The organism is Endozoicomonas numazuensis, from assembly GCF_000722635.1.
GTDB lineage: Bacteria > Pseudomonadota > Gammaproteobacteria > Pseudomonadales > Endozoicomonadaceae > Endozoicomonas_A > Endozoicomonas_A numazuensis.
The window spans coordinates 1-57,671 of sequence record NZ_JOKH01000010.1 but is presented as its reverse complement, the minus strand read 5'-3'; the positions used below and the strand labels follow the sequence as shown (position 1 = coordinate 57,671).

The 57,671-nt window shown below is 45.7% G+C and carries 51 protein-coding genes, 1 other RNA gene and 4 pseudogenes (1 of these 56 running past the window's edge); 24 read left to right on the top strand and 32 right to left on the bottom strand.

The annotated features are described in order from the left end of the window. Window positions 1–692, top strand: the end of a protein-coding gene (locus GZ78_RS27895; RefSeq protein ID WP_051786540.1) for a glycosyltransferase. 2,083 nt of this gene lie to the left of the window's left edge; 692 of the gene's 2,775 nt are visible here — the last part of the coding sequence; the start codon falls outside the window, past its left edge; its stop codon occupies window positions 690–692. 38 nt (window positions 693–730) lie between these two features. After that, window positions 731–1,897, top strand: coding sequence for a nucleotide sugar dehydrogenase (locus GZ78_RS25275; RefSeq protein WP_034842873.1), 1,167 nt, complete (start codon window positions 731–733; stop codon window positions 1,895–1,897). Between the two features lie 378 nt (window positions 1,898–2,275). On the opposite strand, the gene GZ78_RS25270 is transcribed toward GZ78_RS25275, so the two are convergent. Continuing rightward, entirely contained in the window at window positions 2,276–2,602 is a 327-nt protein-coding gene (locus GZ78_RS25270; RefSeq protein WP_051786539.1) for a DUF5615 family PIN-like protein, read from the bottom strand. Then, window positions 2,602–2,823, bottom strand: coding sequence for a DUF433 domain-containing protein (locus GZ78_RS25265; RefSeq protein WP_034842665.1), 222 nt, complete (start codon window positions 2,821–2,823; stop codon window positions 2,602–2,604). Before GZ78_RS25265 ends, GZ78_RS25270 begins: the two co-directional genes overlap by 1 nt. Window positions 2,824–3,016: 193 nt before the next feature. On the opposite strand from GZ78_RS25265, the pseudogene GZ78_RS25260 reads away from it, so the two are divergent. After that, window positions 3,017–3,340: pseudogene (locus tag GZ78_RS25260) on the top strand (UDP binding domain-containing protein); the annotation flags it as partial. A gap of 15 nt (window positions 3,341–3,355) precedes the next feature. Here the strand turns inward: GZ78_RS25260 and GZ78_RS31095 are convergent. The 6 genes and pseudogenes from GZ78_RS31095 to GZ78_RS25235 all read right to left on the bottom strand — a co-directional run. Beyond that, window positions 3,356–3,610, bottom strand: a pseudogene (locus tag GZ78_RS31095) (type II toxin-antitoxin system PemK/MazF family toxin); the annotation flags it as partial. Between the two features lie 313 nt (window positions 3,611–3,923). After that, on the bottom strand, window positions 3,924–4,352 hold the full coding sequence (locus tag GZ78_RS25255; protein ID WP_034842661.1) for a PIN domain-containing protein: 429 nt from the start codon (window positions 4,350–4,352) through the stop codon (window positions 3,924–3,926). Further along, window positions 4,349–4,591: a DUF6364 family protein gene (locus tag GZ78_RS25250; protein WP_034842871.1), complete on the bottom strand. Its 243-nt coding sequence runs from the start codon at window positions 4,589–4,591 to the stop codon at window positions 4,349–4,351. The genes GZ78_RS25255 and GZ78_RS25250 overlap by 4 nt, the downstream gene beginning before the upstream one ends. Window positions 4,592–4,751: 160 nt before the next feature. After that, window positions 4,752–5,036, bottom strand: coding sequence for a Txe/YoeB family addiction module toxin (locus GZ78_RS25245; RefSeq protein ID WP_034842659.1), 285 nt, complete (start codon window positions 5,034–5,036; stop codon window positions 4,752–4,754). Beyond that, window positions 5,033–5,287 (bottom strand): type II toxin-antitoxin system Phd/YefM family antitoxin, encoded by a 255-nt coding sequence (locus tag GZ78_RS25240; RefSeq protein WP_034842656.1) that lies wholly within the window; start codon window positions 5,285–5,287, stop codon window positions 5,033–5,035. Before GZ78_RS25240 ends, GZ78_RS25245 begins: the two co-directional genes overlap by 4 nt. A 165-nt stretch (window positions 5,288–5,452) precedes the next feature. Further along, window positions 5,453–5,800, bottom strand: a complete 348-nt coding sequence (locus tag GZ78_RS25235) for a hypothetical protein (RefSeq protein ID WP_081870041.1) — start codon at window positions 5,798–5,800, stop codon at window positions 5,453–5,455. Between the two features lie 105 nt (window positions 5,801–5,905). On the opposite strand from GZ78_RS25235, the pseudogene GZ78_RS25230 reads away from it, so the two are divergent. Beyond that, window positions 5,906–6,229: pseudogene (locus GZ78_RS25230) on the top strand (UDP binding domain-containing protein); the annotation flags it as partial. A 3-nt stretch (window positions 6,230–6,232) separates the two neighbouring features. On the opposite strand, the gene vapC reads toward GZ78_RS25230, so the two are convergent. Both vapC and GZ78_RS25220 read right to left on the bottom strand, forming a co-directional pair. Further along, the gene (gene vapC, locus GZ78_RS25225; protein ID WP_051786538.1) at window positions 6,233–6,652 is read right to left on the bottom strand and encodes a type II toxin-antitoxin system VapC family toxin; all 420 of its coding nucleotides are present in this window, start codon (window positions 6,650–6,652) and stop codon (window positions 6,233–6,235) included. 2 nt (window positions 6,653–6,654) lie between these two features. Beyond that, window positions 6,655–6,849, bottom strand: coding sequence for a type II toxin-antitoxin system VapB family antitoxin (locus GZ78_RS25220; RefSeq protein WP_034842646.1), 195 nt, complete (start codon window positions 6,847–6,849; stop codon window positions 6,655–6,657). 113 nt (window positions 6,850–6,962) lie between these two features. Here GZ78_RS25220 and galU point away from each other — a divergent pair, with 113 nt between their 5' ends. The 7 genes from galU (at window position 6,963) to GZ78_RS25185 (ending at window position 17,449) form a co-directional block, all read left to right on the top strand. After that, window positions 6,963–7,844, top strand: a complete 882-nt coding sequence (galU, locus tag GZ78_RS25215) for a UTP--glucose-1-phosphate uridylyltransferase GalU (RefSeq protein ID WP_034842644.1) — start codon at window positions 6,963–6,965, stop codon at window positions 7,842–7,844. A 32-nt stretch (window positions 7,845–7,876) separates the two neighbouring features. Further along, window positions 7,877–10,957, top strand: coding sequence for a glycosyltransferase (locus GZ78_RS25210; protein ID WP_081870040.1), 3,081 nt, complete (start codon window positions 7,877–7,879; stop codon window positions 10,955–10,957). Window positions 10,958–11,035: 78 nt separating this feature from the next. Beyond that, window positions 11,036–11,986, top strand: a complete 951-nt coding sequence (locus GZ78_RS25205) for a glycosyltransferase family protein (RefSeq protein ID WP_152558951.1) — start codon at window positions 11,036–11,038, stop codon at window positions 11,984–11,986. A gap of 136 nt (window positions 11,987–12,122) precedes the next feature. Then, a complete protein-coding gene (locus GZ78_RS25200; RefSeq protein ID WP_236631689.1) occupies window positions 12,123–14,183 on the top strand; it encodes a capsular polysaccharide biosynthesis protein in 2,061 nt (686 codons plus the stop codon). 169 nt (window positions 14,184–14,352) lie between these two features. Continuing rightward, window positions 14,353–15,642, top strand: coding sequence for a capsule biosynthesis protein (locus tag GZ78_RS25195; protein WP_051786536.1), 1,290 nt, complete (start codon window positions 14,353–14,355; stop codon window positions 15,640–15,642). Window positions 15,643–15,860: 218 nt separating this feature from the next. Further along, on the top strand, window positions 15,861–16,469 hold the full coding sequence (locus GZ78_RS25190) for an acyloxyacyl hydrolase (protein ID WP_034842638.1): 609 nt from the start codon (window positions 15,861–15,863) through the stop codon (window positions 16,467–16,469). Window positions 16,470–16,537: 68 nt separating this feature from the next. Next, entirely contained in the window at window positions 16,538–17,449 is a 912-nt protein-coding gene (locus tag GZ78_RS25185; RefSeq protein ID WP_034842637.1) for a hypothetical protein, read from the top strand. A gap of 23 nt (window positions 17,450–17,472) precedes the next feature. On the opposite strand, the gene recR is transcribed toward GZ78_RS25185, so the two are convergent. From recR to GZ78_RS25155, 6 genes are all read right to left on the bottom strand, one after another. Further along, on the bottom strand, window positions 17,473–18,072 hold the full coding sequence (gene recR / locus GZ78_RS25180) for a recombination mediator RecR (protein ID WP_034842634.1): 600 nt from the start codon (window positions 18,070–18,072) through the stop codon (window positions 17,473–17,475). A gap of 120 nt (window positions 18,073–18,192) precedes the next feature. Continuing rightward, complete coding sequence (locus GZ78_RS25175; RefSeq protein WP_034842632.1) at window positions 18,193–18,519, bottom strand: YbaB/EbfC family nucleoid-associated protein; 327 nt, start codon at window positions 18,517–18,519, stop codon at window positions 18,193–18,195. A 114-nt stretch (window positions 18,520–18,633) separates the two neighbouring features. Continuing rightward, window positions 18,634–20,652 carry a DNA polymerase III subunit gamma/tau gene (gene dnaX / locus GZ78_RS25170; RefSeq protein WP_034842629.1) on the bottom strand — a complete coding sequence of 673 codons (2,019 nt, stop codon included), beginning with the start codon at window positions 20,650–20,652 and terminating at the stop codon, window positions 18,634–18,636. A gap of 156 nt (window positions 20,653–20,808) precedes the next feature. Beyond that, window positions 20,809–20,905: signal recognition particle sRNA small type (gene ffs, locus GZ78_RS28560), an RNA gene on the bottom strand. A gap of 274 nt (window positions 20,906–21,179) precedes the next feature. Then, a complete protein-coding gene (gene pncB, locus GZ78_RS25160) occupies window positions 21,180–22,349 on the bottom strand; it encodes a nicotinate phosphoribosyltransferase (RefSeq protein ID WP_034842625.1) in 1,170 nt (389 codons plus the stop codon). After that, on the bottom strand, window positions 22,350–23,027 hold the full coding sequence (locus GZ78_RS25155) for an isochorismatase family protein (protein ID WP_034842860.1): 678 nt from the start codon (window positions 23,025–23,027) through the stop codon (window positions 22,350–22,352). 179 nt (window positions 23,028–23,206) lie between these two features. On the opposite strand from GZ78_RS25155, the gene GZ78_RS25150 reads away from it, so the two are divergent. Continuing rightward, window positions 23,207–23,884: an NUDIX hydrolase gene (locus GZ78_RS25150; RefSeq protein ID WP_152558949.1), complete on the top strand. Its 678-nt coding sequence runs from the start codon at window positions 23,207–23,209 to the stop codon at window positions 23,882–23,884. Between the two features lie 47 nt (window positions 23,885–23,931). On the opposite strand, the gene GZ78_RS25145 is transcribed toward GZ78_RS25150, so the two are convergent. Next, complete coding sequence (locus GZ78_RS25145; protein ID WP_081870038.1) at window positions 23,932–25,293, bottom strand: L,D-transpeptidase family protein; 1,362 nt, start codon at window positions 25,291–25,293, stop codon at window positions 23,932–23,934. Between the two features lie 733 nt (window positions 25,294–26,026). On the opposite strand from GZ78_RS25145, the gene GZ78_RS25140 reads away from it, so the two are divergent. The 4 genes from GZ78_RS25140 to GZ78_RS25125 all read left to right on the top strand — a co-directional run bounded on the left by GZ78_RS25140 (window position 26,027) and on the right by GZ78_RS25125 (window position 28,018). Continuing rightward, on the top strand, window positions 26,027–26,254 hold the full coding sequence (locus tag GZ78_RS25140; protein WP_152558948.1) for a hypothetical protein: 228 nt from the start codon (window positions 26,027–26,029) through the stop codon (window positions 26,252–26,254). A gap of 171 nt (window positions 26,255–26,425) precedes the next feature. Further along, on the top strand, window positions 26,426–26,809 hold the full coding sequence (locus GZ78_RS25135) for a DUF2237 family protein (protein WP_034842855.1): 384 nt from the start codon (window positions 26,426–26,428) through the stop codon (window positions 26,807–26,809). A gap of 348 nt (window positions 26,810–27,157) precedes the next feature. Further along, a complete protein-coding gene (locus GZ78_RS27890) occupies window positions 27,158–27,733 on the top strand; it encodes a ProQ/FinO family protein (protein ID WP_051786534.1) in 576 nt (191 codons plus the stop codon). Between the two features lie 3 nt (window positions 27,734–27,736). Continuing rightward, entirely contained in the window at window positions 27,737–28,018 is a 282-nt protein-coding gene (locus GZ78_RS25125; protein WP_034842618.1) for a peptidylprolyl isomerase, read from the top strand. Between the two features lie 75 nt (window positions 28,019–28,093). Here the strand turns inward: GZ78_RS25125 and GZ78_RS25120 are convergent, their stop codons facing one another. From GZ78_RS25120 to GZ78_RS25100, 5 genes are all read right to left on the bottom strand, one after another. Further along, window positions 28,094–28,867 carry an enoyl-CoA hydratase gene (locus GZ78_RS25120; protein ID WP_034842614.1) on the bottom strand — a complete coding sequence of 258 codons (774 nt, stop codon included), beginning with the start codon at window positions 28,865–28,867 and terminating at the stop codon, window positions 28,094–28,096. 3 nt (window positions 28,868–28,870) lie between these two features. Continuing rightward, window positions 28,871–30,028 carry an acyl-CoA dehydrogenase family protein gene (locus GZ78_RS25115; RefSeq protein ID WP_034842611.1) on the bottom strand — a complete coding sequence of 386 codons (1,158 nt, stop codon included), beginning with the start codon at window positions 30,026–30,028 and terminating at the stop codon, window positions 28,871–28,873. A gap of 286 nt (window positions 30,029–30,314) precedes the next feature. Continuing rightward, window positions 30,315–31,490, bottom strand: coding sequence for a thiolase family protein (locus GZ78_RS25110; protein WP_034842609.1), 1,176 nt, complete (start codon window positions 31,488–31,490; stop codon window positions 30,315–30,317). A 394-nt stretch (window positions 31,491–31,884) separates the two neighbouring features. Further along, window positions 31,885–32,163 carry a hypothetical protein gene (locus GZ78_RS25105; protein WP_034842606.1) on the bottom strand — a complete coding sequence of 93 codons (279 nt, stop codon included), beginning with the start codon at window positions 32,161–32,163 and terminating at the stop codon, window positions 31,885–31,887. Window positions 32,164–32,283: 120 nt separating this feature from the next. After that, complete coding sequence (locus GZ78_RS25100) at window positions 32,284–33,150, bottom strand: transporter substrate-binding domain-containing protein (protein WP_051786533.1); 867 nt, start codon at window positions 33,148–33,150, stop codon at window positions 32,284–32,286. 480 nt (window positions 33,151–33,630) lie between these two features. Here GZ78_RS25100 and GZ78_RS25090 point away from each other — a divergent pair, with 480 nt between their 5' ends. Beyond that, entirely contained in the window at window positions 33,631–33,981 is a 351-nt protein-coding gene (locus tag GZ78_RS25090; protein ID WP_034842601.1) for a hypothetical protein, read from the top strand. On the opposite strand, the gene GZ78_RS25085 is transcribed toward GZ78_RS25090, so the two are convergent. Further along, window positions 33,971–34,549 carry a chalcone isomerase family protein gene (locus GZ78_RS25085; protein WP_034842848.1) on the bottom strand — a complete coding sequence of 193 codons (579 nt, stop codon included), beginning with the start codon at window positions 34,547–34,549 and terminating at the stop codon, window positions 33,971–33,973. The genes GZ78_RS25090 and GZ78_RS25085 overlap by 11 nt on opposite strands. Window positions 34,550–34,645: 96 nt before the next feature. Beyond that, window positions 34,646–35,233 carry a DUF924 family protein gene (locus GZ78_RS25080; protein WP_034842598.1) on the bottom strand — a complete coding sequence of 196 codons (588 nt, stop codon included), beginning with the start codon at window positions 35,231–35,233 and terminating at the stop codon, window positions 34,646–34,648. A 148-nt stretch (window positions 35,234–35,381) separates the two neighbouring features. Here GZ78_RS25080 and lon point away from each other — a divergent pair, with 148 nt between their 5' ends. Together lon and GZ78_RS25070 are read left to right on the top strand one after the other, a co-directional pair. Beyond that, window positions 35,382–37,835, top strand: coding sequence for an endopeptidase La (gene lon, locus GZ78_RS25075; protein WP_051786531.1), 2,454 nt, complete (start codon window positions 35,382–35,384; stop codon window positions 37,833–37,835). Window positions 37,836–38,269: 434 nt separating this feature from the next. Then, window positions 38,270–41,734, top strand: coding sequence for a hypothetical protein (locus GZ78_RS25070; protein WP_152558947.1), 3,465 nt, complete (start codon window positions 38,270–38,272; stop codon window positions 41,732–41,734). Between the two features lie 9 nt (window positions 41,735–41,743). Here GZ78_RS25070 and GZ78_RS25065 read toward each other — a convergent pair whose 3' ends face one another. The 3 genes from GZ78_RS25065 to GZ78_RS25055 all read right to left on the bottom strand — a co-directional run bounded on the left by GZ78_RS25065 (window position 41,744) and on the right by GZ78_RS25055 (window position 43,687). Continuing rightward, window positions 41,744–42,367, bottom strand: a complete 624-nt coding sequence (locus GZ78_RS25065) for a riboflavin synthase (protein ID WP_034842593.1) — start codon at window positions 42,365–42,367, stop codon at window positions 41,744–41,746. A gap of 56 nt (window positions 42,368–42,423) precedes the next feature. Further along, complete coding sequence (gene yfcD / locus GZ78_RS25060) at window positions 42,424–42,951, bottom strand: NUDIX hydrolase YfcD (RefSeq protein WP_034842591.1); 528 nt, start codon at window positions 42,949–42,951, stop codon at window positions 42,424–42,426. A gap of 259 nt (window positions 42,952–43,210) precedes the next feature. Continuing rightward, the gene (locus GZ78_RS25055; RefSeq protein ID WP_034842843.1) at window positions 43,211–43,687 is read right to left on the bottom strand and encodes an aminoacyl-tRNA deacylase; all 477 of its coding nucleotides are present in this window, start codon (window positions 43,685–43,687) and stop codon (window positions 43,211–43,213) included. A 469-nt stretch (window positions 43,688–44,156) separates the two neighbouring features. On the opposite strand from GZ78_RS25055, the gene ppnN reads away from it, so the two are divergent. From ppnN to GZ78_RS25035, 4 genes are all read left to right on the top strand, one after another. Beyond that, on the top strand, window positions 44,157–45,530 hold the full coding sequence (gene ppnN, locus GZ78_RS25050; protein ID WP_034842588.1) for a nucleotide 5'-monophosphate nucleosidase PpnN: 1,374 nt from the start codon (window positions 44,157–44,159) through the stop codon (window positions 45,528–45,530). Window positions 45,531–46,160: 630 nt separating this feature from the next. Then, window positions 46,161–48,752 (top strand): bifunctional aconitate hydratase 2/2-methylisocitrate dehydratase, encoded by a 2,592-nt coding sequence (acnB, locus tag GZ78_RS25045; protein WP_034842841.1) that lies wholly within the window; start codon window positions 46,161–46,163, stop codon window positions 48,750–48,752. Window positions 48,753–48,882: 130 nt separating this feature from the next. Beyond that, complete coding sequence (locus GZ78_RS25040) at window positions 48,883–49,338, top strand: YiiD C-terminal domain-containing protein (RefSeq protein ID WP_330217637.1); 456 nt, start codon at window positions 48,883–48,885, stop codon at window positions 49,336–49,338. Window positions 49,339–49,529: 191 nt separating this feature from the next. Then, complete coding sequence (locus GZ78_RS25035; RefSeq protein ID WP_034842586.1) at window positions 49,530–50,708, top strand: macro domain-containing protein; 1,179 nt, start codon at window positions 49,530–49,532, stop codon at window positions 50,706–50,708. 247 nt (window positions 50,709–50,955) lie between these two features. Here GZ78_RS25035 and GZ78_RS25030 read toward each other — a convergent pair whose 3' ends face one another. From GZ78_RS25030 to GZ78_RS25015, 4 genes are all read right to left on the bottom strand, one after another. Then, the gene (locus tag GZ78_RS25030) at window positions 50,956–52,959 is read right to left on the bottom strand and encodes a transglutaminase TgpA family protein (protein ID WP_051786507.1); all 2,004 of its coding nucleotides are present in this window, start codon (window positions 52,957–52,959) and stop codon (window positions 50,956–50,958) included. Continuing rightward, window positions 52,949–53,980, bottom strand: a complete 1,032-nt coding sequence (locus GZ78_RS25025) for a DUF58 domain-containing protein (protein WP_236631679.1) — start codon at window positions 53,978–53,980, stop codon at window positions 52,949–52,951. The genes GZ78_RS25030 and GZ78_RS25025 overlap by 11 nt, the downstream gene beginning before the upstream one ends. A 4-nt stretch (window positions 53,981–53,984) precedes the next feature. Then, on the bottom strand, window positions 53,985–54,884 hold the full coding sequence (locus tag GZ78_RS25020) for an AAA family ATPase (protein WP_034842171.1): 900 nt from the start codon (window positions 54,882–54,884) through the stop codon (window positions 53,985–53,987). A 207-nt stretch (window positions 54,885–55,091) separates the two neighbouring features. Then, window positions 55,092–56,291 carry an O-succinylhomoserine sulfhydrylase gene (locus GZ78_RS25015; protein ID WP_051786508.1) on the bottom strand — a complete coding sequence of 400 codons (1,200 nt, stop codon included), beginning with the start codon at window positions 56,289–56,291 and terminating at the stop codon, window positions 55,092–55,094. Window positions 56,292–56,603: 312 nt separating this feature from the next. Here GZ78_RS25015 and GZ78_RS25010 point away from each other — a divergent pair, with 312 nt between their 5' ends. Further along, complete coding sequence (locus tag GZ78_RS25010; RefSeq protein WP_034842173.1) at window positions 56,604–57,368, top strand: 5'-3' exonuclease H3TH domain-containing protein; 765 nt, start codon at window positions 56,604–56,606, stop codon at window positions 57,366–57,368. Between the two features lie 70 nt (window positions 57,369–57,438). Here GZ78_RS25010 and GZ78_RS30525 read toward each other — a convergent pair. After that, window positions 57,439–57,671 (bottom strand): annotated as a pseudogene (locus GZ78_RS30525) (hypothetical protein); the annotation flags it as partial.

Genomic DNA, 57,671 nt, shown 5'->3' with positions numbered 1-57,671 from the left:
TTATCGTTAACTCACTCTGCACATCCCGCTTTGTCGCTGCAGAAGAGAGAAGTCAGCTGTTATACAATACGGTGGATAAATGCACTACACCCTATTCACCAGGCGATGACAAAGTTGTTCGTTTTGCTCTGATCAGCAGTAATATACCCAAAAAAGGAATCGATGATTTTATTCGTCTGGCCAGGAGGGCTGAAAACACCATCAAAAACGCTCAATTTATATTGATAGGCCCAGAGAATGAACACACTGAGGCCTTACTGAACTGTAGAAAAAAACCTACGAATCTTATTTACCACGGCTATACAAGAACCCCCAAAGAAGCAATAGAAAATGCAGATATTGTTTTGAACCTCTCATCTTTTCAAGAATCTTTTGGACGTACCATTGCTGAGGCTATGGCCTCTGGTCGAGCCGTTATAGGCTATCGCTGGGGAGCCATCCCGGAACTTATTGATAATGGTCGCAATGGGTACCTTGTTCACCTGGGTGATATTGATGGCTTATTGAAACGTGTCGAACTCCTGACTCGCTGCTCCGAACACAGAAGAGCTTTGGGCTTAGCGGGCATCCAAAAAGTATCCGAGTTTTTTTCATTTAGTTTATTTTGCCAGCAGTTGGATTCAATCTATTCCAGCTGGATAGATAATGACCACTATTCACCTGATCTAAATTCTATACCAGTGAGTGACTAATAACGTCCACTCCATTATGGCTGTTATATCTTATGTCTATTAAAATTGCAGTTGCAGGCACAGGCTATGTAGGCCTGTCCAACGCCGTACTCCTTGCTCAAAAGAATGAAGTTAAAGCCATCGATATTGTACCCCGCAGGGTAGATATGATTAACGACAGGCTTTCTCCCATTGCTGATACCGAGATCGAGAAATTTCTGGCTAACAAAACACTGAATCTTCGGGCGACAACAGATCCTCGCGAAGCGTATGAGAATGCAGAGTTTGTCATTATTGCCACTCCAACGGATTACAATCCTGAGACTAATTTCTTTGATACCAGCTCTGTAGAAGCGGTGATTAAAACCGTCATGGCTATCAACCCAGAAGCCACCATGATCATCAAGTCTACCGTTCCAGTGGGTTACACAGAGAAAATCAAAGATAAACTGAACTGTGAAAATATTATTTTTTCACCTGAGTTCCTGCGTGAAGGCAAGGCATTGTACGACAATCTACACCCTTCCCGAATTATTGTGGGAGAGCGTTCTGGCCGTGCCGAACGATTTGCACAACTGCTGATTCAAGGTGCAGAGAAAGAAGATATTCAGGTTCTGTTTACCGATTCTACCGAAGCAGAAGCCGTTAAGTTGTTCTCTAATACGTATCTTGCCATGCGTGTCGCCTACTTTAATGAGCTGGATAGCTATGCAGAAAGTCATAACCTGAATGCTCGACAGATTATTGAAGGTGTTGGCCTTGATCCACGTATAGGCAGCCATTACAACAACCCTTCCTTTGGTTATGGCGGTTATTGCCTGCCAAAAGATACCAAACAGTTGCTGGCTAACTATCAGGACGTGCCTAATAATATGATCCGGGCAATTGTTGATGCCAATACCACCCGTAAAGATTTCATTGCTGAATCCATATTACAGCAAGACCCTAAAGTAGTAGGTATCTACCGTCTGATTATGAAAACAGGGTCTGATAATTTCCGCGCCTCATCCATTCAAGGTGTTATGAAGCGGATTAAAGCTAAGGGGGTTGAAGTCGTAGTTTATGAACCTGTGCTGGAAGAATCCGAGTTTTACCACTCCAGGGTGATTAAAGACTTTGAAGCCTTTAAGCAAATGTCTGATGTCATAGTTTCTAACCGTATGGTAGAAGAACTGTCTGATGTCGCTGATAAGGTTTACACACGAGACCTTTTTGGTTCTGATTAAAATTACAGCATAATTTCAGAAAAATAGCTCTAATAGCCTTTCAATGATCTCAGTCAATTTTCGCTCATTAAGCGCTGCTACTTCCTTTTGAATAAGACTGTTATGAGCTGTGAAAAGTTTAGATGGTCGAGCAAAGCTGACCCTGTTCAAGCTACCGCTATTGAAAAAGCTACGGGGTCAGAAAAAGCTACGGGGTCAGTTCTTGCATTGTGCATCACCAAAAGCTACGCAAAAGCTACGGGGTCAGTTCTTGCATTGTGCATCACCAAAACTTAACTCGTTCCCACACTCTTCGTGGGAATGCATACTGTAGCTATTTCACACTCATGCATGGAAATGGGAGCGAGACAAGATTTATAGTCGCAAACTGTTGTGCCGCTAACCAATTTTCAAGACACCTTCGTCTCGTTTGATAAATGATTTTATAATCGCTTCGTTTTCTACCAGAATGGATTCTATAACAGCCAGTTTCACATTCCCTGTTGTAAGGTAAACCAGTTTTGGCGGATAGCCATACTGGGTGGCGTAGTGCAGAAAATCTTTGTCTTTGGTAACAATGGTCATCTGGTGTTTTTTTGCATAACACCAGATCTCAATATCAGGCGAGTTGTCCAGCTTTGAATGCAGAACATGCAGGCTTCCTGGATAGGTGTTATTGATTCTTGCAACAAGTTTTGGTGAAAGGTTTTCGTCCAGCAGTAGCATCAGGCGGCACCAGGTAACTGATTGGCTGCGTAGATCAATGCAGCCTTAATCTGTTCGGCCTGAAGATTAGGGTGTTCATCCAGTATTTCTGCTTGCGACATACCATGTGCCAGCATTTCAAGAATGTCAGTGACCGTTATTCGGGTACCCTTAATGCAGGGTTTTCCAAACCGTTTTACCGGATTAACTTCTATATGCTCTAAATAATCTTTCTTATTCATGGTTATCTCCTGGATGAGTCAATAAGCATTCTACAACGAGCCAGTAGCTCATATATCGTCTTTATATTTTAAGCACAGCACTACACAGCCTCTCCTATTCTAGTTGGAGTTGTTGAAACATTCCAAGTATGAAAGCGGAACTCCGGGGTCAGTTCTTACATCGTGCATAATCGATTAAATGAACCCCTTCACCACCCGAAAAGACTTTATTGCTGAATCCATATTACAGCAAGACCCTAAAGTAGTAGGTATCTACCGACTGATTATGAAAACAGGGTCTGATAATTTCCGCGCCTCATCCATTCAAGGTGTTATGAAGCGGATTAAAGCTAAGGGGGTTGAAGTCGTGGTTTATGAACCTGTGCTGGAAGAATCCGAGTTTTACCACTCCAGGGTGATTAAAGACTTTGAAGCCTTTAAGCAAATGTCTGATGTCATAGTTTCTAACCGTATGGTAGAAGAACTGTCTGATGTCGCTGATAAGGTTTACACCCGAGACCTGTTTGGATCTGATTAAAATTACAGCGTAATTTCAGGAAAACAGCTCTAATAGACTTTTAATGATCTCAGTCAATTTTCGCTCATTGAGCACTGCTACTTCCTGTCGAATAAGGCTGTTATGGGCTGTAAAAAGCTTAGATGGACGAACAAAGCTGACCCTGTTCAAGCTACCGCTATTGAAGTCTGCCTGTTTAATAGAAATAGCGGTTGGATCAGAGTACGGTTTGCTGGTTATCTGGCATAGGATAACGTCTCCTTTACTGACCTGCGCCAACACCAGTGCGGGGCGACGTTTGGTTGCCGTTAAATCCGAAAAGGCTTTGGGGTCAGGGCTTTGGGGTCAGAGGGCTTTGGGGTCAGTTCTTGCATCGTGCATAAAACTCACTACCTTTAGTGGCTCATTCTATTGAAAGAGTCTTATTATGAGCCGCCCTCTACGATTGGAATATGCCAGAGCTTTATATCACGTCACCTCCAGAGGTAATGAACGGAAGCCGATTTTTCTGAAGGAAGATGATTTCAGGTCGTTTCTTGCAGTGCTGGATAAAGTGTGCCAGCGCTTTAATTGGGTGCCCCACTCCTGGTGCCTTCTCCTCTTCTCAAGAGTCAAGGCTTTCATCAGACATTCGCACCATAAACTCTTCAGGAGTAAAAACCGGGAGTTCCGATAATGCAAAGTCTTTTATGTTTCGGGTGATAATGGCATCCGCTCCGGCCTTTATTGCGGCACTGTGCAGTACGCTACCTTCGTAGTCTTTGAACCCGCTATTCAGGGCAAGAAGCAATACCTGATAATCCACCGCAGCAATCTGATAAATTTGAAGCAGCCTTTTGATAGCGACAGTACCTTCATCTTTGCCAATGTTTTTACAAGCCAGATAATGAATGGTGGTCAGGGTGGTGGCACAGAGCATGCCGCTAACTGCTCTGCGCTCAACTTTGCCCATGATCAGGGTTGAGTTTTCAACAAAGGGAGCCCGGTCAAGAAGTACATCCAGAATGACATTGGTATCCACCAGAATATTCACAGGTATTTGTCCTCCAGATGTTGTTTGTAGCTCTTTTCATCCAGATCTTTGCCTGTGCCGGACAAAATGCCTTTGAGGCTTTGGGTTAAAGGTGGAAGTTTTTCTTCGGTACCGGATTGATTGGTCAGTTCACTAAAATAATCGGCTACCAGCTGAGACAACGACTTGCCGTGTACTGAGGCATAAGCCTTGGCACTTAGTACCAGCTCAGCTTCCATTCTCAACGTCAGTTTTTGCATGTTTATCACCTTGCCGTATAATTTTTTAAAAGTATACGTCATGCTATGCAGACAGGTGCTGAATTTTAAAATTTTTATTGTTTTTATGTGTGGAATCGTAGGCGCAATCGCGGACTCCGGGGTCAGTTCTTGCAAAGTGCATAGACTGTTCACCAGAGTTTCAGTAGTGGAAGCGACATTGCAGTATAAAAAGGTTTTCGCTGTTGTAGGAATAGACCAGTCTATGCTCCTGATCTATTCTTCGCGACCAGAATCCTGAAAAGAATCCTGAAAAGTTATCTTTCAGGGGTTCCGGTTTCCCAGTCCCCTCGAAGGGTGTGCGCATACATTCTTTAATGAGCTTTCTCAGTTTTCTGGCCTTTTGTTTGTCGTTATCCATCCAGTATTGAGAGTCTACCCATGCCTCTTCAGACCAGCTTAAAGTGACTTTTTTTGTTGTGCTCATAATTCAGGCAAGTCTCGACGGATACCCTTATTTGCCTTAAATTGTTCTGCAGCAGATTGTAAGCGTCGGGCATTTTCAGAAGAAGATAGCAGATACAGCGTTTCCATAAGACTGTCGTAACTTTCTTTCGACATAACGACCGCGTCTTGCGCATCACGCCTGTGGATTACGGTGTGGGTCGCATCATTAACGACGCTGTCCAAAACGGATTTCAGGTTTTTCCTCATTTCTGTGTAGGACACTACGTTCATTGTTTGCCTCTCCATACTTGTACATAATTATGTACAAGTATAAGTGACTTTTATTTTCTGCAAGTCCTGTACTCCGAACTCCGGGATCAGTTCTTGCATTGTGCGTAATCATAATCATTACTTGCCCCAAGTTGCTTAAAATACAGTCGCTCTATGGAACTTATGTCATAAATGATAATACCAGTTGATGGTAAGGACGTTGGCAATAGTAGTCATCAGACCAAAAAATGTGATGATGTACTGTCGGTTAATGGACCCCATTTCTGAGCGTACCCCGGCTATTTCGGTGTGCAGCTCTGAACGCAGGCTGCTTATTTCGGTACTTAAAGCCTGATAACTTCGCTCGCTCTGTAGCTGCACCTGTATAATGGCCTCTTGCATCACCAGAACGTCTTTCTTGCTGGCGTTGTAGTCAGGATCAAGTGAAGCACTGACTTTTGCTGCCAATTCATCATCAATGCCTATGCGTTTCAGTTCCGAGTAGAGCGAATTTTCCATAACTACCTCAAACATCACAGAACCACAGCATAGATCAGGTGTGAGATTATGACCTCCTGACAACAGGCACTCCGGGGGCAATTTTTGCACAGTGCAATTGATTGAATGATTACTTTCACCACCCGTAAAGACTTTATTGCTGAGCCCATATAACAGCAAGAACCCAAAGTAGCTGGTATCTACCGTCTGATTATGAAAACAGGGTCTGATAACTTCCGCGTCTCACCCATTCAAGGTGTTATGAAGCGGATTAAAGCCAAGGGGATTGAAGTCGTAGTTTATGAACCTGTGCTGGAAGAATCTGAGTTTTACCACTCCTGGGTGATTAAAGACTTTGAAGCCTTTAAGCAAATGTCTGATGTCATAGTTTCTAACCGTATGGTTGAAGAACTGTCGGATGTTGCTGATAAGGTTTACACCCGTGATTTGTTTGGCTCTGATTAACGTTCACAAAAAGTCTTCAGGTTTTGCAAACAATTGTACAGGGATGTGTTTTTGATAATGAGTAAAGTCGTTGTCGGTAGTCAACACAGGGATATGGTATTTTATGGCTACTGTGGCAATCAGGTAGTCTGTATGTGAGCCTTGAATACCCTTGCTTCTGCACATATTTGAGTAGATCGCCGCCTGTATGTAATCAGCAGGTTCTATGGACAGTAGCTCAAAGGCTTTCAGCTTGGTTTGCAAACGGGTAAATTGCTCTGTATACCGTATTCCTGTTAACACTTCTTGCAAAACAGGGCCAATCATGACTGCACGGTGCTGCCTGATCAGTCTTTGTAGAATTAAAGCTTCTTCTGATAGAGGGGCATCTGTTTTCTTCCGCCTTAAGGCAGCAGACCAAACGCAGGTATCAACAAGTACCATGATTAGCGACGTGCCTTTTTATTGTGTTGGTCAGTTTCATAGTCAATTGCCCCAAAGTCATCCAACAATTCAAGCTGTTGTCTATGTCGAACAAATTCTGCTAATGCTTCGTTAACCGCCGCTTTTTTTGTTTTGTAGCCACCTAATTTTTTTACCTGTGCAATCAGGTCATCATCAATAGCAAGGTTGCTTGGCATGAATTTATCTCCTGTATTGTTTACACATTGCTTTACACACTTTCAGTTTAGTCCTGTCAGACCTCAGATTCCAAGTTTTCGTACATAATCCACTTTTGAATGAGTCCACCCTTATGTCAGAACACATTAAGAAAGCCGTATTCCCCGTAGCAGGAATGGGCACTCGTTTCCTGCCGGCTACCAAGGCGTGTCCGAAAGAGATGCTGCCTGTAGTCGATAAACCACTGATTCAATATGCTGTAGAAGAAGCTATTGCTGCAGGTATCACTGATCTGATCTTTGTCACTTCCTGGACCAAACGCCCTATTGAAGATCACTTCGATAAAAACTTTGAGCTTGAATATAAGCTGGAAGAAGCAGGAAAACAGGAGCTGCTGAATACGGTAAGAAATATATTGCCAAAAGGCGTTAACTGCTTTTATGTCCGCCAACAGGAAGCTCTTGGTTTGGGCCATGCGGTTTTGTGTGCCAAAGATATCATCGGCAATGAGCCTTTCACCGTACTTCTGGCTGACGACATGATCTACTGTGAACACACACCTTGTCTGAACACGATGATTGCATTGGCTAAAGACGCTCAGAGTTCTGTCGTTGCTGTTGAACAGGTACCGATGGAGCGGGTGAATAAGTATGGTGTGATTGACCCCATTAACGTCAGTGACCGTCTGTATAAACTCAAGGGCGTTATTGAAAAGCCTGCTGTTGAAGAAGCGCCTTCAAATCTTTCTATTGTGGGCCGTTATGTCCTCCAACCCCGTATTTTTGAGTTACTCGAGAATACCCCGCGTGGCGCCGGTGGTGAAATTCAGTTGACTGATGCTATTGCCGCCCTGATAAATGAGCAAACTATTCATGCTTATGAGTTTGACGGTATCCGTTACGATTGCGGTAGCAAGCTGGGGCATATGAAAGCAAATGTTGAGTACGCTTTGCGACACCCTGAGCTGAATGGTGCGTTCAGAGAGTACCTCTACTCGATGTTAGAAACCGATTAATTTAATTTTTTAGCTGAATCACCACTGTAAGTATGAAACTAGCCATAGCTGCAATATTTAAAAATGAAAAGCCCTATATCCTGGAATGGCTGGCTTTTCATCGCCTGATGGGGGTCGATCAGTTCTTCATTGCTGATAACATCAGTGATGACGGCTCGACAGAACTACTCCTTAAGCTACACGATGCAGGTCTTATAACTCGCATTCCATTTCCTACTGTTGATGGAAAAGGGCCTCAGTTACCAGCTTACAATAAAATTCTTGGTAATTATTGTGAGGATCTGGACTTACTAGCGTTCATTGATGCTGATGAATTTATAGTTCCTTCAGAAGGTATGAGTATACGTCCTTACCTAGTACCTTTGCTCAAGGATGAAAGTGTAGGGGCTATAGCTTTGAATTGGGCAATTTATGGCTCCTCTGGTCATATTGAGTATGAAGATCACCCTGTTATTGAACGTTTTACCCATCGTGCCAGACAGCAGACCGGAACAAACCGGCATATCAAGTCTCTGCTTAAGCCTGCGTATTGTGAAAGAATGCTAAACCCTCATAAAGTTCAGTTGAAAAGAGGAAAATACGTTAAAGCAAATGGAAGTACATTTTCTTTTTATGAAAAAAACAGGCATGGCTCTAGCGATAGCGTGGACTGGGAGCCACTACGCGTTAACCATTATGTCATCAAGTCATTTGACGAATTCAAAAACCGCAAACAGCGCCGTGGCAGGGCAACGGTAAACGAATTGAGACGAGATGGCTTTTTTAAGGCCCATGATATGAACCATGAACCTTGTAAGGACATGGATCGATTCTATGAGCCTGTCAAACGTGAAATGCAGAACATTCAATATCAGCTGGCGTTGGCAGAGTATTCCAACAGTAACAAAAAAAAACCTGGTTTTTTGAGTAAAGCCTGCAGGAAAACAGGAGTCATTGGTCGCTGGGTTGACCGGAAGCTGGAATACACACTACTACCTTGCTCTGATATTAAACCTTCAGAATCTACAAGGTTTAACTGGCAGGCAGTTGGCAGTGACCCTGGATTTATGGCTAAGCGCCATGGAGCCTTACCCAAAGGCTGGTACATGCTTACTGTAAAAGTAAAAAGTGATAAGGCTCGTTTGAATGGCAAATTGTATGTCAATTATGGATCAGGGATGTCTGAAGAGACCGCTATAAACCTGCCACTTAAGAACGGAGCTTTAATGAAAAAGGTTTGCTTTTTCCCGGAAGCAGCCCGATCTATTCGCTTTGATCCTGCTGATGAAGCATGTTGTTTTAACATTGAAGTCCTAGAGTTTTCAAAGCTTACCAAAAATTATGCTCGTAAGTTGATACTTAAAAAAATCAAATCTGTCAGAATGAGTACTCTTCCATCTAATCTAAGTCATATAGATTTGTTGAAAAGTTATGAAGAGCTTTTCATTTTTTCCAGAAGATTAGAAAACTATTCTGAATGGGTTCAGCTTAACGAAGTTTTTAGAAAAAATTCTGAATTTATTGTAGAAAAGCAGAACTCCTTAAAAAAAAAGATAAAATTTGATCTAGCCTTAATTTTTCATGAATCTGATGAACCATCAAGCAGTGTTATCGATGCAGTTGTAAATCAGAGTTATAAGGATTTTCGACTTTCTATTGTTCATAATAATCAAACTGAAAAGCTATCAAAGCTCTATAACAAGTTAACGGATGAAGAAATAAACTACTTCCCACATATAGTACGGAATGGTAATTTATCTGCTTGCCTTAATAATCTTATTTCTGATTCAGATAGTGATTATCTAACAATACTTGACTCTCGAGATACTATTTCCAAACATAGTTTATTATTTTTAGCGGATAAAATTCAGAGAGAACCCGATATTCAAATCCTCTATACAGATGAAGATCTAATTGATAAGGATGGTAAACGCTCTAAACCTCACTTTAAATCAGATTGGAATCCTGATTTATTTTACAGTGATGATTATATTTCTGATTTTGTAACTTTTAAAATAGAACAGCTGAAAGCCATTGGTGGTTTCAGGACAAATCTGGAGAGCTTATATATTTATGATGCGATATTACGTGCCTCTGACAGCCTGGACTCTAGCCAGATAGCTCGAATACCAGAGATCTTAGTTCATAAGAAAAAAAATAAAGAAAGCCATCTTTCACATGCTGATCTGATAAAATCAGGCCAAAAGAGCAGATCTGATTTTTTTGCTCAGAAAAAAGAAAACATTAAAATCAGCTATCAGAATGAAAAAGCAAACTATCGCATTCAATGGCCAATACCTGAGAATAAACCTCTAGTTAGCCTACTGGTTCCTACACGTGATGGCTACGATATTCTAAAACAGTGTATCGACAGTATTCTGTCTAAAACCAGCTATCAAAACTATGAAATCATAGTGCTGGACAACCAGAGTGAATGTTTAAAAACTCTGAGTTACTTTCATGAAATCAGCTTGAATGACAAGGTCAGAGTGCTGGCTTATGACTACCCTTTTAACTATTCAGCTATTAATAACTTCGGTGTAAAGCATGCTAAAGGCAGTATAATTGGGCTGATCAATAATGATATTGAAGTCATCTCAGGTGACTGGCTAACTGAAATGGTCTCGCATGCAATAAGACCTGAAATCGGATGTGTTGGAGCCAAGCTGTACTACGCTAACGACACTCTACAGCATGGAGGGGTAATCTGCGGGCTTGGTGGAGTTGCCGGGCATTCGCATAAGCATTTCAAGCGAACTGATTCTGGTTACTTTAACCGATTAAACTGTGTTCAGACCTTATCTGCTGTTACTGCTGCAGTACTTCTATTGAGAAAAGACATCTTTCTTGAAGTGGAGGGACTGGATGAAAATAACCTGGTCGTCGCTCTGAATGATGTAGACCTATGCCTTAAAGTCCGTGAAGCAGGTTATAGAAACCTATGGACGCCCTACGCAGAACTCTATCATCATGAATCCATTAGCCGTGGACTGGATGATACGCCTGAAAAGAAAGCTCGATTCGAAAAAGAATTTGCTTTCATGCAAAAAAAATGGAAAGGAAAAATAGAATCAGATCCTTTCTATAACCCTAACCTGACTCATACAAAAGAAGACTTCTCTCTTAGAATCTAATCTATGCTAATCAGATTCAGATCCAAACCAATTCTTTTCACTGCATCAAAACAATATTCTGCAAAGTGGAACGGAGAAGTGGTTATTATCGGCAAATCTATTTCTCCAACGGTTGATTTCTATTTTCGAAACAGAAGTCATCAGGTTCAGAAATATACAGAGATTGATGTTAGCCGAGATGACTGTCTGTCACAGGTAACGGCTTCAATCACAGCCGGCTGTCTAATTGTTCTGGTCAGAGATGTTCCTCTCAGTATTTTAGAGCACCTAACAGATGCTTCCGTAATGTGCTCAGGCGTCATCTGGTTTATTGACGACGATATACCGGGTTCGCATCTGGATCACACTCTTCCAAAACCTTACCGTAAGCGTCTATCTTCATGGTACAAAAAGGCAAAGCCACGGCTAGAAGCTGTTTGTGACAAAATCTGGGTTTCCACTACTCATCTGGCAGAGAAATATCAGTTACCGGCAGAGGCGGTCCTCTCCCCTTCCCAGATTGACAAAGAAAAACTGCCGTTGATTCGATGCTTTTATCACGGTAGCAGCTCCCACCGGGAGGATTGGAAGTTTGTAATGAAGGTTATTCAAAAAGTCCAGTCACGTAACCTGAATACCTGGTTTGAACTCATCGGAGATCATTCATTATATAAAGCGGCAAGAGGTATTCCTCGTATACAGATTCTGCATCCCATGCCCTGGCCTGACTATCTGACCATGACGTCTACCAGAACCATGGATATTGGTTTAGCTCCTTTAATGGACACCTCATTCAATCTGTCCAGATCCCATACTAAAATGTTGGATATTTGTCGCCAGAACGCTGTGGGAATATACTCTTCTCGCTTCCCTTTATCTGATCAAATAAGGGACAACAATGCAGGCCTCATTGCTGAAGATACGGTAGATGCATGGGTAGAGGCTATTGAACAGCTTATGGTCATGGATAAGCAGGATGTACTGACCAATGCGAACCGAATGATTTTGAACATTGACTCTTCAAGCCGCGTTCTTAATCAAGCAGTCTGAGCACTTCGGGATATAGATCGATATTAGTGATGCGCACTCTAATTCTCGACAATCTCGACAATACTGTACCTACTTTCTCCTTACAAAGTATTCATCTGCCTTCTAATTTTATTTCTATCGAGTATCAGTGACTTTCTTGCAGCCTTCTTCAATGACAGACCCGGCTTTTATCACACTTTCTCGCGGCATCAGTAAAGCAACTGAGTTATCTGCTCTCTTACAATGCAATCAGATAGAGCAGAAAAAGCCGTATTCAAAGATCCAGTCGTCTCATGTTGTACTTGGCTGGGGGAAGAAGCCCAACACGACTAAAGCTATTGCACTGGCAAGTCAGCATAATATTCCCTATTGGCACCTGGAAGATGGCTTTATCAGCTACCTGGGCCACCCTGCCCTGGGTGATAAACGCTTTTCACTGATCGTTGATAAAAAAGGCATCTACTACGACGCTACAGCCTCATCCGACATCGAAGATTTGCTGAATAAGCCTGATTGGCTCACGCCCGAACTGGAACAACGTTCAGTCAATCTTCTGGATCAGATCACCCGTAACAGGATCAGTAAATATAACCATGAGCCTAATCTTTCTGATTCATCAATTTTTGAACCAGAAATGCCCAGAGTGCTCGTTGTCGATCAAACCTATGGTGACTGTTCGGTCACATTTGGTCTGGCAGACGACGCCAGCTTTAAGGAAATGCTAGAGGCTGCTCTTTCAGAGAACCCTGATTCTGAAGTCTGGGTTAAAGTTCATCCTGATGTTGTTCTGGGTACCAAAAAGGGTTACCTCGGTAACAATCTGCCAGATCACCCAAGAATTCGTATTCTTTCCGACAGGGTTAATGCTCAGTCTCTTTTCCCCTATTTTGAAAAAGTCTATGTGGTAACCTCTCAACTGGGGTTTGAAGCACTCTGGCACAATAAACCCGTCGTTTGCTTTGGTGTACCTTTTTATAGTGGCTGGGGGTTAACTGACGACCGGGTTCCCTGCCCTCGTAGACAACAAACGCATACTATTGAGAGTCTCTTTGCAGCCGCCTGCCTGAAATACACCCGTTATATTGACCCGGAAACATTTGAACGCTGTGAACTTGAAGATATTCTCGAACTTATCCCTCTGCAGAGAGCGTTACGAAACCAACCGGTTAATACGCTTTATGCTGTAGGCTTCAGCCTCTGGAAACGAGCGTTTCTGAAGAGCTTTACCCAGGCTATTTCAGAAAAAATTCTGTTTGTGAAATCACTGCAGCAAGCTGAAGCAAGGGTAAAACCTGGGGATGGTATTCTGATTTGGGGTGCCAAACATCATGACTACAAGCCTGAACCACACATTCAACTGTTTAGAGCGGAAGATGCCTTTATTCGCTCAGTAGGCCTTGGTGCAGAACTTCGCAGGCCCAGTTCTTTAATTTTGGATCAGAGCGGTATCTATTTTGATGCCTCACGTCCCTCTGATCTTGAGACAGCGATCAATTCTATTGATCTGGACAAACAGCAATTAGCTCGAGCAACGGCTTTACGTAAAACATTAAGAGATCAGCGAATCAGCAAGTACAACCTTCAAGGTTCTCAACAAAGTCTATTTAAAGCTTGTAGGTGCGATCAACGAAAAATACTGATTACGGGTCAGGTGGACAGCGATGCTTCCATTCAATGGGGGAGTCCTGAGCTCTCCTCCAACCTTGAACTGATTCAGGCAGTTAGGGCTTATGCACCTGATGCATTCATTGTGTACAAGCCTCACCCTGATGTGCTTTTAGCAGGGAGAGAGGGGCATATTCCTGAAAATACCGCTTTGAATTGGGTTGATCATGTGGTCACTGATGGTGATATTTTTGACTGTATTGAACAATGCGATGAGTTGCACGTAATGACATCTCTGGCAGGTTTTGAAGCCTTGACACTTGAGAAAACGGTCCATTGCTGGGGCCAGCCGTTCTATGCAGGCTGGGGGATTACTATTGACCATTTAACCTGTCTGAGGCGTCATCGCAAACGAACCTTAGATGAATTGATTTACTTTGCTCATTGCTATTACCCCACCTATATCAATTGGAAAACCAGACGATATACAACACCTGAGAGGGTTATTCGATTGATTCAGTCCACCCGTACAAGGGGTAAAAAAACATCCAGTAACTGGCTGGATCGTAACCTTCGCAAAGCCCGATACCTGCTCGAAGCTTTTAGACATTAGAGCACTCACTTACTCAATTCATTATTTTATACGCCGACTCTCCCACTACCCACTACCCACTACCCACTACCCACTCGATTATAGATTTATAATCAATTATGCTAAAATCTGCACATTACACGACTATAGATGAACGACTAAGGTCAAGCACAGGGACCATGCTCAGGCTATGACTGAATCCGCTGTACTTTTTTTGCAGGGTCCACTGGGACCGTTTTTCAAGCAGTTGGCACGCACCTTCTCAAAGGCCGGTTACACTACTCATAAAATCAACTTTAATGGGGGCGACCGGCTTTTTTCATGGGCCCATGTTCAAACCCAGTATAAGGGTAAGCCCGCTGACTGGGCTGCATTTCTCAAACAATACCTCATTAAACATTCTATCGAAGCGGTCTTTCTCATGGGAGATTGCCGTTATTATCACAGAACCGCCAAACCGGTTTGTGATGCACTCGGGGTAAAATTCTGTGTGTTCGAAGAAGGTTATTTAAGACCTGATACCATCACCTTGGAACCCCAAGGCGTTAATTCGTTGAGCCAGATGGCGCTTAATCGTGAAAAGCTGGAAAAAGTAACCCCTTGCTCTGCTAAATCCAGTCAGTCCATAGGCGGTACAATGAAGCGAAGGACTGTCTACGCTGCTTTTTATTATTGGGCCAGTTGTTTCTTCAGGGACGAGTTTTCAGAATACCGACACCACAGAGCATCTCATCCAGTTAAAGAAGGTTTTTACTGGCTAAGAGGTTTTGCCAGAAAATGGCTTTTTAAAAGCTACGATCAGCAAATGCAATTTCGTCTGGATAACGAGTTTGATCAGCGATTCTATCTGGTCCCGTTACAAGTTCACGATGACTCCCAGATGATTTTTCACTCACCTTATGAATCGGTAAAAGCCTTTATTCAGGAGGTAATGACCTCGTTCTGGAAGTATGCCGATTCCGATAAAATTCTCTGCCTGAAGCACCACCCTATGGACAGGGGTTACACCGATTACGGTCAGTTCATTGAATCGCTGGCTACACAGCTGGGGATTCAGGACAGGGTTCTTTATTGTCATGACATCCCACTACCCGACTTGTATCATCATACCTGCGGAGTCATCACGGTAAACAGTACGGTGGGGATCTCGGCATTACTGCATCACTTACCCACCAAGGTTATGGGCAGAGCCTTTTATGACATTGAAGGCATTACTCACCAGGGGTCACTGAAGTCCTTCTGGAGCAACCCTCAACCTGTAGACCGTCATTTGTTTAAACAGCTGCATACTTTCCTGTTTCAGAAAACACAGATCAACGGCAGTTTTTTTAAATACTATGATCTCACATGCAAAAACAGTCTTGCTTTTTACGAAGCACACCTGAAACCAATTTCAATCACTCAACACTCTGAGCAAGACACTCACTCCCCCTCCACTGTCGCCCCTTCAACATCATCTCCATACAGCAGTGCTGCCTAACAGCACTGCGACCTGTTCTCCTCATAATCATCCCTATTCATTACTCTCCGATACTATTTCTATCTACAGCCATAACCAGGCTGTAATCGATCACGCCATTCTACCAAGCCCCCTGTCTGGCAATAGTCTATTTGGCAATCTCTTATAAAGTTCCGACTTTGTTGAGCGATACCCAATGCATGGACGCCACCAAGATAATAATATCCAGGGGGAAGTGTATGAATAGAGCGTTTGCCAGCCTGTGCTTATCAACCATGCTGTTGATCCAGACACAGACCACTCAAGCAGAAGACCTTGTTCCTGATGGCGTCAATGTAACCTATGGCCAGTACCTTGCTGTTATATCAGGTCGCTCTGCGGACTACACCAACCTGCGTCTGGGCATTACCTGGGACTGGAAAAAACATTTTTATCAATCAGAAAGCCTGTTGCTGAGCAGTTATTTCGAATTGGCTGCCAGCTCCTGGAAAAGCAATCTTACGGCAAAAGACAATCCCAGCCCCGATGGCAAAGATAAAGCGACTGCAATCAGCTTTTCTCCGGTATTAAGAATGGCATTTCTTCCCAATGCCAGCTTTCATCCGTTTATAGATTTAGGCGTTGGGGCGGCCTATTTGTCTGAAAAAGACCTTGAAAAAGAGAAGAAATCCCCCATTAACATGGGCGGCCACTGGCAATTTGAGATTCGGGCCATGGCCGGGGTTGAATTCGGTTCCGATCAGCAATATGAAATCAGCTACGGCTGGTATCATTACTCCAATGCCGGAACCCAAAGCTTGAATGAATCCGTTGATTTTCATGTGATCACACTTGGCTACAACTGGTAGCCACTCAGTCAGCAGCATTCTGAATCAGTAGCTAGAATGGATACATCACGAAGTTCTGGTGTATCCCTATGGCTGCTGGTTTATCGACAATTATTGGTTTTTTTGCTGCTTGGATGCCTCACGAATCTCCCTGGGTAGAAATTGCTACCAACACCCCGGAGGATTTCAACCCTCAGTGTCGCTATCAGGTGGAGTTAGACCAAACCTGGTTCTTCGCAGCGGCCGTCAACAAAGATGCTCTTTTACTTACCCCCTATGGCAGCCTGGAAAATGCCGAGGCCTATGTACTTAAAATTGCTGCCGCCCAGAAAAACTCGTTAATCATAGAAAGCAGCAGAAGCACAAGTGAACAACCCCTTGGCTTTGAAACCATTCGCAGATGGTGCCCCTCTACCCCTGAAAAAGTAGACCTCAATAGAAACAGCAGCTTTAATCTTGACTGTTTCCACTGGATCAACGAGGAACAGGCATTTTACAATTACCTGCCCACCAGCTACGACAAAACCCAGCTTGAACTCATTCCCAAAGACTTCGACAGTCTTAAAACCGTATTGAAGGCCAACATTCAGTCCGACAGAAAAAATACCACCGTTGTTCAGAAAGCGGATGGGCTACCCAGCACAGTGCGCACCAACACCATACTCAGTCAGTGTCAGAACGTTGAATGGAAGGAATTTCCTGATCATGACTCGACCAAGAAAGTGATTGAAGAAGCCAAGGACGGAAAGCTTCAGGCAAGTAGCTTCAGCCGGGATTGCTTCTATCGGGTACAGCTGGACAACGACCCAAGCTGGCAAACCGCTTTTGGAACCGATAATGGCGGCTTCACGCTCTATATCAACACTTATTTCCCAGACTCAGTGACGGGCACCCAGAAAACCATTGACTGGATGAGTGCCGACCAATACACCCGAACACGAAAAGGAGAAGAGAAAACCACGGGCAACGTTAAACGCATTCAATACTTTTGCCCTCAGTAATCCATAGCGTCTAAAGCAAAATCTCAGAGTTCAAGCTTACGCCGGCCTGCCAATGCGTGAGCCAGTGTGCCTCCATCGACATATTCCAGCTCACCACCCAGCGGCACACCATGGGCTATCCGGCTGGCTTCTACGCCCATACTCTTGAGTTCTTCTGCAATATAATGCGCCGTTGCCTCACCCTCAACAGTGGGGTTTGTAGCAAGAATCACTTCTTTAACCTTGTCTTCAGCGACTCTATCCAACAAGTCGGTAATCCCAATGTCGTCAGGCCCAATACCATCGATAGGGGACAGGTGCCCCATCAGAACAAAGTAGCGGCCAGAAAAACCGCCAGCCTGCTCCAGAGCCATTACATCCGAGGGGGTTTCTACCACACAGAGTGTTGCTTTTTCTCGACCAGGGTGACTGCAAATATCACACAATTGACTCTCACATAACGTCCTGCAGGAATGACAACGCCCCACTCCTTCTGCCGCTTCGATCAATGCTTTTGCCAGACGAAGTGCTCCATCCCGATCTTTTTCAAGCAGATGCAAAGCCATTCGCTGAGATGATCTGGGACCCACCCCGGGCAGACAACGCAGGGATTCCATCAATTCCTTGATTAGAGGACTGAACATAGATGCACTCAAACTCCTGACAGGGCACACCCAGGATGGATAAGCCCTGAAATCAAACGACTATCGATTGATAGCTATCCCCATCGCCTTTGGGTATATAGCTCATGAAACCATGAATATTTAGAAAGGCATTTTGAAACCGGGAGGAAGTCCCATGCCCGAGGTCAGGCCACTCATTTTATCCTTGCTGTTTTCTTCCACTTTACGCACTGCATCATTAACAGCAGCAGCCAGCAGATCTTCCAGCATTTCCTTGTCTTCTTCCATCAGGCTGGGATCAATATCCACTCGCTTGACATCATGACGACCGGTCATAACCACTTTCACCAGGCCTGCACCAGATTCACCAGAGACCTCAGCATTAGCCAGTTCTTCCTGGATACGCTGCATGTCTTCCTGCATTTGCTGGGCCTGTTTCATCAGGTTACCCATACCGCCCTTAAACATAAGAACTCCTTTACGTTAACGTTTTGCTCATCGACTCAAAACTGTCATGAGCTGAGAAAAGCGATGAACCAAAGATACTCAAGGCTATCTGGATTATAGAAATCCGACAGCCCATCACTTAATGACATTACCAACAGGCTGAATACTGTCTTCAATGACTACAGCCGAAAACTGATTAATCAGACTTTGTACGTGCTGATCATTAAAAATACTGGCGTGAGCCTCAGCCATTCTTTCAGCAATCTTACGCTCTCGCCAGACAGCAGGTGTTTCTGCCTGTACCTGACCAATCTCAACCTCCAGCCTTAGAGGTTGTTCAAAATAATCACTCAGTGCTTTTTCAACACGCTGACGATGAGTGTCGTTGTATAGCGTACTTCTTCCGCTATCCAGGCGCAGATTAATCCTGCCTGCTGAATGATTGACGTACTCACAATGAGACGCAATAGTTCTCGTCACACCACCCAGGGGCAGATTTCTGAATACAGGCACCCAGGATTGAACATCCAGATCCGCCAAAGAAACCCTTTCTTCAGGAGACAAGCTCTGAACAGGCTCTTCTTCTACTGATACCGATTCAACCTTTGGTTCAGTAACGACTTTTGATGCCAGTTCAGATGCATAGGCTTCATAGGTTGATACGGGTGGAGGAACATCGTCGTCTCCCTCTGCATCCTGATAGGCCTCTAATGGAGGCAGAGCCTCAGTCACGCTGTTAAGTTCAGGCCCAAACTCTTGAACGGGTGCTGGTGCTGGTGCTGGTGCTGGTGCTGGTGCTGGTGAAAAATCTTCTGGTAATGGATTTTCTGCAACACCCGTCACTGCCTGCTCTGAGCTCACAGGAACAGGCGCGCTTTCTGCAACGGGAGGACGCATTACACTGCCAGAGTCACCCGACTGGTAAGCCATTGCGTCTGATTTCAGACTCGTAGCCTGTTCAGGTTTGGCAGGCTCAGGCTCTGGATCAGGCGAAGAAACGACAGGCTCAGAAGCTTCCGATTGACCCACGACTTCACGCTGAATACCCTGTGACGCTGGAATGGCAACAGGTTCTGGCCTGAATGCCAGCATCCTGAGCAAAGCCATCTCAAACCCACCTCGTGGATCAGGAGCCAGTGGCAAATCTCTTTTTCCGACCAAACCTACCTGATAATAAAGCTGCACATCTTCAGCCAGCATATGACCAGCCAGCTCAAGTACCTGCTCACGGTCTCCCTGACTGTTATCAACCGCTTCCGGAACAGCCTGTGCAATAGCAATCCGGTGCAACATGGAAAGCATATCGTCCAGTACCGCAGCATAATCAGGGGAATGTTCTGCAAGCGCTGCCACTGCATTCAATACTTCTGGAGCACCTCCGGAAGACAGAGCCCTGACCATTTTCATGACCTGGCCCTGATCGATGGTGCCGAGCATGGCACTGACTTCCTGCTCGCTCACCTGCCCATTACCAAAGGCAATAGCCTGATCGGTTAAGCTGAGAGAGTCTCGCATGCTGCCATCTGCGGCTCTGGCCAACTGCCAGAGTGCCGGACCGTCGAAAGGTATGGACTCCTGACCCAGAATATTTTCCAGATGGCCAACGATCCTTTCCGGCGTCATGTTTTTCAGTCCAAACTGCAGACAGCGAGAAAGAATGGTCACAGGAAGTTTCTGTGGATCAGTGGTCGCCAGCAGAAATTTTACATGGGGAGGAGGCTCTTCCAGCGTTTTAAGCAATGCATTAAAACTGTGCGCCGAAAGCATGTGCACTTCGTCAATCAGATAAACTTTATAACGACCCCGGGTGGGTGCGTACTGAACGTTATCTAACAACTCCCGGGTGTCTTCCACTTTGGTTCTGGAAGCCGCATCGACCTCAATAAGGTCAACAAAACGCCCCTCATCAATTTCACAGCAGGCAGCACACTGCCCACAGGGAGTAGAACTGACCCCCGTCTCACAATTGAGACATTTGGCAAGAATCCGGGCAATAGTCGTCTTCCCTACACCCCGGGTGCCCGTAAAAAGATAAGCATGATGAAGCCGATCCTGGTCTAACGCGTTGACCAGAGCCTGCAATACGTGAGTCTGGCCTACCAGTTCTTTAAAAGAACGGGGTCGCCATTTGCGCGCAAGAACCTGATAGCTCATTGAAAAGCTTGGATACCGGTAACAGAAACTGAGGACTCTATGCTAACCAAGATAACGAAAGAATGCACGGCTCACAGGAATCATATAAGAGATATTACAAAGGCAGGATAAAGAAGATCAGACAACGTCCAAAAATTTTATACATATGGAGGCAAACCCTGCCAGCCACACCCCGGCACATGGTGTCACTGCTACCGTTGCTCCCTTCCGGGCCTGGCGGAGTTCACAGTTGACCATTGCGAGGGGACCGACAGGGCCCACCACAAACAGACGTCTCGTCTGGATGCAGCGCATTTTCCACAAAACACCCTGCCTCGTCAACCACTTATAACGACTCATGCCCTGAGCCACGGTCATAAACATCAACCCAGCGGTTCACATGGGTCAATAGTACTGCTTTGTACTCTTCAGTCTGCCGATGTCTGACTGTGTAAACCATCGACAAAGAAAGAACGTTCTTTTTACCTCTGGAAACAGAAGGCTGAACGAGAATAGATAACTCGGTCAGTCTTCTGGTCGGGCTTCCTTCAAGAGAACACTGTTTTCAACTGCTGAACGAAATCAGGATCCTGGCACATAATCTTTTCAGGATTATCCGATAACTTGGCGACTGGAAGACCATTCACTTCTACCAGCTTGAGAACGATATTGGGTGCAGAGAATCCGAGGTCATTGGTCAGGTATGTGCCTATCCCAAAATTAACATTCACACGGCCTTCAAAATGGCGATAGATAGACACCGCTGTTTCAAAGTCCAGCTTATCACTGAAGACAAATGTCTTTGACCTGGCGTCAATACCCAGCTTTTTATAATGAGCCAACGCCAACTCTCCCCACTTTACCGGATCGCCTGAATCATGCCTGATTCCTGCATAAGCATGAGCCATGGTTTCATCAAAATCAGCCAGAAAAGCCTTCATACTGATGGTATCTGTTAAAGCAATCCCTAACTGATCGCCGTACTCATCCAGCCAAACCAGCAACGCCTCTTTCTGGCTATGCAGCAGACTACTCCCCACTGCCTGATGTGCCTGCAGCCATTCATGAGCCATTGTGCCTACAGGTTTTAATCCCAGCGTTCTGGCCAGATGCAGATTACTGGTGCCACTAAAACAATCCAGCTCAGTCATCAGCTTTTGTACGACATAAGTATGCCATGGTCCTGAGCACCTGCGGCGGGTACCAAAGTCCACCAGCCCAAAACCTTTTTTTGAACTAAACAGTTCCCGCTTGAGAAAATGAATTTTATCATCCAGTCGATGCTTACCTTCATGCTCAAGCTCTCTATTCAAAAAGCTCCGGCTATGCAGCTCACTGACTATGGCAAGTATGAAAATCTCAAAGTGTGTAATCTCTGCCCAATTACCACTCACTTCAATACTGAGTTCTCCTCCAGACCCGGAGATACTTACCTGCTCAGGATCAAGACTAAAATCCTTTAGCCACTGAACAAACTCAGGCTTTATAAAAGGAAGCCCTCCCAGCCATTGAAGCTCTTCGTCCTGCAACCGCAGATGCTTCAGAGCATCCACCTCTCTTCTCAGATCGACCAGAGAAAAATTCAAGCGACCTGAGCGACAGCGAAAAGCCATTTTTGCTTGCGCTTCAGGATACCTCAACCTCATCGCTTGCTGCATGGTGTACTTATAAAGGTCGGTATCCAGCAGACTGGTTATAATCGGTTGCAGAACTTCCACTCAATGACTCCAGTTTGAAAGGCATGGTTCATCCACGACCTTAATCTCATCACTATTGTTAACAAAAACCGCACCGGCAGATTGCATTTCCTGACAGGCTGAATGACCGGTATCAGATGACAACATTCGTGTAGCTGCAAGATTGACAATAACCCTGAAGCCTGACCGCAATAGCTGAAGCACAGTTACTTTTACACAGTAGTCCAGAGCCAAACCACCGACAACAACTGTCTTGACCCCTTTGCTGAGCAGAAACTCAACGACACCTGTTGAACGCTTTTCGGCATGATCATGAAAGCAGGCACCATAGGGGTGAATATCAGGCTCTATGCCTTTCCAGACAAAAAAATCATACTCAGTAACCGCAGGCAGACCTTCCAGTAATTCAAAACCAAAAGTGCCCGGCACCGCATGAATGTTCCAATGCAAATCAGAATTTTCGAAACCCACGACAGGAGAGAGCTGAGGACGCTTGCTGGTCGCAGCCCAAACCGCATTCTCAGGGTGAGCATCTTTAGAGCCAAGGCGGTACTGTGCCAGTTTGGCCTGGCTGTTCAGAGCATCCGTTATTTCATGCCCATCTGGCACAGGGAGCTCGTCAGGACACAGTGGCGTGAAGCAATTTTGAGCATCGACATCAAAGGCTGCCACACTGCTCCTGGGACCAATATTGATCATATCTCCTCCGTGACAAAATGAATTATGTTCACTAACATAGTGAAACAGGTTCACTAACCTGTCAAGCATGGCCAGATCAACCGAGGTCAAGATACAATGTTGTCAAAAAGCAAAACTGGCCAGGACCTATGACAGGATACCGATCAAACCCAGTTACAAAAGTGGAAATGGAGAACCCTATGAGCCTGAGCACAGCGCTCATTTCTGTAGATGTCGTTACCTTTCAGGTGATTAATGGCCAGCTGATGCTGCTGGTGAAAGAAAATCACGGAGCAGATGACCAACCTCTTTATATGCTTCCTGCAGGTCGCATAGAACCCGACCATGACGGCTCCCTCGATGATGCTGCCAAAAGACAGCTTAGAATCTATTCTCAGCAGAACATCTCGCATCTGGAGCAAGTAGAGACTATTGGCAGCCCCGACAGAGACAGTCGTGGCTGGTCACTCACTGTCGTTTATCTGGCATTACTGTCCAGCCTTGAGACATCAAAGACCAGTCAGAATACGCGCTGGATAAGCATGACAGATGAATCAACTGATCTGCCACTGGCATACGATCACAGCAAACTGGTCTGCAAAGCTCTGGATCGCCTGAAAAGCAAGATTCAGTACAGCTCTCTACCGGTCTATCTGCTTCCCGAGGAATTCACCCTCTCTGATATACAAACTGTATTTTCTGCGGTGCTCGACAAAACTCCACCAATGCGATCAATTCGCAACCGTTTTCTGAAAGAAGATCTGTTGATCGACACGGGTAAACAAAGAAGGGGAAGTAACCGACCTGCAGTCTTATATAAGGTTAATAAGAATTCTCAGACCTGGCTGTTCGACAGGCTCTATTTGAGTACTCAGTGATTGATTGTGGCAATGATTTTCATACCAAAGGTAACGATATCATTGCCTTAAAACCAGCTGGTCATAGCCTTATCCTGCTGATAGATATCTTCTCTAAATCGAACTCTGCCTGACTCATCTGGCCAAGCGGTAAAATAGACAAAATAGATAGGCACCGTCTTCAACAACCGTCGCTTGTAGGTCAGCTCTTCCGGTACAGGCTTATGCACCCAGGCCATAGACTGTTCTGTAAAAATGGTTTGAATCAGGCCAGCAATCCCTTCAACACGGGTGCAGCCTGAACTGAAGCTTCTTCTACTTTCTTTAAACAATTCAGGCTTATCCGTGTCGTGAAGATAAACACCATACTGATTGGGCAAATCCAGTTTGAACCGCCCCAGCCTGTTTACTTCACTGGGCTGCTGCTCAAGTCGGTAACGGAATGTTCTGGGGGTCAGAGCCTGCCAGTTGATTTTATCGATAGAAACAACCGGTGCGCGATCATCCCAGCTTTCATAAACGACAAAACCTTCACGCTTTAGAAAGCCCGGCTCTTTCTTTTCTGCTCTTAGCATCGAATGAGCGGCTATCGATTGCGGTACCTTCCATACCGGGTTGAAAGTGACGCTTTCAATCTGATCATTAAACACTGGCGTCTGTTTGTATCGAGTTCCGACAATAGCCTTATGCATCACCTGTTTTGACTTACTCTTAACCCAGGCAACATTGAATCCGGCAATATCCACTCGAATATGGGGATAGGGTAATTCTGATGGCAACCAGCGAAGGCGCTCCAGGTTTGCTTTGAGTGTTCTGATCCTTTGATGGGTGATCGCCAGTAACGCCTGGCGCGTCATAATACCCAACCTTCCATCCGGCCCAAGATCGAACTTAAGCTGAACTTCTGTCAGAACATCTTTATGTGATTGCGTGTAAATATCACCTTCCAACTTTTCCACCAGGTCAAGATCCATTAACCACTGATTCAAACGAGCCACGGCTGGATGCTGGTCATCTTCAAAGAAAATCAGATCATCAGGAAACTCTTGATCGGCCATCAAACTCCAAGCCTTCAGTCTTTTCAGACTGCTTATCAGAGCCTGATATTGAGGGAGACCAGGCTCAAGATGCTTTAGATCCTGAATAGAATACTTAGAGGAGTGATTCTTTTTTACTCTGGATTGATCTTCTATGCGCCAGCCTGGCTGAAAAAGGTTTTTGTCCAGACGCCCCTGGTCCACATAAAAAGCGTATCGATGAACCATGCTTTGAAGAACTTCAGAAGAAGGGTTGGAAACAAGACGCTGCCAATCCTGATCTTCAACCGAAATTCCCTGATCAGGCAACCCGGCAATCCAGTTAATATAAGCAGCATTTTCAGCCTTGGCGGTAAGAGTAAATACAATCAGCATTACAACCCATCTACGCATGATATCCTCGTCTACAGCTATGCCAAGGAGCCTGTCGGACTTAAGACAATTTCAGACTCGAAAGCTTAAGTCCGACAGGCTCCTCGGGCACAAAGTCAGGTGGCTTTATAAAGACTAAAGAGAGACCATAAGGACTGCGCAAAAAGGAAGACTAACCCGCCGACCAAGTGAAGATAATTAAAACAGGTGGTTATTCACTAAACCCAGAGTGACAAAAAACTGCCGAATCACAGAAACACATTCATTCAAGACAGAGGGATATCGTGGATCTTTCATTTTACTGACAGGCCAGAGCACCATATGACTTGTTCGCACCTTCTCATGGCAAACACACTCTAACTACGAAGCTGCACCTTATTAGTCGAAAAGAACTTCGACTGAGCATGATGTAACAGTGGGTGCATTTATTCTCACACAACAAAAGCAAGAGAGAGTGTTACCTGCGATTCCAAACGTGACGTAACACTAAGACAAACCACTCAAAAATCACCCCTCCCACCCCACTCTGAACAAATAAAAAACACAACAAGATAAGTATTGATGCGTATCAATTTACAACTGGCACGTATTATGCATAATAGCCATCCGTAGCAATCAGCCAGTCCGGAGAAGGAAGAACGGATAGGTAAATTGATTGTGCTGTTTATTTACACCATAAAATTTTGTTTTGCATCGACAACATTATCATTCAGCAAGACACATTATTTTTCGCTAAAGGCGATTTGGAAAAAGAATGAGTATACCTGCACGAAGCCACATGGAAGCTTATCTGAAGTACCTCAGATCCAATGTGCAACAGGAAGAAAATAAAACTGCTCAAGTAGAAGACACTGTTAAGACGGAAGACTCTGTTAAAGTTGAAGCTGAATACTTGAGAAGCATTTATAAGGTTTTACCAAGAGAACGAGCCCTGCAAATGACACTCAGACAAACAAAAGCCCATACCTCAATCAGGCCCTGATGACAACGTGTCATCACAAACAGAGTAGAGTCATCATGACCCAATATAAGAAAGCAAACCGTTAATCGTCTGGCAGAACCCATTCTGTCAGACACTTCCCGAAATTCCTCATTGACTGCCGAAGCAACCTGCTGTTAACTCCCCTCATCCAGATTCGCTATGGAATACAGCATGAATACACCGGCGTCTGTCCAAAAAAATGTTCTTGGTGAACCCCTGCAACCCTGCTGCCTTGATCCTGTAACCGGAATCTTCAGGGATGGCTATTGTCATACCAACGAGAATGATATCGGTCATCACGTTATTTGCGCCAGACTGACAAAAGATTTTTTGGAATTCTCACTCGAACAAGGCAACGATCTGATTACTCCTAATCAGGCTCATAGCTTTCCCGGACTTAAAGATGGTGACCAGTGGTGTCTGTGCGCACAAAGATGGAAACAAGCATACGAGGCAGGCGTCGCGCCTCCTATTTATATGCGATCCACACACGAAAATGCGCTTGAGATCATCAGCTTTGGAATACTGAAATCAAAAGCCATCGACATCCACTAAAAATCAGAGTTCCTTCTCACATTAAAATGACTGCCTTATAAATAGGTAAAAATAAACCACCATTGAGAGCTGAAAGCACTTTCACTCTCCCTGAGTGTTGAAACCCAGCCGTCAACAAAGCTTTTTTGAAAGCCTGATGTATAAAGCTGTCATGGCAGACAGCCTAAAATCAGAAAGACGCCCATATTTTTGTCTTTATTGATATTAATTCGATAGTCCTGACGGTATATTCATAGTGAAAAGTTTTAACAAGACAGAGATCTCATGCTTCAACTGTTGATTTGAAACAGGCACAATAAGATTCGGCCTGTTGATCAGAATGAGCGCCTGTCAGGATAGAAGCCCACAATGCAGTACAAGTGTACAGAACAAACATCTCACGTAATCAGTCATGAGCACGATATGCCCAATGCAGAAAGAGAAGGTCTGACTCTTTCAGATTCAGACACTCAATGCAGTGACACCCTATCTTCTGACGAACTGTCTTCAGATGTAACCACTGCAAACAAAGATGACATATCCAGCTCTGAAGCTCTTCGTCTTATCAGGGAACGCTGGCCTGAAGCCTTTCGGGTGGCATCACCCAGACCTCTGAAAGTCGGTATTCATAATGAGATGAAACAGACCGGGGAATTTCCTGTCAGTACCATCAAAAAAGCCTTGAAGCTTTTTACCCAACAGGATCGCTATCTTCTCACCATCAAGGAAGGTAGAAATCGCGTAGACCTGAACGGTAAACCTGCCGGCAAGGTCAAATTGAAAGAAGCCGTCAATGCAGAAATTCTTCTGTACCAGAGACAACAGACTCGCCAGAAAAAAAATGAGCGTGTTTTTGTAGGACAGCTCAAGCTTGTGACTGAGCAACCTGCTCAAAGTCATACGACAGAAGCTGCCAACAACCAACCCACCTCCACTCAGGAATAAAACATGGCTACAGCCTGTGCCAGACATATCCTGGTAAAAACACGAGAAGAAGCCGAGAAGCTCAAGAAGCGACTGGATAAAGGTGCGGATTTTGGCCAACTGGCCAAAAAGCATTCACAGTGCCCTTCTGGCAAGAAAGGAGGTGACCTCGGTGAGTTCAGACAAGGACAAATGGTTAAGGCTTTTGATCAAGTAATCTTTAAGAAAGAAGTTCTGAAGATACATGGCCCGGTGAAAACCCAGTTTGGTTTCCACCTGATACAGACTCTCTACCGTAATGACTGACAGTGAACGAACAAGCCCGGCTGAATAACGCTGGGCTGTTCACTCAGCCGCCTTCTATTTCTGCATCAGCCTAACTTATTCATAGACCCACTCAGGTGAGCGCTTTTCCAAAAAGGCCTTAACGCCTTCATTCTGATTTTGTCCTTTAAACAGTTCAATAAACAGATCTCTCTCAGCCGCATTTCTATCACGCAACGCAACCCGGTTCATTTGAATCAGTTTTTTACAAGCAACCACCGAATCAGGACTTTGCCTGCTCACCTTTCCAGCCAGCTCACGAGCTGTTGAATAAGCCTCTCCCTGCTCTACCAGCTCTTCCACCAGACCTATACGAAAAGCAGACTCAGCGTCGACTTTTTCACCCAACAGAATCATACGCTTGGTCCAGGCTTCTCCAACCAGCCACATCAGATTCTGTGTACCACCAGCACAGGGCAACAGACCTACAGCCGCTTCAGGCAACCCCAATACAGCCTGCTTTTCGGCCACCCTAAGATCGCAGGCCAGAGCAACCTCAAGCCCTCCTCCTAAAGCAAAGCCGTTGATTGCAGCAATCGATATTCCTTTAAACTCAGTCAGAGCCTCAAAAGCTTTGCCAAAGGCTTCAGCCATCGGCCTGGCCTCGTCTGGCGAAACGTCTGCAAACAACTTGAGATCTGCTCCGGCACTGAAAAACCGCTCCTCTTCAGAACCAATAATCAGAGCCGTTATTCTCGGATTCTCATTCAGCTCATGAACTATGCGCTCAAGCAGATTGAGACTCTCAAGTGTCCAGGTATTAGCCGGCGGGTTATTCAATTGAATGGTGGCAATATTGCCATCCAGGGACAGCTTTAAACAATCAGACATTTTTCACTCCAGTCCTGCACATTCATCCGTCAGAATTCGGCGGGCAATTATCAGTCTCATGATTTCGTTAGTACCTTCCAGTATCTGGTGTACCCGTGTATCCCTGACGTGACGCTCCAGAGGGTATTCATTGATGTACCCATACCCTCCATGAAGCTGCAGTGCCTCATTACAGACTTTAAAGCCGACATCGGTCGCAAATCGTTTGGCCATAGCACAGTAAGCAGTCGCCTCCGGATCAGTCTGGTCCAGTTTGAATGCTGCCAGTCTGACCATTTGCCTTGCTGCAGTCAGCTCAGTGGCCATATCAGCCAACCTGAATTGAAGGGCTTGAAACTCTGCCAGAGCTTTACCAAATTGCTTACGATCCTTAAGGTACTCTCTGGCAGTATTGAGTGCTTGTTGAGCCGTACCAATAGAGCAGGTTGCGATGTTGATTCGACCACCATCCAACCCCTGCATAGCCAGAGTAAAACCTTCACCTTCTTTACCCAGCAGAGCACTGACAGGAACTCTGACATTTTCAAAGTTCACCAGTCGGGTAGGCTGACTCTTCCAGCCCATTTTCTTTTCATTTCGACCATAAGTTATGCCGTCGCTGCTAGCGGGTACTGCAAAGGCCGAGATACCCTTTGGACCTTCCTGGCCTGTTCGTGCCATTACCAATAAAAGGTCGGTACTGCCTGCTCCGGAAATGAACATTTTCGAACCGGAAATGACATACTCCTCCCCTTCCCTGACAGCACGGGTTTTCAGAGAAGCCGCATCACTTCCTGCCCCCGGCTCTGTAAGACAATAGGAAGCCAGTTTTTGACCCGTAACCAGAGCCTCACTCCATTCGGCCAGCACGTCGTCAGTCCCAGCCAAGCCCACCATCCAGGTCACCATGTTATGAATGGTCATATAGGCTGTTGTCGAAGTACATCCCATGGAAAGCTGTTCAAAAACAAGGCTGGCATCCAGCCTTGATAACCCCATACCTCCCATCTTCTCGGGAGCATACAGGGATAAAAAACCCAAATTTCCGGCTTTCTTTATCGTTTCAACAGGGAAAACACTGTCTCTGTCCCAGTCAGCAGCATTAGGTAACAGTTCTTGCTGAGAAAACTGGGCGGCAAGGTCTCGAAAGGCGATTTGATCTTCTGTCAGGTTAAAGTTCATTAACTGCCTCTTATTGTTTTGTAAAGCCTGTAAGCAGAGTACTCGCTACAGGACTATTTTACTCATGGCCATTATTGAATGGCCACCCAGTGATAACCGGGTAGCCTGACAAGATCCGGAAGATAACCCGAACCCGACTCCACATACTACTGCCCGCCTGAAAGACCTTCTGAACCTTTCAAACAACCAGCAGCTCCTTAATTTATTAGAAGACTCCCGGACCAGTTTTATATAAAACCGGATAAACTAAACGCTTATCGTCGTTAGAAGATAAACTTCAGACTGGTCAAACCAGCTCTATAGCAATTGCCGTGGCTTCACCACCACCAATACAGAGTGATGCTACCCCTTTTTTACCGCCTTTTATCTTCAGGGCATTAAGCAGAGTCACAATAATTCTTGCACCACTGGCACCCAATGGATGACCCAAAGCACAGGCACCACCAAATACATTGACCTTATTGTGATCCAGACCCAGCTCTTGCATACAGGCCATCGTCACAACCGCAAAAGCCTCATTAATTTCAAAAAGATCCACATCGTCTACCTGCCAATCGACTTTCTCAAGCAACTTACTGATGGCAGCAATAGGAGCAATGGTAAACTCGGCCGGTAGCTGAGCGTGGCTTTGATAGCCTTTAATTCGTGCAATGGGTGACAGGCCTTTGGCCAGAGCATCTTCTTCTCGCATCAATACCAGCGCAGCCGCACCGTCAGAGATGGAGCTGGAATTTGCGGCTGTGACCGAGCCTTCTTTATCAAAAGCAGGTCTCAGCTGACGAATCTTTTCCGGGCGAGCTTTTCCTGGTTGCTCATCAATGGTCACCTCTCCTTTACGGGGTGTTTCCACCGGTACAATTTCGTCTGCAAACGATCCTGCTTCAATAGCTGCCTGAGCTCTTCTCAGAGACTCCAGTGCATAATCATCCATTGCTTCTCTGGACATCTCAAAACGTTTTGCTGTCTGTTCAGCAAAGACTCCCATGGCATGACCATCATAAGCATCTTCAAGACCGTCAGTGAACATGTGATCCTTAACCTGGCCATGCCCAAGTCTCAAACCTGACCTGACCTTATCCAGCAAGTAGGGAGCATTGGTCATACTTTCCATACCCCCGGCTACTACCGCGTCAACTTCGCCCAATTGTAGCTGAGCCGCCCCCATCATGACGGTTTTCATACCTGAGCCACACACTTTATTGACGGTTGTCGTACAAGTAGCATCATTAAGGCCTGCTCCCCGGGCAGCCTGCCTGGCAGGAGACTGACGACAGCCTGCTGGTAGCACACAGCCCATCAAAACTTCAGAAATATCGGAGGCAGGAAGACCGCTTTTCTCAACGGCCGAACGGATAGCAACTGCTCCCAGCTGCGGAGCAGGCACTTCTGAAAGATTTCCCTGAAAACCGCCCATGGGAGTACGAGCGGCTGAAACGATGACAATACTGACTTGATCAGACATGGTAATCTCTTGTTTTTGTTAATGCTCAAATGCCGATTCGACAAAAAACTATATTGCCTAACTCATCCGCATTGAAATCAGCACGGCAGACACGGCAGAATAGCTATACAGTAGAGCCAGTATCTGACAGAACTGACTGACTCTCAAACATTCTACCGTAACAAATAACAAAAAATACCATCCTGTACGCTCTACCCAGAATGACACTTCTATGACAAACAGGGCTACACCGACGATACACGTCGGCCACCTTTAAGGGATTGCGCTGCAGTTGATTATAACTTCACTGACTATTGATAATGTGTCCGGGCCGCCTTACAGATGACGCCTGACAGCACCGAAAATCCCTTTTGGAATAGATGCACTGCTATCTGGGCATGATCTCAAACAGGTATCAGATACAGCTATCATCCGCTGCATCAAGGCAACCCCATTGAGCAAAAAGCCCCTCCACTTCACGGATAGCTTCTTTATCGGCTTTACTGATATGTCTCAAGACAGCGTTGGCCAGGACAGAAGCCAAGTCGCTCTTGAGTGATTGTCCCAGACCTGCAGGAAGACGAAGAATGACATCCCCAAAGAGAACAGTGCCACCCTGCGTTACACGGATAACATATTCTCCCTGGGTCGATTCAGTCATGGTGAGAATGGCTTTTTCTATAGACTTGCTCATCACTTTTCTCCTCTTGGCCGACCGACTGTACCTCTATACATACATCGGCTAAGAAGAGAAAAACATTGTTAAAAATAGATGAAAGGTTATGGAGGCAAAAACATCTTTTCTGGCCCCATTTCACTCCGGCATCCATCTCTGCTTCAACTGATCAATAAAGCCTTCTTCTTCCTTAAGTCGAAGCCATTGATTAATATAATTAATCCAGACCTGATCACCTTGGGGCATCATCATGGCCAGCATATTAACCTGTTCAGGTACGCCATCTTCAACCACTATCAGATTGGGAAAGCGGGACTTTAATGAAAGAGCCTCAAGGTTCGATGTTAAATACGCATCAGACTGCCCCCAGATGACTTTCATGTAGTCATCATCTGGTCTTTGAACAGGCTCAATATTTGTATCAGGAAAATAAGTACGCGCCCTTTGTTCAAAAACGCCCCCCTGAGTGACTACAATGTTAACCCCCTGACGATTCAAAGAGCTCCAGCTGGGATACTTCTTTTTATTCTTCTTCAGAATAACCGGCACAGTCATTATAGAAAGGTAGCTGTCTGAAAACCCCACCCACTTCGCTCTTTCCATATTAATAACGGCACTGGTGGTCAAGTCATACCTTCCATGCTTCACCCCCTCCACCATTCTGGCCCAGCGTACAGGAACCAGTGTCAACTTTACTTCCAGATCACTGGCTAACTCTTTGACCAGATCAATATCAAAACCGCGATAATACTCACGAGTAGGGTTAAACAGTGAAAGAGGATCCAGATCACCGGTAGTCGCCACTCTCAACTCACCTGCTCGGAGAATCTCATGCAATCTGGAATCTACCGCCAGAACGCTTTCGGAAAAAGAGAGAAGTACAGGCAAAACAGTTAAAAGGAAGAATTTTTTCAAAATCTCATTCATCGATACAACTGCAATAATGCTTAATGAAGCAAACCATACATCAGAATATGAATAACTGTCTGTGAGGGAAAACAACATTATAACAACTGAATTAAGCTCTTATGACTCAGGTCATTCATTAATAGTTTAAATGTCGGCTTAATAAAAGCGCTTTCCTCCCATTGAATCAAGAGCACATTATTAACCTCTTTCACGACAGTGTAGGTGTTGAGTATTTTCAAGACTCTTAAATCGACAACCCATATCTCTTTTCTTTTAAAAACGTTCTCATGCATAAACAAGCTTACTCAAGAACTGCTCCACCCACCCTTGATAGATTATGAATAAACATTCATTAATAGAACCGTTGAAATCATCATCAACCAAAATCGAGAGTAGCTGGCAGTTGAAACGCCTTTGTGTCCGCAAATAAAGCACGACTACTGACTTTAGTCATAAGGGAAAATCACCTTGTGAATAGTGTCTGAGATTGGTTTAATGGCGGAGCTGATCTATACCCAACTCAGTTAACCGAACAGTATTTATTGACTGATCATTGGCCAGACGGGAAGAAGTATATTGCTACAAGAAAGCAGGGTTCAAAACGAATATCTCCAGACACCTAAAGGTCACCTGAACCGATCTACATTGCCAGAAACTGCCGTACAGCACCGGCTTTATAGCTGCCCTATCCATGTCTGGTATGCCAGCGGCTGGGTTCGCTATAAAAAACAACCGCCTCAAATGAAATGGTTCGTCTACGTAGAATATCGGGATCAGTTCAGCGCCAGCCAATATCATGTATCAGAGTTCGATACCCTGACCAGCGCTCTGAACTTCATAAAGAACGAAGCTATGGAGCATGAGCTTTCAGGTATATGCCCAGAGCAAACCCGAAAGCACCCCATCATGCACCTCACTAGCCTTTAGCGGTCAGACCAAGAACACCTTCCTTGAACTGCTTATTAGGAGGCGTCTCACCAATCCATACCTTAAGTATTGCGTTGAACACTTTCTTGCCAGGTATGATGCCCTTTTCTTCTCCAGCAATGTTTACCCGTGCTCCTATACCTGGTATGTACTCAAACGTTCCGGAATCACCTTTTTTCATGGTACCGTCAATCATACCCATGAACTGCCCTATCCCCTCTTCAAGCTCCTTTTGCTCTTCTTCTGAAGTATTAATCTGGATTGCATCATAGAAGGCATTGGCTATACGCCTTGCACTCATTTTCGAGAAGAGAATTGTAAATGTCATCCGCTGATAGCTTTCATCAGAGAGTATACGGGAGACGTCGCTGGTAGGATTTTCAAGATAAAGCGCACCGATATACCCGTCAACGACCAAGTACCAACTTCTCACTGCAGCGCCCTGAAGTTGAAGTACCGTTCCATCCGAAACCTTTACTGCTTCAGGAACTTCCATACCCTTCATGGAAAGGGCATGAGCTGACTGCCAGAGCGCCATCCCAAATACGACAACGAACAACTTTTTCATAAGTTTCCTTTGGGTTTTATTATTATACTTTGCCCGCACATATTACAGTAGCTGAAATCTTATTCCCACTTTTCAGATTTTCCAGATGACAAAGGTCTAAAAAGATGATCCCGGCTGCTGGAGAAAGCTCAATTCTTCATCTGAACTCGCTCTACCCAGAATGCTGTTCCTGTGAGGAAATCGTCCAAATTTTTCGATGATATCTCTATGCTTTACAGCAAACTCCAGAGAACCTGCAATGTAGGATTTACAGGCCTCTTCTGCGCCACCTAGAATTTTTTCGAAAAGTCTCACACACTGATCCTGATCTTCAAGTGACTCACTGTGCATAAATGGCATAATGAAGAATGTTTGCTGCAGTTCTGACAATTGATCCGGGTATCCTTTTTCTACCCCCTCTCTAGACAGTGCCAAAGCATTATGGTCGTGCTGGAAAGACTTGGGGTCCCCTCTGAACATATTACGAGGAAACTGATCCAGCACAATGATTGCTGCCAACCGCCCTTCAGCTGATTCCAGCCACTCGTCATGCTCTCCAGATTCCACTTTTTCGGGTAACTTTCCAAACTTATTTTTTATCAATTGATCCTGAGCATCATTTTTCTTCCACCAGCGGGACATTTGAACATCGCCCAGAGGCTCGCCCTCAAACCAGAAATCTAAAACTTCCTGAAACCTTCTCATATCATTTGCTCCTGTGATTCTTTCCGGTAAGTGGCACGCAGCTTGTACTCAACCATACTTAATTACATCGCCTATTGAAATCATTGGAGATGACACCAGATAGTCATTATCCGCTTACCATTCATTCCGAGACTCAATCTGAAAGACTATGACTGATCAGGACAACCAGGAACCCGAAGTTATTTCGGCTGATGAACAGGTAGATGATATGGGTACCGGTCTGGTGCTCCCTGAACACGCGCTGCCTGACAAACTTTACCTCATCCCTGTCTCTAACCGGCCTTTTTTCCCGGCACAGGTTCAACCACTGGTCTTCAGCAGCCAAGAGTGGGAAGAAACGCTCCAGCGTGTTGCTCAAAGCCCTCATAAAGTTGTAGGTCTGAGTTATGTTGCGGGTATGACCAGAGCAGGACAAGAAGTCAGCCCGGAAGATTTCCCCGAAATAGGCTGCACCGTCAAAATCCATAATATTGTGACTGAAGGTGACCAGATTCAATTTATTGCTCTGGGAATGCAACGTTTCAAAATCAAGCAATGGCTGCGCAAGCGCCCTCCTTACCTTGTTCAGGTGGAATACCCTGACAACGTTGAGGATGACACTGACGAAATAAAAGCTTATGCGCTGGCACTGATACAGGCCATCAAGGAATTAATTCCTCTAAATCCTCTCTACAGCGAAGAGCTCAAGAATTACCTGAACCGATTCAGCCCTAAAGATCCTTCTCCACTGGCTGATTTTGCAGCCGCTATCACCACTGCCCCTGGCCAAGAATTACAGGAGGCTCTGGAAACCCTTTCCGTTCAGCGACGCATGGAAAAAGTGCTGATACTAATCCGGAAGGAACAGGAGGTAGCCCGACTTCAGGGCGAGATTAATGCTGAAGTCAATCGTAAAATCAGCAAACATCAGCGAGAGTTTTTCCTGAAGGAACAGTTAAAAGTCATACAAAAAGAACTGGGTATTTCAAAAGACGACAGAACCGCTGAAATTGAAGTCTTTGAGAAACGAATTGCCGATCTGGAAATTCCTGAAACGCCGTTGAAGAAAATCGATGACGAGATGAAAAAGCTCTCGATTCTTGAAGTAGGTTCTCCTGAGTATGCTATCTGTCGAAACTATCTGGATTGGGCAACTTCCGTACCCTGGGGCAAGTACTCAGAAGATATATTTGATCTCTCCCATGCCAGAACAGTATTGAACGCAGACCACGATGGGCTGGAGGACGTAAAAGACCGGATCATCGAGTTCCTGGCCGTAGGTGCATACAAGCAAGAAGTTTCAGGCACAATTATGTTACTGGCTGGCCCTCCTGGTGTCGGTAAAACCTCTATTGGGCGTTCTGTAGCCCGTGCATTAGGCAGAAAATTCTACCGATTCAGTCTGGGTGGAATGAGAGATGAAGCTGAAATCAAAGGCCATCGCCGCACTTATGTCGGCTCACTGCCTGGCAAGCTGGTCCAGGCCCTGAAAGAAGTGGATGTCGCTAACCCTGTGATCATGCTGGATGAGATTGACAAAATCGGAGTCTCTTATCGAGGAGACCCTGCTTCAGCACTTCTGGAAGTCCTGGATCCGGAACAGAACAATGAGTTTCTGGATCATTATCTGGACATGAGAATAGACCTTTCTAAGGTTCTGTTTATCAGTACAGCCAATCAGTTAGATACCATACCGGGCCCACTTCTGGACCGTATGGATGTCATCCGGCTCTCCGGCTATATCACGGAAGAGAAGATGGCAATTGCCAAAAACCATTTGTGGCCAAAATTACTGAAACAGTCTGGCCTGAAGAAAAATCAGATCAAACTGTCAGATGCCACTCTGAAAGCCGTTATTGAAGGCTATGCCAGAGAAGCCGGCGTCAGGCATCTTGAGAAGCTACTGCAGAAAATCATACGTAAAGTTGTCGTCCAACTATTAGAAGGTTCAAGTAAAAGCCTCAGCGTCACCACCAAAAATCTTTCTGACTATCTGGGTGCCCCCTATTTCAGGAAAGAAAAGCGTATCGAAGGGGTGGGTGTTGTGACAGGTCTGGCCTGGACAGCAATGGGTGGAGCCACTCTACCTGTAGAAGCCAGCCTGATTCATAGACAGAGAGCAGGCTTCAAGCTTACAGGTAAGCTGGGTGATGTAATGAAGGAGTCAGCAGAAATTGCCTACAGCTTTGTTTCAAGCAAGGCGAAAAAATTGGGAATACCCGAGACTTTTTTCGAAAAAGCTTTCATTCACCTTCACGTTCCTGAAGGCGCTACCCCAAAAGACGGCCCTTCAGCAGGTATAACAATGTCAACAGCTCTGTTGTCACTGGCTACCGGAAAAAAACCAGCTCCGGTTGCCATGACTGGAGAACTGACTCTTACCGGTAAAGTTTTGGCTGTTGGCGGGGTTAGAGAAAAAGTCATAGCGGCCAAACGACAGGGCATTCATACCTTAATCATTCCGGAAGAGTGCAAGAGAGATTACGATGAGCTACCTGACTACATTCGAAAAGGCATGACCATTTTCTTTGCCAGTACCTTCGAAGATGTATGCAAAGCTGCATTTCCTGAAAAGAAACCTGTAAAGAAGGCTACCCGGAAAAAGCCAGCAAAAAGACGCTAACACCTCTCAAACGCTCACATCACTATTCCTAAACGAACTGTGCCGCCCCGTAAGAGGCGGCACATGATACGATGCTCTAGCAACGAGGGAGACCCCCGTTTGGACACATTAGGTGAGCAAGTTCAAGTATTAGCGCCATGGGGTTACTTGTCCATCTGCACTCAAGAATTTCGAATTATAAAGAAGTCTCTTTTAAGACAATTTACGTCACATTTTAAATTGAAACCGCTGACTCCCCCTCACCTTAGCCATTTATTCGACACTTTAGCTCTGGAGAAAAACAGAAATCACACTTCAGCATGACAGACCTACTGAACAGTAGGTGCATCAGCTAAGCTGTGTTAATGAGTGCCGGAATATAGTCACTCAACAACATCTCACCGCTCACGATGAGAAGCGGAAAAACCAAGAAGCTCACAATGGACTGTGGCGACATGTCATCACCCCTTACACCTGGCAGCAATAATTCGCATCCTTCCTCCAGATTGCCTGGAGATAGCAGTCCACCTCAATCTCCTGCGACAGGCCAGGATCATCTGGGCAGACAGATCAGTGAGACGTCGACAACTGCCCAACTCAACCATGAGGCACCTCAACCGTTATCGTCTGAGCCTCCACATCTCAACGAAAGAAAAACGGAGGAACGTCCCTGGTTCTTCCAACGCTGGTATAGAAATTATTTTGCTAAAGAAGATACTTCTACCCACTCCCCATCAAGTGACCAAGAGCTTGATGCAGAGGACGAGCAAAAGGGTTATTGGGATCTGGTAAAAAATTTACCAGGCAGGGCTGTTGGAGCATTAGCTAACCTGCCGGGTACAGGATACGAGAAAGTCGCCTCAAAACTGGATGGCTTTGTAAACAGTCAAGCCGGCATTGAGATGACCAACGCTGACGAAAAAAGTCAGTGGCGCTCTCTATTGTATGACTTGCTATGCAGCTATACAGGGGTAGTAGTCGATGGTGAACAAACGGCTTTCCGATTTAATGAAATCCTCAAAAAAAATGGCGATCAACCTCCTGTAAAAATTACAGCCTTAAACTTCGACTCAAAAAGAGTCGTTAAGCAGTCAGAAAGTTATCTAATCAATGGACAAGCCACTGAAAACCACTTTGAAGTGGGAGACCTCTCTTGTACTGTGGAAATTCCGGTCAAAAATCATCCGCCACTGACAATACATTTAAAACTGGAAAACACAACAGTTTCAGTCGGCACTGATATAGGTATTACCCAGCTACTAAAAAACCAATTCATTTCCTCTGCTCAAGACAGAACTGCAGCGCAGCTTACAGCTGAAAAAATAGAGGTCAGGTATGAAAACCTGGATGCTTATACAGAGCTCACTTCAAGCGCTAAACCAGATATAGAATCGGACTGCATGGTTGGTTTCGAAAGCGGCAAGCTGACTATGGAAAACGTCCGCTTTTGCAAACCACTGAATATGCTGAAAACTTCATCAGAACAAACCTCCATTCTCACTTTTGATAAACTGGAATATCAGAACGAGTCGACCAGACCCGCCCTGGTCGAGGTTCAGAACGTCAAAGTACATCATCTTGATGACACTCATAATGGAACCTTTTCCAGCACCCTTATCATTCACCCCAAGATGATTAGAAACATTCCTTACATAGGATGGCTATTGGCTCCTATTTTCTCAGCACCTATTCACCTGGACGTTTTTTCTTTCATGAAACATGGAGAAGTCCGGATGAAAGATCTGAAACACGGTATCAGTGTTTCAGGTGGAGGACTGGCTGGCTGGTTTGTGAAAAAGGCTCTTACTGCTCATACTACTCGACTGATTCCCTACAGAGGGGGAACTGGACTGCAGATAGGCTGGCCTTTCGAGTTTGTAGCTTGCAAAATTGACCTTCCCGGATTGTTACCGGGAAAAGCAGCCTCGTCCATACCAATAGAAGATCATGATCAAATGACTTTCGACCGTTTGAATCAAAGACCTTCTCTGGAAAGCTCTATTCAAAGACAGCATCAGCAAGACGAACCCACCTCCGAACAAAGTCAGCCACTTCATCACCAGCATTTTGAAGCGCTTGATAAAGAAGAAGGCGTACTTATTGTGCCTGATACCTTCAGCAGGGTTCTCAGTGGTATCGTCTCTGGCAACAAAGCATTAGCCCATCCCTTAAGAATGGTGCCTAGACTATTGGAAAAACGCTGCATAGAAGCGGCAAAAGGTGATGATAGAGCCAGTCAAATATTGCTGCGCTTTGTCCAGGATCAGGAAAGGTTCCAGCATGAAAGCGACTGCATGATGGCTCTGCAAGCTGTTCCTGTAGAATTCTATATTAAAGAAGCATCTGAGGCGGATGATCAGAAATGGCTATGGCTTGAGCATGTTGCACATAAACTCATAGCTGTAGACGGACAAAAAGCTTTTGAGCTATATAAGCAACTGTTAAAGAGAAGAGACATCGAAAACGCCAGTGAGCTGGCTTCCGATGTTGACTGGCTTATCCATCTTTCAAAAAGCCTGCCTAAAAATACCCCTGAAGAAAAAGCATTGGCATTCAGAGTGGCTGAGTTTACCTACAAGTCCAACCCAGAAAAAGCGGACGAAGTGATCAAACTGCTCATCGACTGGAACAAGAACAAGCTCTACAAGACTAGACAACTCAGTGATCTGATCCGTGATTTAATCAACAACCACCCCTACTTTGCTGACCCTCACCACCTTGTCACACTGTTAAACCTGCTTGACAGGAGCCATCCGGAAATTGTTTCCAACTCCTTGGAACAATTCCCGGTTTATACTCTGCTTTACAACCTTTGGGCACAAGATAGTATCAAGGCTCATCAAACGCTGGATTTTCTCAAAGGTCTATTGGTCAAACACGGTCGATTCAAAGAAGCGGCTGAACTGTTAATAGAGTCAGGGGATCACAAACAAGCGGAAAGAATGCTTGAGCTTGCTATTGGGCAAGGCAAACCATCTGCTCTAAAAGTTAAGATGGACCTGATCACAAGGGGTATTTTCTCTGAAGAAGTGACTCTCGAAAAAGAGGTTCGTCGTCTCAAACAATTAACAGAGACCCCTGCAACCTCTCAGACTTCGAAAGAAGAAGCTTTTTCAGTCATTGCAGAGGTTATTACTCAGCGCCCCCACCCAGAGCTGGCAGGCATTTTTCTCGAAGATCTGTTAATGACGGAAGATAAGAAAGTGTCCTTTGTAAAAGCGGTCAATGGACTGTTTGACCTTCAGACCGATGAATCCTCTACTCCACAGGATCGCCTGAAAACCCTGAATCAGATTGAAGAACATTTGAAGTCCGCCCGGACTGATGAATCAACTTACCTGAATAAGCCACTGATGCTCAAACAAATTCAGGAAGCCAACCACCGGGTCGATCAAATTATGCAAATACTCATAAAAATACGCAGTCCCATGGAATCCGTCCTTCACGCATTACTCAAGTCTCCAGATGCTGAAGCAGCGACCTCAATGGCAGTCACTATTGCTACAGAGTCTTCTCCTGAAACTGAAGATGATGGAGAATTCTTCGACGCATTGGAACAGCCTTACCATGACACAATGGATAATGATCCACTGACCGACCTTCCGACTCACTCTCTCAATCCTGTTACAGAAAACAGTGACGTACTTGCCGAAGCGCTAAGTCTGGATCAGAGTGTGCCCACCACCATAAGTGGAAGCATTAGCGCAGAGATCGACGAGGAAGAAGATGACGATGAAATAGAGCTGACTTCAAACAACTATGTTCAGAATCAGTATGAAGAGTCCCCTCTGTTTACAGATAGTCTCTCAAGTTATGCATCACTTCTCAGTCAGCCTGTATTCTCCAGACCTTCGAAAGAATTCCTTGATCCAAGACTCAGAGAAGAGTGGGCTTCAATACTACAAATGAGAACCCATTAACCTGAAAATTCAATTGAAAGTCTGACCCTTTATGTAAGCTTTCACTGTGTTCACAATTGCCTGAGTCTGGCTGTCAATTTCAAGGTTCACCAGATTTCCCTTTCTGATGCTACCAAAAGTTGTCTGCCTCAATGTTTCGGGGATTAAATGAACACAGAATACGCCCTTATCAACAGTCTCTCCTACCGTCAGACTCGCCCCATTCAGAGCAATATAGCCTTTAGGTTGAATGTAATCCTGCCAGCCAGCATCAAAGGAAAAAACCAGTGTCGTGTTATTTTCTGACTTGATGATATCTTGAACAGTCACGGTATCATGGACGTGACCTGATAGCAGGTGCCCTCCAATTTCATCACCAAACCTGGCAGCTCGCTCAATATTGACCTGATCGCCTTCCTGCAGCCCACTCAAATTAGTGGCTCTTAGTGTTTCCTGCATGACATCAAAAGAAGCAACACTCCCTTCATCATCCACAGAGGTCACAGTCAGACAAACACCATTAACGGCCACGCTGGCACCCACTTCAAGACCTTCACATAAACCTTCATCCAGTTTTAGCTCTATCGTCATAAAGTCTTGCTTGCCAACAACACGGTGAATATTGAAAACACCTTTTATAATTCCTGTAAACATAACCGACTGCTTTACTCCTGAAAAACAAAAAGCTGAACGCCTTGCTCCATTCGACTTTAGTTTCCTGCATAAAAATGCATTAAACGCTCCAGAGCGATCAAACTGTCTGGAGTATATCTCCGGCTGAAACGGTTAGAAAGAACCTCCTCAGGAGACTCCAGAATCACTCCTGCAACCTCCTCTTCCTGCAGTGTCAACTCTCCATCATACTGACAGCAGTAGACCCTGCCCCAAACCTTGCAATCTTCGTTATGAAAATAAAAGTGGAAAAGCGGCTCTAGTGGAGTGTTTTCAATGCCAAGTTCTTCTGCCAGCTCTCTGACTGCAGCTACATCATAGCTTTCACCTTCTGCAACCACGCCCCCTGTGACTGGCTCAAAATAACCCGGATAAATATCCTTACTCAATGTCCTTTCCTGAACATAGAGTTGCCCTTTACTGTTAAAGACAAACACGTAAGTGGCTCGATGACAGAGCTTTTCTTCTCTCATCTGCCTTCTGGGAACAGCGCCAAGAACGTGATTGTTTTCATCCACAATGGTGACATTTTCTGCTGCTGACTGCAGTTCTGGGTTGGATGGCATAATCACCAGGCTCCGGATATTCGCATTATTTTACCGTGAGATATTCTTCATCATTCTGGACAATGAAAAATGACTTTTATCACTCAAGGCTATTGACGGAAAAGCAAGACACTGCCTTTTATATCAACGACTGTTTTCTCTGACAAAAACACTCCTGATTTAAAAGCGCCCTGAAAGACAGGAGCTTGAGTATCTGCCCATAATGACATATTGATACGGCATTTCGAACCGTTCCAGGGTATCACTGACCGAAGAATTTTCAGGCTATCGCAGCCTTTTGTTGCCGGGAAAGAACAACAGGATGAACCAGCTCATGAAAATCCTGCCACCCCATCACCAGAAGCTCGGATGAGTCACCGCTATTGAATGCAACGAAGCTGCCTTTATCCAGGGAATCTACCGCGAAAACAGGTAAGCCAAACAAATCTCCAAAAGGTGGCGTCGCTCCCAGCTCACAATGTCCAAACGCTGATGCAAACTCTTCCTCAGCGGCCAGCTCTGCCGTGTGGCTGCCTGCCGCGTGGCGCAACTGACTGAAATTGACTCTTTCGGTTGCAGGCAAGATACACAAAGCCAACTTACCATCGAGCTTTACGACTACTGTTTTGGCCAGGTTATGGCCACTGATGTGAGCTTTCTCAGCGATTTCCTGAGCCGTAAATGCGGGAGGATGTCGGCAGGTAGAAAAAGCCACACGATGATGATCTAAATAGTCCACTACTCTTTGCTCAGCCATTTTCACTACCTCTGGCATAAGCCTGAAAGTGCCGAAATAAGGAGTGAGCCGACACCCATCATCCGGCTCAAATATAAAGGTGTTAACATTCCCAATTTGTCAGAGGAAGGCCAATCCGTCAAGACTGAAAAAAATTCTTATAACCTCATATAATAAGCCTGTGGCCGATAATCATTTAGATTGCAGCCATCCATTTTTTAAATTTTTTACAGAAGCCTGTCGGACGATTAGCAGACACAATCTAACGGTCCACAAAGGCTCCTGATAACCAGAGGGCTCAGTCGTAATCTGTCATCAGATCACCAGTCAGTTTTTTAGCACTTTATATAGGGCTGTGTATCTGAACAAAACAGTCTGGAAATAAGCAAACCCTTCTCCTCAGGAGAGTCACCCGGACACTGTGAGTTCAGAATCGTATAGCTACCCGAATGGCTGGATGATTATCACGATAAAAATACCAGGGGGTATCATGACCGCCAGAAATACTGTTTCCACTATTGTTAATCCTGTTGGCTCCATGCGGGTACTTTCCAACCGCGAAGTCAGCAGGCTTCAGGACACCAGCCAAAAAGGGCTGCACCGTTTATTTCGACAGTGCGCCCTGGCCATACTCAACTGTGAACAGGAAGGTGATGACACCGAAGAAATCATGGAGCAATTTCAGGATTTCGACATTCGAATTGTTCAGGAACACCGGGGGCTAAAGCTAGAGCTGATTAATGCTCCTGCTGACGCTTTTGTAGCCGGAAAACTGATCCGAGGCGTCAGAGAGAATCTGTTTTCTGTTCTAAGGGATATTCTTTATGTCTCTTCTCACATTACAGAAGACCCACGATTCACAGTAGAAAGCTCAACCGATATTACCCATCTGGTTTTCCAGATTCTCAGACATGCTGATGCTTTCATTACCAAGCAGGTTCCCAGCATTGTCGTCTGCTGGGGTGGCCACTCAATCGCCCGTCATGAATATGAATACACGAAGAAAGTTGGCTATCAGCTGGGCTTACGGGGTATGAATATTTGTACTGGCTGCGGCCCAGGCGCAATGAAAGGCCCTATGAAAGGTGCTTATATCGGCCACGCCAAGCAGCGTATCTCCAGAGGGCGATTCATCGGTTTGACAGAGCCCGGTATTATTGCCGCCGAATCACCTAACCCTATTGTTAACGAGCTGGTCATACTGCCTGATATCGAGAAACGTCTGGAAGCGTTTGTTCGTCTGGGTCACGGCATCACTGTTTTCCCAGGGGGACCGGGCACCTGCGAAGAAATTCTCTACATCCTTGGAATACTGCTCAATCCTGCTAACAAAGACATTCCTTTCCCTCTGGTATTCACAGGGCCAGAAGCTGCCAAGGCATACTTTGAGAAAATAGATGAATTTATTGGCAATACACTGGGAGAAGAAGCCCAGTCTCGATATCAGATCATCATTGATGACCCTCTGGAAGTCAGCCGAGCCATGCGAAGTGGCCTTGAACAAGTTACCCGGTTCCGCAGAAAACATGGCGATGCCTATTATTTCAACTGGCTACTTCAGATAGAGCAGGAATTTCAGGCTCCCTTTGACCCTACTCACGAAAACATGGCAAACCTTGAGCTAAACACACAACTGCCTGCTCACATTCTGGCGGCCAACCTGAGGCGCGCCATGTCAGGCATTGTCGCGGGTAACATTAAAGAGGAAGGCGTGACCCAGATCAGGGCGAAAGGACCCTATCAACTCACTGGTGAGCCAGAACTGATGAAACAAGTGGATAGTCTGCTGCAATCCTTTGTTGAACAGCATCGAATGAAATTACCAGGCAGCCATTACGAACCCTGTTACGAAATCAAAAACTGATCTTTACTGTCCAGGAAAGCGAAGAGTAATGTCTTCGCTTTCTCTCGTATGACAACACCCGAAAGTCGTATAAAAAACCCTTAAACTCTACTTGAGTGAAAAAGGCTGTCGTAATATACCCGCTGACCTGCTTACTTTAGTCATTTTAATGAATAAGCATCTTAGTCCCATTGGATTATTTTCAGTTTAAAACTTCGGACAAAACCCATCAGGTACGAGAAAAAACCAGCCTGGCAAAGGCATTTCCGACCGTTTCGAACACTATTCATCCAATTTATACCCAAGATTACGGGATGCACTTAACTTGAATAACGCTATCCGCTATACTGCCCGCGCCACCGGCTGGCTGATGAATCAAAGGTTGCAGTTTTTGTGCTGCCAACCTGTACAGAATAATTCCCACCGGTATTAAAATGCCTGCACAAATAGTCATGGGCATGAAAGCTTTCTCAAGTGAGCTCTTGTTCTGGAGGAGGAACAGGAACTCTCAGCAGAGCTTTCTTCTTCACCCGCCCAGCAATGTGCAGGACCGACATTCACTACAGGAACATCTGCAACTGTCCGACCAACCACTGCAGAAGTATCAGGGACGGTGACCGGACAGGCCGCACAGATGATGAGGGTAGATCCGTGCTAGAAGCCTACAGAAAACATGTCGAAGAGCGTGCAGCAGAAGGTGTCCCACCTAAACCATTAAGCGCCGAGCAAGTAACCGGACTGGTAGAGTTGCTAAAAAACCCACCTGCCGGTGAAGAAGAATACCTGCTGAACCTGCTGGAAAATCGCATTCCAGCTGGCGTAGATGAAGCTGCCTATGTAAAAGCTGGATACCTGTCTGCCATTGCTAAAGGCGAAGCTGAATCCCCACTGCTGGATAATAAAAAAGCTGTAGAACTACTGGGTATGATGCTCGGTGGCTACAACATTGAAACTCTGGTTGAACTGCTGGACAGCACCGAACTGGCTGAGCTCGCAGCGGAACAGCTGAAAAGCACTCTGCTGGTGTTTGATGCCTTCCACGACATCGAAGAAAAAGCCAAAGCGGGCAATACTCATGCTTCAGCCGTACTGAAGTCATGGGCTGACGCCGAATGGTTCACCAAACGCCAAACCGTTCAGGAAAGCATCAAGGTTGCCGTGTTCAAGGTTTCTGGTGAAACCAACACTGACGATCTGTCTCCAGCACCTGATGCCTGGTCACGTCCTGACATTCCAGTTCATGCCCGCGCCATGTACAAAATGACCCGGGATGGCCTGGAACCTGAAGAGCACGGTGTTACCGGACCTCTGAAACAAATCGACGAAATCAAGGCTAAAGGCCTGCCCGTTGCTTTTGTGGGTGACGTTGTCGGTACCGGTTCTTCACGTAAGTCTGCTACCAACTCTGTACTCTGGTACTTCGGCGACGATATGCCAGGCGTACCCAATAAGCGTGCCGGTGGTATCTGCATCGGTGGCAAAGTGGCTCCCATCTTTTTCAACACGATGGAAGATGCTGGCGCTCTGGTTTTTGAAGCTCCTGTTGAAAAACTGGCTATGGGCGATGTCATTGAGATTCGCCCTTACGACGGTAAAATTCTGTCTGAATCCGGTGAAGTTCTGTCTGAGTTCGGTTTTAAATCCGATGTTATTCTGGACGAAGTACAAGCCGGCGGTCGTATTAACCTGATCATTGGTCGTGGTCTGACTGACCGTGCCCGTGAAGCTCTGGGCCTGGGACACTCCGATATTTTCCGTCGTCCGGTTTCTCCTGAAGAATCCACCAAAGGCTTTACACTGGCTCAGAAAATGGTCGGAAAGGCCTGCGGTGTTGAAGGCATTCGTCCTGGCACGTACTGCGAGCCCAAGATGACAACAGTAGGTTCTCAGGACACTACTGGACCAATGACCCGTGACGAACTGAAAGACCTGGCTTGCCTGGGCTTCTCATCTGACCTGGTAATGCAGTCATTCTGTCACACAGCGGCTTATCCAAAGCCTGTTGATGTTGAAACTCATCACACCCTGCCCGACTTCATTATGAACCGTGGCGGTGTTGCCCTGCGTCCTGGTGACGGTATCATTCACAGCTGGCTGAACCGCATGCTGCTGCCTGATACAGTGGGTACTGGTGGTGATTCTCACACCCGTTTCCCATTAGGTATTTCCTTCCCTGCAGGCTCCGGCCTGGTAGCATTTGCTGCCGCTACCGGTGTTATGCCTCTGGACATGCCAGAGTCTATTCTGGTTCGCTTCAAAGGTGAAATGCAGCCTGGTATTACCCTGCGTGATCTTGTGCACGCCATTCCTCTTTACGGTATCAAGCAAGGCCTGCTGACGGTTGAGAAGAAAGGCAAGAAGAACGCCTTCTCTGGTCGTATTCTTGAAATCGAAGGCCTCGAAAGCCTGACTGTAGAGCAGGCATTTGAATTGTCTGATGCTTCAGCAGAGCGTTCAGCTGCAGGTTGTACGATCACTCTGTCTGAAGAATCCATCACTGAATACCTGAAGTCCAACGTAACCATGTTGCGCTGGATGATCAGTGAAGGTTACGGTGATCCTCGTACCCTCGAACGTCGCGCTCGTAAGATGGAAGAGTGGCTGGCCAACCCGGCCATGATGCGTGCAGATGCCGATGCTCAATACGCTGAAGTGATCGAGATTGACCTGTCTGAGATCAATGAGCCTATCCTGTGTGCTCCTAACGATCCAGACGATGCTCGTACACTGTCTGATGTTGCCGGTGACAAGGTTGATGAAGTCTTCCTGGGATCCTGCATGACCAACATCGGCCACTTCCGTGCTGCGGGTAAATTGCTGGAGCAAAACAAGGATCCTCTGCAGACTCGTTTCTGGATGTCTCCTCCTACCAAGATGGACAAGGCTCAGCTGGAAGAAGAAGGCTACTACTCCATTTACGAGGAAAGCGGTGTTCGTACAGAAATTCCAGGTTGCTCCCTGTGCATGGGTAACCAGGCACGTGTAGAACCAGGCGCTACTGTACTGTCTACTTCTACCCGTAACTTCCCCAACCGTCTGGGTGATGGTGCCAACGTATACCTGTGCTCTGCTGAGCTGGCTTCTGTTGGTGCTATTCTGGGCAAGATTCCTACTGCTGACGAGTACATGGAGTACGCTCAGAATCTGGATTCCATGTCCAGTGAAGTTTACCGTTACCTGAATTTTGATCAGGTAGAGACCTATCAGAAAGCAGCCGATGATATCATCGCAAAAGCCAGCTGATTAGCGACTTAATCGTCACTATAAAAATCCCCGCCTTCGTGCGGGGATTTTTTCTATCCATCAACAGATTTAAAACTTTTCGTTATCAGGGTTAAAGAGAGCGAACAGCTCCCCGAACAGTTAAGAGGGCATAACAATAAAGACGCCAACACTCACACCCGACTTTCAACAGTGGATTCTTAGCAACATTCCACTCCTGCAGACAATGCAGCTGCAGTTTGACGGCTTCGATAATGGGGTTCTTACCATGAGCTGTCCTCTGGAACCTAATATCAATGATAAAGGCACTGGTTTTGGCGGCAGTATCGGGGCATTAGCGACTATCTGTGGCTGGACCTACACAATGATTCATGCAAAAACAGCTTTGGAAGATCCAGAAGCTATGATTGTCGATCAATCCATGAAATTCCACGCCCCGGTCACCGGAACATTCACTGCCAGTTGCTCATCGGCCATTCCAGATGATTTCCATCAGCGTTTACAAGAAGGCAGAAATGGAAAACTTCACCTTGAAATAGCAATACACTCCAATGGGGAGCAGGTTGCTACCTATCAAGGGTTTTATATAGCCAGAAAGAGAACCTGATCAGTCGATGCATTGACGCAGCATTTCTTGCGTGTGCCGCCATTCGCCAGAAAACCGGCAGCTTTCTTTCAAAAAGCTGTCAGCCAGCCTTATGAGATACCACTCAGCCCTGAACACCCTTACCTGAAATGAACTGTTTATACTGAAAACTATCGGTAGATTTCTGGCGACAGCCCTGAGCTAAAAAAAGAATGAATCCAACGACTGATTCGGTCAGTTCAGCATCTAACTGGCAGATTTTCAAAAGCTGGGTAAAACACAAATTACGCTCAGCGTTTACCTGGAGCCGGAAAACCCGCGTACTGGAGGATCCTGCTGCCTTGCTGCAGGAAGCTAAAGCAAAGGGCGCCAATCCTTATGCCAGCCTAAGCCACCGAAAAGTTAAGCTGGACGATAACCCACAGTCACGCGTTAACCGATCTGTTCTGCAATCCAAAAGCGACTTCTCTCGAATAGGCATTGATGTCAATTCATTGCCCGAATCATCTGACCTCTTCGCAGAGTTTCATAATAAACTCCTGAGTCAGGCAAAAAGCCTCCAGAACAAGACTTACAAACAGGGCTCTCTGAAAGAAATGCAAACCTACTCCCAATTGGTGAATCAGGTGCTTGCTAAAAACTGGCCGACTGTACTCAAAGATCTCACATTGGGGCTCCCCGCAGAAGGCACCCATGAGCTTGCCGATTTTGTTCGCCCCCTTCAGATTCTTCTCACGCCTCATCAAGAAACGCCGGTCGAATCACAAGTCGGCACTGAGCCAAGAATACCGGCAGAAGAGCTACTGGAAAAAGAAGTCTTTCTATTATCCGGTGATATCAGCAAGATAAACGAATCACGAATACCTCCTATCCAGGCGATAGCTTGCCCATACACTCCGAAAGGCTCGAAAAATGAGACTTCACTACTGAATCAACTCTCCAGAATTGATCCTGGATTAGCCAGAAAAGGATTTTTGGAATCCATCAAAAAGATGAAGCCAGGACTGGCGGCCATTTCTCCCAGCCCCGCACTTCAAGGCAAAGGGTTCAGTCACATGGTTCACGCCATGCTTCCTCACTCCGATTCAAAAAACATTCATTCAGAGTTGATCAACACTTACCAATCGGTCATTGACGCCGCTCACAGAAAAAACCTGTCCAGTATTGCTATCCCCATATTCAGCACTGAACTGAACATTACCCCTCAAAGAGCAGCAACGATTGCCTGCGTGGCCATCAGTCGATATATGAGCAGTCACCCTCATAAAACCCGCCCCCCCAAGGTTTATCTGATTTGTCCAGGAACAGAAGATGGACAGAGCACTCTTCAATACATTAACCACTACTTGAGCCAAAAAGCTCCGAAGCCACCAACATTTGGGCACAGTTAGAAATAGGGAAGATGCGAATAAGTACTGAGGCCCTCTGGCCTGCCAGAAGGATTCAGAATCAAGGCATAAGGCAGTCTTTACTCTAGGAGCCTGTCGGACTTAAGGCAATTTCGGCCTGAAATCCAGAAAGAGCGGCCATCTTTTCCGTTGAATTTGCTTAAATAGGTCAACTATTCGCACAAATTCAGTGAAAAAGCTGACTCGTTCTACTGAATTTTATGCTCGGACGCTATTCTCGGTCAGCCTCCTAGAAACCCGCCAGAAGCCGTTTAAGCTCTGCTATCTCAATATCACTTTCCTTATAAGCCGCCTTAATATAGGTCTGGCAAAAAGCCATAACAGGTTCTGCGATCGAGTCATCCCATTTCGATATACGACGAGCAAAGCTTAACTCCGCCTCTCCTACTTCAGGGACAAAGCCTCTTCGAGCCATTTTTTTAAGGAAACGGCTATATATTTTTTGCAAAGGAGATAACCTTTGGCGACGATAGAGCAGAGTTAATGACAATATGAGAAGCGTCAAACTCACACCAAAAGTCAGGACAACAGCCTGCCGCCAGTAAAAGTCTTTGTCACCCAGGAGATCTCGAAGAAAGGTTTCCTGCTCATCTTTCTTGAAATTTACCACCGATCTCTGCCACTGATATTCTGCCTTTTCGAAAGCAAGCCTGACTTTATTGAGAATGCCTAGTTCTCGGTAGCGATAAAGAGATAACGGACTGTCAGGTAAAAAAGTTTCGGAACCGCCTATTGCAGCTTCCAGCCCTGATTCAACTCTCTGGGGAGAAACGGCAGCTGTGGGATCAAACCGAAGCCATCCCTGCCCTGCCACCCAGATTTCTGCCCAGGCATGGGCATCAAACTGCCTCACCTGAATAAGGTTGCCATCTTCCTTAAACTCCCCTCCCTGATATCCACCGATTACTCGCGCAGGCACACCTGCTGATCTCATGAGATAGACGAATGCTCCCGCATAGTGAGCACAGAACCCTTTCTGACCTTCAAACAAAAACTGATCAACCGAAGAAATGTCATCGTATAGAGGAGGAGATAAAGTGTAATAGAAGTTATTCTGACGAAAAAATGATAGCAATTGGCCTGCCATTTTCACCGGATCCTGCCCCGACTGATTGAACACTTTTAAAGCGTATTGCCGGCTACGATCATTACCCACATCGGGAATCTGAGTATTCAACTCGGTAAGCCAGTCTGGCATAGATATCGATCGTGGTTGTGGAACCACCCCATCCATAGAATATAACAATCGACTATCAACGGGCTGATCAGCTTCCAGTCTCATAGTCCTGAAGAAAAAACTGTTTTCAGTCACAGCACCGGCAGCACCCAGGGTATACAGCCAGGGCCTTCCTGTCGGCTCCATCATTACTTCATATTGATACCTGCTCTCACGATTCACCCACCAGCCAGACTTTTCAGGCTGCTGGCTGATCCAGTTCGTTCGAGGTAGACCCGCTTCGGAAAATGACTGATCGGATTGCTTCCAGGTCTTACCGTCGAATTGATCCAGCACCACTGCCCGCCAGTATCTTTGATTAGCCAACGGCACATCACCTGAGAATCGAGCGCGGAATACCAGTTCATCTGAACGACTGAGCCTGGCTATATCCCCGGGTGTCATAGCATCAGTTAAGCCGGTTCTGGCGCTGCTATCTGGCAGAGGTACAGACCAGAGTGGCCCCATACGAGGTACCAGGACAAACAAGAGAATAGTTAAGGGAACAGCCTGTAATGCCAAAGCCCCTGCAAACTTGAAACTGGAAGTAACGGGAGTAGAGCCAGAAGAACGAAACAAACCCTGCTGAGCTGCAATTAATATAAGAAGACAGAACATCAGATAGCCGGCTTGCAATAATGTCTGGGAAAACAGAACTGCGGTAGCCACCAGAAAATAGCCAATATAGACCACTACCAGAGCGTCTCTCTGGCTTCTCATTTCCAGCAGTTTCAGAGCATACCCTGCCGCCAGAATAGAAACCGAGGATTCCAGAGAGATCAATGGTTTAAAGCTGAGACCTACCGAACCAAGAGCTATCAAGATCAGTCCAAACCGTAACCATAAAGGCAACCAATGACCTCTACCCAGCAAAATCGCAATTCGCCACCCCGCTGAAAAGCACCCTAACAGAATGATAATCGCAGGTACCTGTTTCCAGACTGGTAATAACACCAACAAGAGTGCTGCAATTAACCAAAGCGTTGACGCTCTGCTAACCAGTGCACTAGCTAACATGGGTGCCTCCAGATTCCTTCTTGCCGTAGGAAAATAAGGCCAAAGCTTCAAGGCACTCTTTTAAATGTTGTCGCCCAATATTAGCTGCTACCTCTTTATCAGGAAGCGACAAACAGTATGGCTTGTTGGTGGACTCACATTGCAGACACCACCCAGTCAAAACAGATAATTTTTCCTCCAGCCCTCCCCCTGGAGCAAGCTGTAATGAGAGCTTTATTTGACTCCCTATGGGCTCTTCAAACAGCTTTGTATTCAACTCATTGGTTCTTGCATAACCTTTCCAGTCAACATGACCCGAAAGATCAGACGTTTTGTACCGCCGGAAGCCCGCAAAATCATCTTGTCCTGACTGGGTTTGAACCCCGGTTTCATCCCCAGCTCCTCTTGAGCTCGGTAAAGGATGAGAAAAGTCAGGCTTTGGGTAAATCAAAGCCTGACTATCAAACTGTACCCAACTCCATGCCCTGCAAAACCCTAGAGGGTAAACACTTTCTACCCTCATCCTGCCCGGCTGAAACCAACCTCTGACGTTGGCTTGAACCAGCAGCGTACTGTCCTGATTCTTTATAAATGAATAAGCTACTTGCTCATTGTCAGGCCAGCCTAATTTTACAGCGTGCCTGCTTCTACCACTCGATTGCAAAAGCAATTTAATCGGTATTAGCTCTCCTGCATGACGTGATTCAGCAGACTTGGAAACCAATGTAATGCCTGCAAGATTCCTCCAAGTATGAAGAATCGACAACATAAACAGGCTGATCATAAAAAAGGACAACCCGAAAGCCAGGCTATTAGCGTAGTTAGCTGCAAGAATAAAAATAAGTGCGACCACTGCAAGCCAGATATACCCTCCCTTAGTAGGAAGAATAAATATCTGCTTTTGATCCAGAGTAATATGCGATGCTGGAGGAATACGACGATCAAGCCATTTTAGATAACGCCGTTTAATTTCTAGTTTGAGCATTCGCTTAATAGCATTATTATTAATGGGTGGAGCTGACCCAAACGATCCATCTGACACGCCATTACCCCATGACTTGAGTGGTAGTCAGCAGTTCTCTGACAGACTTGCCCTGCTCTTTTACCTGCAATCTATGACCCACCACGGCTACAAAAACAGCCTGAACATCCTCGGGAATGACGTAATCCCGGCCTTCCATCCAGGCCCAGGCCTTTGCAGCACTCATCAAAGCCAAACCCGCTCGCGGAGACAACCCTACTTTGAAATACTCTGCTTCTCTTGTCTTAGTAATCAATCTCATCACGTAGTCCAGCAACATGTCTCCAACATGCACCTGAATGACTTCATTCTGCAATTTGATTAATTGCTCAGCAATCAGAAACGTAGACAGATTACCCAGCTCTACACGCCCAGCCTCACCTTTTAAAATAGCTTTTTCTGACTCTGGATCAGGATAACCCAGCTCCAGCTGCATCAGAAAGCGATCAAGCTGAGACTCAGGTAAAGGGAATGTTCCCTCCTGATAAACCGGGTTTTGAGTCGCAACAACGAAAAATGGATCTGGTAGAGGTTGCCGCTGGCCATTCACTGAAACCTGACGCTCTTCCATGGCTTCAAGTAAAGCGCTTTGAGTTCTGGGTGAAGCCCGGTTGATTTCATCAGCCAGTAAGAGTTGGGAAAACACCGGTCCGGACTGAAAAACAAAGGTGGAAGTATTCTTGTCAAACACGGTGACACCAGTGATATCGGCAGGCAACAAATCACTGGTGAACTGAACACGCTGATGGCCTAAGCCCAATACTTGGGCCAAAGCATGAACCAACGTTGTTTTACCCATGCCGGGCAAGTCTTCTATCAGCAAATGACCTCTGGCTAGAAGGCAACAAACGGCAAGCCTGATCTCCTGATCTTTGCCACGAATGATCTTGCTCAGAGCATGAATACATTGATTGACTTCATTCATTGGTAGGGATTCCGTTTTTATTCTTGATGACCCGGCTTTTTATAGAAATAAACATGACCATCAACGATGATCTATGTTTCTTGTGCTCTAGGAGGCTGACCGAGAATAGACAGCTCGGACGCTATTCCCAGTCAGGCTCCCAGGCTGTTTTATCGGCCAAATGACGCAAAAGAACAGAATTCCTTTTCTGCTCCAGACTGACTTGGCTTAAAGCTGCGCCAATCCTTTTTCGAGATCTGTTTTCAAATCTTCAAAATTTTCAAGACCTACAGCTACCCTGATCAGATTTTCTGAAATACCTGCTCTTGCCTTATCTTCATCAGAGAGGCGACAGTGGGTAGTCGTTGCCGGGTGAGTAATAGTCGTTCGGGTATCACCCAGATTGGCTGTTCTGGAAATAAAGGATACAGCATCCATCACTTTCCAGGCTTGCTCTCTACCACCTTTTACTTCAAATGCGAGCACACCACCAAACGCTTTTTGCTGACGCTTGGCCAGACTATGACCCGGATGAGATTCAAGACCACTGTAATGCACTTTTTCAACAGAAGGATGCTCTTCCAACCATTGGGCCAGTGCCATGGCATTTCTACAGTGCGCTTCCATTCTCAGGTTAAGAGTTTCGAGAGCCTTATAGAAGTTCCATGCATTAAATGGACTCATGGAGGCACCCGCAGCCCGCTGCCATAAGTGCATCTCGTTGATTAGCTCTTTACGTCCCACAGCCACACCGCCCATGCAACGACCCTGACCGTCAATAAATTTGGTCGTAGAATGAACGACAATATCAGCACCAAGCTTTAGAGGCTGCTGCAAAGCGGGTGTGCAAAAACAGTTATCCACCATCAGTAACGCATCGTTCTCATGGGCAATAGAAGCCATGATTTCCAGATCAACTACTTCTCCTAATGGGTTGGACGGCGTTTCAAGAAAAAGTAAGCGTGTTTCTGGGCGCATGGCATCTCGCCACTGCTGATAATCTGTAAAGTCTACAAAGGTCGTTTTAACCCCAAACTTATCCAGATACTTGGCAAAAACAGTTACTGTAGTACCAAAAACACTGCGTGAACAAATGACATGATCACCTGCTTTCAGCAGCCCCATGCACATACCCAGAATCGCTGCCATACCAGAAGAAGCCGCACAAGCCAGCTCGCCCCCTTCAAGGGCAGCCATGCGATCTTCAAACATTTTTACTGAAGGGTTGGTGTACCGTGAGTAAACATTACCTTCTTCATCACCCGCGAATACTGCCTGAGCCTGCTCAGCACTGTCATAGGTAAAACTGGAAGTCAGGTAAATGGCTTCACTGTGTTCTCTTTCACCGCTGCGGATAACGCCAGTCCTGATAGCCTGGGTTTCGAATGCCCATTGATCCTGGTGGTTACTCACGTCGTTGTCTTTCATTTCTGATCCTGATTACGAGCCTACTGCTTAAAGGCTCTGGGTATCTGCCAATCCTTAGCTTTCCAATATAAGTTTGGAAACTATCAGACAAGCAAGCCCCAGATGGCTGACAAGATGCCAAAGATAACGAAAAAAACCGATCGTTGACAGTAAAAATACCCATAAAACCGATAGCAAGAGCAGGAAAGAACCATAAATCAGAGAAGCCGGATTTATGGTAGTCTTGTACCCAGAAAATTGACTGACAAAGTCATTCTTTTTCTTTCAAAATCTGAATACTTTTATAGCTCGTGGCTGCTCAGGAAAAACGGAATGCCCCCTCATCTACTGTTAATTGATGCGCTTAACCTGATTCGCAGAGTTCATGCTGCGGTAAGAGCACCTGATGAAGACAGCCAGGTAGATGGTGCTGTTTCAGCCACCCTCTCATCATTAATTCGTGCCATTAAGGAAACATCTCCAACTCATTGTCTGATTGTTTTTGATGGTAACCCGCCTACTTGGAGACATGAGCTTTTTCCTGATTATAAAAAGGGTCGCAAGCCCATGCCCGACTCTCTAAGAAAAAGACTGGGAGACTTCAATCGAGCTTTCCAAAAGATGGGAGTCAAAACTTTCAGAAAATCAGGACTTGAGGCAGATGATGTCATTGCTGCAATAGCTTCAAAAGCCTCAAAAGCAGAGGTGAGAACCACCATTCTTTCAACAGATCGTATTTTCCTACAATTGCTGGCTTCACCACACATCAAGTTACGAGATCATTTTCAGAAGCTTGATTATCAAGGACAGAACGTACAAAACCTTTATGGTTTTGGCGCTGACAAGCTGACCGAATTCTGGGCCATTGCAGGCGTGGGAGATGTTCCTGGTGTTCAGGGTGTAGGCGACAAAGGAGCAACTGCCTTAATTCTGGAACACCAGACAATGAGTAATGTATTTTTACTGGCAGAGGATGCCAAGGGTGCGGCGGGAAAGGTTATCAAACAAAAAGACCAGGCACTACTGAGTTTAAAACTGGCTACACTGGCTTGTGATATTGAGGTAGGTGTTCGGATGAAAGACTTGAGATCGGGATAGGACGTAGCCTCACGGCTACGCTCCTCCCACAACACCCAGCATACGGGTCCGTACTGGGCGTTTCGGCCAGTTAAGCGGCCAACAATCTGATTAAACCTAACTTATCAAACCAACTATTGGGTAGCGCCATGTGTAACGCAGGACTCCGGCTCACTCGCCAATGTCCTTTTCCTGAAGCTACCGTTTGCCTTGTCAGTTTGTCACTGATTCCCTGCTTTCGCAGCTCCTTGTACCGCTTTGGGCTTCTTTTCCATTGATACCAGAGCAGACTTCGCAACCGCCTTCTTATCCAACAGTCAAAGT

Coding starts and splice junctions, on each gene's coding strand:
- GZ78_RS25270 (WP_051786539.1), bottom strand. CDS start 2,602: ATGCTACTGCTGGACGAAAACCTTTCACCAAAACTTGTTGCAAGAATC.
- GZ78_RS25265 (WP_034842665.1), bottom strand. CDS start 2,823: ATGAATAAGAAAGATTATTTAGAGCATATAGAAGTTAATCCGGTAAAA.
- GZ78_RS25250 (WP_034842871.1), bottom strand. CDS start 4,591: ATGCAAAAACTGACGTTGAGAATGGAAGCTGAGCTGGTACTAAGTGCC.
- GZ78_RS25245 (WP_034842659.1), bottom strand. CDS start 5,036: ATGAGCACAACAAAAAAAGTCACTTTAAGCTGGTCTGAAGAGGCATGG.
- GZ78_RS25240 (WP_034842656.1), bottom strand. CDS start 5,287: ATGAACGTAGTGTCCTACACAGAAATGAGGAAAAACCTGAAATCCGTT.
- GZ78_RS25235 (WP_081870041.1), bottom strand. CDS start 5,800: ATGTTTGAGGTAGTTATGGAAAATTCGCTCTACTCGGAACTGAAACGC.
- vapC (WP_051786538.1), bottom strand. CDS start 6,652: ATGGTACTTGTTGATACCTGCGTTTGGTCTGCTGCCTTAAGGCGGAAG.
- GZ78_RS25220 (WP_034842646.1), bottom strand. CDS start 6,849: ATGCCAAGCAACCTTGCTATTGATGATGACCTGATTGCACAGGTAAAA.
- galU (WP_034842644.1), top strand. CDS start 6,963: ATGTCAGAACACATTAAGAAAGCCGTATTCCCCGTAGCAGGAATGGGC.
- GZ78_RS25210 (WP_081870040.1), top strand. CDS start 7,877: ATGAAACTAGCCATAGCTGCAATATTTAAAAATGAAAAGCCCTATATC.
- GZ78_RS25195 (WP_051786536.1), top strand. CDS start 14,353: ATGACTGAATCCGCTGTACTTTTTTTGCAGGGTCCACTGGGACCGTTT.
- GZ78_RS25190 (WP_034842638.1), top strand. CDS start 15,861: ATGAATAGAGCGTTTGCCAGCCTGTGCTTATCAACCATGCTGTTGATC.
- GZ78_RS25185 (WP_034842637.1), top strand. CDS start 16,538: ATGGCTGCTGGTTTATCGACAATTATTGGTTTTTTTGCTGCTTGGATG.
- recR (WP_034842634.1), bottom strand. CDS start 18,072: ATGTTCAGTCCTCTAATCAAGGAATTGATGGAATCCCTGCGTTGTCTG.
- GZ78_RS25175 (WP_034842632.1), bottom strand. CDS start 18,519: ATGTTTAAGGGCGGTATGGGTAACCTGATGAAACAGGCCCAGCAAATG.
- dnaX (WP_034842629.1), bottom strand. CDS start 20,652: ATGAGCTATCAGGTTCTTGCGCGCAAATGGCGACCCCGTTCTTTTAAA.
- GZ78_RS25155 (WP_034842860.1), bottom strand. CDS start 23,027: ATGATCAATATTGGTCCCAGGAGCAGTGTGGCAGCCTTTGATGTCGAT.
- GZ78_RS25150 (WP_152558949.1), top strand. CDS start 23,207: ATGAGCCTGAGCACAGCGCTCATTTCTGTAGATGTCGTTACCTTTCAG.
- GZ78_RS25145 (WP_081870038.1), bottom strand. CDS start 25,293: ATGCGTAGATGGGTTGTAATGCTGATTGTATTTACTCTTACCGCCAAG.
- GZ78_RS25140 (WP_152558948.1), top strand. CDS start 26,027: ATGAGTATACCTGCACGAAGCCACATGGAAGCTTATCTGAAGTACCTC.
- GZ78_RS25135 (WP_034842855.1), top strand. CDS start 26,426: ATGAATACACCGGCGTCTGTCCAAAAAAATGTTCTTGGTGAACCCCTG.
- GZ78_RS27890 (WP_051786534.1), top strand. CDS start 27,158: ATGCAGTACAAGTGTACAGAACAAACATCTCACGTAATCAGTCATGAG.
- GZ78_RS25125 (WP_034842618.1), top strand. CDS start 27,737: ATGGCTACAGCCTGTGCCAGACATATCCTGGTAAAAACACGAGAAGAA.
- GZ78_RS25120 (WP_034842614.1), bottom strand. CDS start 28,867: ATGTCTGATTGTTTAAAGCTGTCCCTGGATGGCAATATTGCCACCATT.
- GZ78_RS25115 (WP_034842611.1), bottom strand. CDS start 30,028: ATGAACTTTAACCTGACAGAAGATCAAATCGCCTTTCGAGACCTTGCC.
- GZ78_RS25110 (WP_034842609.1), bottom strand. CDS start 31,490: ATGTCTGATCAAGTCAGTATTGTCATCGTTTCAGCCGCTCGTACTCCC.
- GZ78_RS25105 (WP_034842606.1), bottom strand. CDS start 32,163: ATGAGCAAGTCTATAGAAAAAGCCATTCTCACCATGACTGAATCGACC.
- GZ78_RS25100 (WP_051786533.1), bottom strand. CDS start 33,150: ATGTTGTTTTCCCTCACAGACAGTTATTCATATTCTGATGTATGGTTT.
- GZ78_RS25085 (WP_034842848.1), bottom strand. CDS start 34,549: ATGAAAAAGTTGTTCGTTGTCGTATTTGGGATGGCGCTCTGGCAGTCA.
- GZ78_RS25080 (WP_034842598.1), bottom strand. CDS start 35,233: ATGAGAAGGTTTCAGGAAGTTTTAGATTTCTGGTTTGAGGGCGAGCCT.
- lon (WP_051786531.1), top strand. CDS start 35,382: ATGACTGATCAGGACAACCAGGAACCCGAAGTTATTTCGGCTGATGAA.
- GZ78_RS25070 (WP_152558947.1), top strand. CDS start 38,270: ATGTCATCACCCCTTACACCTGGCAGCAATAATTCGCATCCTTCCTCC.
- GZ78_RS25065 (WP_034842593.1), bottom strand. CDS start 42,367: ATGTTTACAGGAATTATAAAAGGTGTTTTCAATATTCACCGTGTTGTT.
- yfcD (WP_034842591.1), bottom strand. CDS start 42,951: ATGCCATCCAACCCAGAACTGCAGTCAGCAGCAGAAAATGTCACCATT.
- GZ78_RS25055 (WP_034842843.1), bottom strand. CDS start 43,687: ATGGCTGAGCAAAGAGTAGTGGACTATTTAGATCATCATCGTGTGGCT.
- ppnN (WP_034842588.1), top strand. CDS start 44,157: ATGACCGCCAGAAATACTGTTTCCACTATTGTTAATCCTGTTGGCTCC.
- GZ78_RS25035 (WP_034842586.1), top strand. CDS start 49,530: ATGAATCCAACGACTGATTCGGTCAGTTCAGCATCTAACTGGCAGATT.
- GZ78_RS25030 (WP_051786507.1), bottom strand. CDS start 52,959: ATGTTAGCTAGTGCACTGGTTAGCAGAGCGTCAACGCTTTGGTTAATT.
- GZ78_RS25020 (WP_034842171.1), bottom strand. CDS start 54,884: ATGAATGAAGTCAATCAATGTATTCATGCTCTGAGCAAGATCATTCGT.
- GZ78_RS25015 (WP_051786508.1), bottom strand. CDS start 56,291: ATGAAAGACAACGACGTGAGTAACCACCAGGATCAATGGGCATTCGAA.
- GZ78_RS25010 (WP_034842173.1), top strand. CDS start 56,604: ATGCCCCCTCATCTACTGTTAATTGATGCGCTTAACCTGATTCGCAGA.